Here is a 53,483-nt window from a genome sequence, read left to right as displayed (position 1 = left end):
TTCGCCGGTGCGGCCTTCTTCGCCGGTGCGGCCTTCTTCGCCGGTGCGGCCTTCTTCGCCGGTGCGGCCTTCTTCGCCGGTGCGGCCTTCTTCGCCGGTGCGGCCTTCTTGACCGGTGCGGCCTTCTTCGCCGGTGCGGCCTTCTTCGCCGGTGCGGCCTTCTTCGCCGGTGCGGCCTTCTTCGCCGGTGCGGCCTTCTTCGCCGGTGCGGCCTTCTTCGCCGGTGCGGCCTTCTTGGCCGGTGCAGCCTTCTTCGCCGGGGCCTCCGCCGTGGCAGCAGCCTTGGCGGGGCGGCGGGAGATCACCTTGCGTGCAGCGGACGCTGCCTGCCCGGCCAACGACTTCCTGGTGCTTCGAGCCATGGAAAGGGCCTCCCTCGGACCGCAAGGACCCGCGACGACAGCCACGGGCTGCACGGAGGGTAGCCGGTGCGGGAAGGCGGCTCAAACCCGCCACACCGTGGACACGCAGAACGGCCGGCCCCGAAGGACCGGCCGTTCATCGCGTGCGGGAGGGACTCAGCCCTCCTCCTCCCCGAGGATCGAGCGCAGGCGCTTGGGCGCCGGCGTCTCGTCGGAGGAGGGGGCGGCCGTCTCGGCCTGTCCCTGCAGCGACTCGAGCTGCTGCGTGAAGTAGCTCTTGAGACGCGAGCGGTACTCGCGCTCGAACGAGCGGAGGTTCTCCACGTCGACGCTGAGCTTGTCGCGCTCCTTCTCCAGGTCCCCGAAGAGCTGGGTGCGACGCTCGGCGGTCTCGGTGTCGAGCATCTGCGAGCGGGTGCGCGCGTCGGACTCGAGCCGGTCGGCCTTGCTCTTGGACTCCGCCTCGAGCCGCTCGGCCTTGGTGCGGGCCTCGCCGATGATCTTGTCGGCCTGGTTCTTGGCGTCGTCGACGAGCTCGTCGGCGTTGCGCGTGGCGATCTCGAGCAGGCGGGCAGCAGCGTTGGAGGCCTGCGGCACCGTCTCGACCCGGATGGTCTCCGCGGGAACCTCGGGCGCGGCGGCGACAGGCTCGGGCTTGGGAGCAGGCTCGGGAGCCTTCTCCACGACGACCGGCTGGGGCGCCGTCACGGCAGGAGCAGACATCGGAGCACCGCTCTGCGCCGAGGCGAGCTTGGCCCGAAGGTCCTCGTTCTCCTTCGTCAGCCGAGCGAGCTCGGTCTCCACCTCGTCGAGGAACTGGTCGACCTCACCCATGTCGTAGCCCTCACGGAGCCGGACAGGCGTGAATCGCTTGTTGCTCACGTCCTCAGGCGTCAGCGGCATGACCTCACCCATTCATAGATTGATCGGTTGGTGCAGTACGTGTGTCCGTCGAACAATAGCGCCTGCGTGGGACTGGTGTGACGTCGCACCGGGTGCGCGCCTCCCACCGGCACCTCGCGCCGGACCCAGGAGGTCAGGACAGGAGCACGACCCGGTTGACGTAGCGCAGCAGGTAGGCACAGATCATCACGATGATGAAGCTGAGGTCCAGCGCGAAGTTGCCGATGCGCAGCGGCGGGATCAACCGGCGCAGCGCCTTGATCGGCGGGTCGGTGGCGGAGTAGACGACCTCCAGCACGACCAGCACGAGCCCGCGCGGGCTCCAGGACCGGGCGAAGACCTGCACCCAGTCGACGATGAATCGGATCCAGAGAAGTCCGATGAACACCCAGAGGATGACATCGATGATCCGGCCAGCTATTTCCACGACGTCCTAGCTCTGGTTGAAGAAGCCACCCTCGGCGATCCGCTGCTTGTCCTCGGCGGCGACCGTGACGTTGGGCGGGGAGAGCAGGAACACCTTGTTGGTGACGCGCTCGATCGTGCCACGCGTGGCAAAAACGAGCCCGGCCGCGAAGTCGACGAGGCGCTTGGCGTCTTGGTCGTCCATCTCGGAGAGGTTCATGATCACCGGCACGCCCTCGCGGAAGTTCTCGCCGACCGTGCGCGCCTCGTTGTAGGTGCGCGGGTGCAGCGTTGTGATGCGTGAGAGCTCCGCGACGACCCCGGTGGGGCCGGGCGCCACGGTGTGGCGACGACGCTCCGAGAGGTCGGAGACGGGCGCGGGGCGGGGCTCGTGAGCCCGGGGGGCACGCGCGGCCGCGACCGGCGTCGTCTCCTGGGTGTGGTAGTCGTCGCCGTCGTAGTCGTCGTAACGACCGGTGTCCTCGAGCAGGCCGAGGTATTCACCGATCCTGCGCATCGCACCGCTCATGACTGTTCCTCCGGAACTTCGCAGGCGCCCCTGTCGGGACGCACTTTCTCTGATGTGGACACTACTGGACCTGGGGCCGTGATCCGAGGACCGCGGAGCCGACGCGCACGTGTGTCGCGCCGGCCCGGACGGCTTGCTCGAGGTCGCCGCTCATGCCGGCCGACAGCCACGTCGCCTCCGGCGCCTGGCGGAGCACGTCGGCACGCAACGCGGCCAGCCGGGCGAAGGCGACCGCCGGGTCGACCCCGAGCGGCGCGACCGCCATGAGCCCCCTCAGCACGAGGTGCTCGGCGCCCGAGACGACCCCGACGAGGTCGCCCAACGCAGCCGGGTCGACCCCGGCCCGGTGCTCGGCCCCGGGCTTGTCCAGGCTGACCTGGACCAGCACCTCGACGTCACGACCACGCTCGGCGGCGCCCCGGTCGAGCCCGGCCACGAGCTTGGGCCGGTCGACGGACTCGACGACGTCGGCGTAGCGCGCCACGGCAGCGGCCTTGTTGCTCTGGAGACCACCGATGAAGTGCCACCGCAGCCCGAGGTCGGCGCACTCCGCGGCCTTCGCCTCCGCTTCCTGGTGCCTGTTCTCGCCGACGTCGGTGACCCCGAGGTCGGCGAGGACCCGCACGTCGGAGGCGGGGAAGAACTTGGTGACGACGACCAGCTCGACCTCACCGGGATCGCGGTCGGCCTCGCCGCACGCCCGCGTGATGCGGTCGCGCACGGTGGCGAGGTTGGCGGCGAGCTCGTCCGACCGGGCGGTCACGGTCGGATCCTGATCAGGCCGGCCTGGCGCCCGGCGTGGCGGCCGTCGCGTCGGTAGGAGAAGAGGTCGGGGCTCTCACGGGTGCAACGGGAGGCGTCGACGACACGCACACCGTCAGCCTCGAGCTGGGAGCGGACCCCGGCCCCGAGGTCGAGCGAGGGAGTGCCCCACGAGGTGGTCGCCACGGCCGCGGGCACCAGGGCACCCACCTCGGCCCGGAGCTCCTCGGGCACCTCGTAGCAGGCGCCGCACACGTGCGGTCCGATCCAGGCCGTCAGCTCCCGGGCGCCGAGCTCGCGCATCCGGGCCACCGTCGCCGGCACCACGGCGAGCGCCAGGCCTGGCCGTCCGGAGTGGACCGCACCAACGACGCCGGCCTCGGGGTCGGCCAGGAGGACCGGGACGCAGTCGGCGGCCCGGACCATCAGCGTGACGCCGGGCCGGTCGGTGACGATGCCGTCGGCGGAGGACCGCTCCCCCGGGGCGTCGGGGGTGACGACGTCACGACCGTGCACCTGGTGGAGGTCGGCGAGGTCGTCCCCGGGGGCGAAGTCGTCCATCACCCGGCGCAGGTTGGTCGCGCAGGCGGCTGGATCGTCATCGCCCTCGAGCGCGAGGTTGAGCTCGTCGAAGGGCGCAGCACTGACCCCGCCGAACCGGTCGGTGAACGACAGGTCGACGGGGTCCAGGGCCGCGCGGTAGGCGTACAAGCGTCGTTACTTCAGGAAGTCCGGGACGTCGAGCTCGTCGTCGTCGTAGTGGACCTGGCGCGGGGCCGGCTTGGGGGTCGTGGGGGCAGGCGTCGTCGAGGCGCTCGACGGCATCGTGGTGGGCGGGGTCGCCGGGGTGCGGGCTCCCGCGAGCACCGACTGCTTCTCCACCTCGCCCTTGCCGGCGTCGTCGCGACGCGTGGCGACGGCGGCCGCCGCCGCCCGGGTCTCGGCCTGGGTCTGCGACGGCTTGGCGTCGCGGCGCAGGGTCTGGCCCTCGTCGCGACGCTTGGGCGCGCCACCGTCGAAGCCGGCGGCGATGACGGTCACCCGGACCTCGTCGCCCAGGGCGTCGTCGATCGTGGCGCCGAAGATGATGTTGGCCTCGGGGTGGACGGCCTCGGCCACGAGCGCAGCCGCCTCGTTGATCTCGAAGAGACCGAGGTCGGAGCCACCGGCGATCGAGAGCAGCACGCCGTGGGCGCCGTCGATGGAGGCCTCGAGCAGCGGGCTGGAGACCGCCATCTCGGCCGCAGCCACGGCGCGGTCCTCGCCCCGGGCCGAGCCGATGCCCATCAGGGCCGAGCCGGCGTTGGCCATGACGGACTTGACGTCGGCGAAGTCGAGGTTGATCAGGCCGGGGGTGGTGATCAGGTCGGTGATGCCGGAGACACCCTGGAGCAGCACCTGGTCGGCCTGCTTGAAGGCGTCGAGCACCGACACGTTGCGGTCGCTGATCGACAGCAGCCGGTCGTTGGGGATGACGATGAGGGTGTCGACCTCCTCGCGGAGACCGGCGATGCCCTCCTCCGCGGAGCCGGCGCGGCGCTTGCCCTCGAAGGAGAACGGGCGCGTCACGACACCGATGGTCAGGGCGCCCAGCGAGCGGGCGATGCGGGCCACGACGGGCGCGCCGCCGGTGCCGGTGCCGCCCCCCTCGCCGGCGGTCACGAACACCATGTCGGCGCCCTTGATGACCTCTTCGATCTCGTCGGCGTGGTCCTCGGCCGCCTGGGCACCCACGTCGGGGTTGGCGCCGGCACCGAGGCCGCGGGTGAGCTCGCGACCGATGTCGAGCTTGACGTCGGCGTCACTCATGAGCAGCGCCTGGGCGTCGGTGTTGATCGCGATGAACTCGACGCCCTTGAGGCCGACCTCGATCATCCGGTTGACAGCGTTGACGCCGCCGCCGCCGATGCCCACGACCTTGATGATGGCCAGGTAGTTCTGTGCAGCTGCCACGGCGGCTTCACCTCTCGGGATAAGTGCTGGGGATTGTCGATGGGGGTGTGACGGGGTCACGCGGGGAAGAAGGTCGGCGAGTCGAGAACCCTGACCCTCAGCCTGAGGGTTATAGTTATGTCAACCTCGTCGTGACCATGACATTAGGCAACGTCGACACCCGGGACGTGCAGACACGCCGTGACACGAGCGAGTTGCCGTGAAGATCGCCCCGGACGGCCCTCAGCGGGTCGTGGTGGGCGTGCCCGGCACGCTGACGTCGTACTCGCGCGCGTCCTGGCCCAGCAGTGCCGCGAGGACCGCGGCCTTCTCCTCGGACTGGGCCGCGCTCCCCCACCTGACAACCCGCTCGTCGCGCAGGACCAGGGTGATCCGGTCGACGGTCTCGACCTCGACGTGGTCGACCGTCGCCGCGAGGTCCTCGGGCAGGGCGCTGACCACTTCGGCCACCTCGCGCAGCGCGTCGGCGCTCGTCGAGGACGTGGTCCGGACCCGGGGCAGGCCCGGCGGCGCGGGCTTGAAGGTCCCGAAGACGACGCCGGTGGCGTCGAGGCCGCGCAACGACCCGGCGATCTCGAGCAGGGCCACCGGCGTGCGCTCCTCGACGGTGACCAGCACCTCGTGGGGCCAGGCGCGGGAGACGTCGACGGAGGCGACGTCGGCCAGGGAGCCGACGCGGCTCCTGATCGCGTCGATGTCGACTCGCGCCAGGGGCTCGCCGACCGGGACGTCGGCGGCCGCCAGGACCTGCTCGTCGCTCAAGCGCGAGTTGCCCGTGACCTCGACGCCGTCGACGGCGAGGGCGTCGGAGAAGTAGACGGTGTAGACGCCGGCGACGACGAGAGCCACGAGCGCGACCAGCGCGACGACCGGCTTCCAGCGCAGCCAACGCCGGGCCCACTGACGACGGGCGAAGCGGCGACGCGTCTGCTGCGTCGTGCGCTCTCCCGCGTCGCGGGTGCGGGTCGAGCTAGCCATCGCCACCCTCCAGCAGCTCCAGGATCCGGGGACCGAGGGCGGTGACGGTGCCCGCACCCAACGTGACCACCAGGTCTCCCGGGCGGGCGCGCCGCGCGACCTCGGCGGGGACGGCGTCGAAGTCGGGCACGAAGGCGACGCGGTCGGCCGGGAGCGGCACCGCGTCGGCGACCAGGGCGCCGGTCACCGCCGGGTCGGCCTCCTCACGCGCGAGGTAGACGTCGAGGACGACGACCTCGTCGGCAGCACCGAGGGCCTGGCCCATGGCCTCGCCGAAGATGCGGGTGCGGGAGACCAGGTGGGGCTGGTAGGCCACCACGACGCGTCCCTCACCTGCGACCGAGCGGGCGGCGACGAGGTCGCCGGCGATCTCGGCGGGGTGGTGGGCGTAGGAGTCGTAGACACGGACTCCCCCGGCCTCCCCCTTGCGCTCCATCCGTCGACGGGTGCCGGTGAACCCCTCGAGGCCCTGGCGCAGCTCGTCGAAGGGGCACCCGAGGCGCAGCCCCGTGGCGAGCGCGGCGGCGGCGTCCAGCACGTAGTGGCGACCGGGGATCTGCAGGGTGACGCGGCCCAGCTCGACGCCGCCGTCGAGGACCGTGAAGGAGGAGGTGCTGCCGATCAGCTCGAGGTCCACGACCCGCACGTCGGCACCGGCGTCCTCGCCGACGCCGACGATGGTGGTGCCACGCTCCGCGGCGCTCGCGGCCAGGGCCGCTGCTCCCGGGTCGTCGAGGATGCAGACCAGGAAGCCGTCGGGGTGGACCTTGCCGGCGAACTCGTCGAAGGCGGCCCGGTAGGCCTCCTCGGTGCCCCACTGGTCGAGGTGGTCGGCCTCGACGTTGGTGACGACCGAGGCGAAGGGCTCGTAGACGAGGAAGGCGCCGTCGCTCTCGTCGGCCTCGGCCACGAACAGCTCGCCGGCCCCCTCGGCGGCGTTGGTGCCGGTCTGCGCGAGGTCGCCGCCGATGGCGTACGTCGGGTCGGCGCCGGCCGCCTGGAGGGCCACCGTCAGCAGCGAGGTCGTGGTGGTCTTGCCGTGCGTGCCGGCCACGGCCAGCACGCGGCGCCCGGCCATGACCGAGGCGAGGGCTGCCGAGCGGGGCAGCACGATGAGTCCCTGGCGCACGGCCTCGACGTATTCGGGGTTGTCCTCGTGGATGGCGGTGGACACGACCACGGTGTCGACCCCGGAGACGTGCGCGGCGTCGTGACCCAGATCGACCCTCGCGCCCAGCGCGCGCAGGGCCTCCAGGGTGGGGCTGTCGGTGCCGTCGCTGCCGCTCACGCTGATGCCGCGCGCCAGCATGATGCGGGCGATGCCGGACAGCCCCGCTCCCCCGATGCCGACGAAGTGCACACGACCGAGGTGCTCGGCCGGTGTGATCACCGCGGGGATCGGCACCCTCACCGGCGGCCTCCTGCCGCGGTCTCGACCACGATGGCGGCCAGCGTATCGTCGGCGTCGCGCGGCACCAGCCCCGACGCCGCGGCGCTCATCGCTGCGAGGCGCTCGGGGTCCGTGACGAGGCCCGGCACGGTGTCGGCGACCCAGTCGGGCGTGAGGTCGGCGTCGTCCACCAGCAGCGCTCCGCCGGCCCCGACGACCGCGCCGGCGTTGCGCGCCTGCTCGCCGTTGCCGATCGGCAGCGGCACGAAGATCGCGGGCACACCTGTGGCCGCCGCCTCGACGACACTGCTGGCACCGGACCGGCAGACCATGAGGTCGGCGGCGGCCAGCAGCAGGTCCATGCGGTCGACGAAGTCGACGACGACGTACGGCGTGCCCGTCGCGGTCGGCGTCGCCTCGCCCTGGGGGCCGACGACATGCAGCACCTGGACCCCCGCGCTGCCGAGTGCCGCGGAGGCGCCGGAGACGGCCTGGTTGAGCCGACGGGCGCCCTGGGAGCCGCCGGTCACGACGAGCGTGGGCAGGTCGGGGTCGAGCCCGAAGAACGCACGGGCCTCCGCGCGGCTGGCGGCCCGGTCGAGCTGCGAGATCATCCGCCGGATCGGGAGCCCGACGTATTCGGCGTTGCGCAGCTCGGTGTCGGGGAAGCTCACCGCGACCCGGGTCGCGACGCGGGCGCCGGCCTTGTTGGCCAGCCCCGGCAGGGTGTTCTGCTCGTGGATGACCAGGGGCACCTTGCGCCGACGGGCGGCGAGGTAGGCCGGCATGGAGACGTAGCCGCCGTAGCCGACGATCACGTCGGGCTGGATCCGGTCGATGATCGCCAACGTCTGCTTGACCGCGCCGCGCAGCCGGGTCGGCACCCGCAGCAGGTCGGCGTTGGGGCGCCTCGGCAGCGGCACCGGAGGGATCAGCTCGAGCGGGTAGCCGGCGGCCGGGACCACCTTGTTCTCCAGGCCACGGGGCGTGCCGAGGCAGGTGATCTCGACCGTGGGGTCGAGCCGACGCAGGGCGTCGGCGGTCGCGAGCAGGGGGGACGTGTGGCCGGCGGTGCCACCACCGGCGAGGAGGACGCGCATCAGACCAGTGTCCTCATCGGGCGGAGAGGCCGGACGACCGGACCGACCTGCGCTGCGCCAGGGCGCGCGCGGCCTCGGGCTCGCGGCGGGCGAAGCCGACCAGCAGACCGATCGCGACGAGCGTCGGGACCAGGCTCGAGCCGCCGTAGGAGACGAGCGGGAGCGGGATGCCGATGACGGGCAGCAGGGCCAGCACCATGCCGACGTTGATGATCATCTGGCCGATCAGCCAGACCACGATGCCGAAGCTGCAGTAGCGCACGAAGGGGTCGGCGGTCTCGCGGGCGACGCGCAGCGCGGCGTAGGCGATGGTCAGGAAGAGCCCGATGACGAGCAGGGTGCCGACCAGGCCGAGCTCCTCGCCGAGGACCGCGAAGATGAAGTCGGTGTGGGCCTCGGGCAGGTAGCCCCACTTCTGCTGGCTGGCACCGATCCCCTGGCCGAAGGTGCCGCCGCTGGAGAGGGCGTAGAGGCCGTGCGCCGGCTGCCACCCGGTGCCGTGGAAGTCCTTGAACGGGTCGATGAAGGTCGTGATGCGCTCGAAGCGCTCGGCGTTGGTCGTGGCCATCGCGAAGACACCGACGCCGACGATCATCGAGGCCATCGCGAAGAAGCGCATGGGGGCGCCGACCACCCAGAGCATGCCGAGCAGGATGGCGAAGAGGATCAGGGCGGTGCCGAGGTCCTTGCCGACGATCACCAAGGTGGTGGCCAGGAGCATCCCGGGCACGACCGGCACCACGATCTGGTGGAAGCTGTGGAGGCGCCGCTCCTTGTTGGCGTAGATGTGGGCGGCCCAGATGACCAGGGCCAGCTTGGCGATCTCGGAGGGCTGGATGACCAGCGGTCCGATCGCGAGCCAGTTGGTGTTGCCGTTGCGCTCCACACCCATGAACGCGGTGAGGGTCAGCAGCACCAGCGACACCGAGAAGCCGACGTAGGCGAGCCCCCGGATCAGGCGCAGCGGCAGCCGGCTGGCGAGCACCGCGGCCGGGACACCGATCAGCACCCACATCAGCTGGCGGCGCACGATCGTGAAGGAGTCGCCGGTGTATTCGTAGGAGCGCACGCTCGACGCGCTCAGCACCATGATCAGGCCGATGGTCAGCAGCAGTGCGGAGGCACCCAGGAGCAGGTAGTAGGACGTCAGCGGACGGCTCAGGGCGTCGCGCAGCGTCGTGGTCCAGCCGGTCGCGCGACCGGTGACCCCTCCGGCGACCTTGCCCAGCGGGACACGGCTCCGGGTCTCGGGGTGCGTGGTCGTCACGTCGCTCCCCTCTCCTGGCCGGTGCTGCTAGTGCTGGTCGTCGAGCCTGTCCCGGACTGCCGCGGCGAACGCGTCGCCCCGTGCCGCATAGCTGGTGAACTGGTCCATCGAGGCGCATCCCGGTGCGAGGAGCACCGTGTCCCCGGCTCGTGCCATGTCGGCTGCCGCGTCCACGACGCGCCCCATCAGGGCCCGTCCACCGTCTTGGGTGTCAGTCTCTCCGCCGTCGACGGTCAACACCCGGACATCCGGCGCGTGTCGCGAAAGCGCCTCGGCGATCACGTCGCGGTCGCGCCCGATCAGCACGACGCCGCGCAGCCGGCCGCGCGCGGCCTGCACGAGGTCGTCGAAGCGGGCGCCCTTGGCCAGCCCGCCGGCCACCCAGACCACGGAGTCGTAGGCCTGCAGGGAGGACATGGCCGCGTGGGGGTTGGTCGCCTTGGAGTCGTCGACCCACCCGATCCCGTCGCGCTCGGCGACCAGGGCGATCCGGTGGCCGTCGGGGCGGAAGGCCCGCAGCCCGTCGCGTACGGCGACCTGGCTCACCCCGTGCGCGCGGGCCAGCGCCGCGGCGGCGAGCGCGTTGGCCACGAAGTGGGGCGCGTCGGAGGCCAGGTCGGACACGGTGCACAGCTCGGCGGCCGTGCTGTCCCGCGTCTCGACGAACGCCCGGTCGGCCAGGATGTCCTCGACCAGCCCGACCATGCCGACCGAGGGCATGCCGAGCGTGAAGCCGATGGCACGGGCGCCCTCCACGACGTCGGCCTCGCGCACCAGCGCCTCGGTGGCCGGGTCGGCGACGTTGTAGACGCAGGCGCGCTGGGTGCGCTCGTAGATGCGCCCCTTGTCCGCGGTGTAGGCGTCCATCCCCGCGGGGCCGTCGTACCAGTCGAGGTGGTCCTCGGCGACGTTGAGCACGGCCGAGGCCTGGGCGCTCATCGAGTCGGTGTAGTGGAGCTGGAAGCTGGAGAGCTCGACGGCCAGGACGTCGTAGGGCGTCGGGTCCATGACGGCCTCGACGATCGGCAGGCCGACGTTGCCGACCGCGACGCTGCGCAGCCCGGCCGCGCGCAGGATCGAGTCGAGCATCTGCACGGTCGTGGTCTTGCCGTTGGTGCCGGTGACGCACAGCCACGGGGTGTCGTGCTCGGGGTGGCGCAGGCGCCAGGCCAGCTCGACCTCGCCCCAGACCGGGATCCCGCGGGCGTGGGCCTGCGCGAGCAGCGGCGCGTCGGGCCGGAAGCCGGGCGAGGTGACGAGCACGTCGACGTCGTCGGGGAGGGTGAGGGTGGCCCCGGTGTGCAGGTCGACGCGGGCGCCGAGCACCTCGAGCAGCTCGGCCTTCTCCAGCTCCTCGGGGTTGCGGGCACCCTCGGCGAGCGCCGTGACACCGGCGCCCAGGTGGAGCAAGTTGTCGGCGGCGGCGAAGCCGGAGACGCCGAAGCCCGCGACGACGGCCTTGACCCCGTCCCAGGCGTCGAGGCGACCGAGGGACGAGGGGTCCGGCCCGGTCACAGCCGCGCGACCCATTCGGCGTAGAAGACGCCCAGCCCGGTGGCCACGAAGAGGCCGGTGATGATCCAGAAGCGGATCACGACGGTGACCTGCTCCCAGCCGAGCATCTCGAAGTGGTGGTGGATCGGGGCGATGCGGAAGATCCGCTTGCCGGTGCCGGTGAGGCGCTTGGTGGTCTTGAACCACGTCACCTGCATCATCACCGAGACCGTCTCCAGCACGAAGATGCCGCCGAGGATCACCAGCAGCAGCTCGGTGCGGGTGAGGATCGCGAAGCCGGCGAGGGCCCCGCCCAGGGCGAGCGAGCCGGTGTCGCCCATGAAGATGGCCGCGGGGGCGGCGTTCCACCACAGGAAGCCGAAGCAGGCCCCGGTGATCGCGGCCGCGATGACCGCGAGGTCGAGGGGGTCGCGGACGTTGTAGCACTGGCCGCTCGGGTCCTGCTGGCAGAACTGGTTGTTCTGCCAGATGTTGACCAGCATGTAGGCGCCGAAGACCATCACGCTGGCGCCCGTGGCGAGGCCGTCGAGACCGTCGGTGAGATTGACCGCGTTGCTGGTCGCGGTGACGATCAGCCAGATCAGCACCATCGCGAGGATCGTGGGCAGGACCAGCCAGTCGATCTCGCGCAGGAACGAGACCTTCTCGGAGGCCGGGGTGCGGCCGTTGGCGTCCTCGAGCATCGGCGAGAGCGCCAGGAAGCCGAAGATCACCGCGACGATCGTCTGACCGACCATCTTGGCCTTGCTCCGCAGGCCGAGGCTGCGTTGCTTGGAGATCTTGATGAAGTCGTCGAGGAAGCCCACCAGGCCCATCCCGACGAAGAGGAAGAGCAGCAGCAGCGCGGACGCGGAGGGGGCGCTGAGGGTGATCAGCTTGGCCGCGAAGTAGCCGACCACCGTGGCCAGGATGATGACCACGCCACCCATGGTGGGGGTGCCGCGCTTGGTGTGGTGGCTGGTCGGACCGTCGTCGCGGATCTCCTGGCCGTAACCCCAGCGCGTGAAGTAGGTGATCGCGACCCGGGTGCCGAGCAGCGAGATGAGCAGGGCGAGTCCGCCGCCCAGCAGGATCGCTCTCATGGTGTCGGGACCACTCCTGTCGTTGGATCTGTCGGGTCTGCGTCGAGCAGCCCGTCGGCCACCACCTCGAGGGCGGCGCCGCGTGAGGCCTTGACCAGGACGACGTCCGTGGCCACGGCATTCTCCCGCAACCAGGCGAGTGCGTCGTCACGCCCCGCCGTGACGATCACCTCACCGTGCCAGTCGTCACGCTCGGCGAGACCGTCCGCGATGCCGCGGGCCGGCTCGCCCACGACGACCACCACGTCGGTGCCGTGGGCGGCGGCGGAGCGGCCGACCTCGCGGTGGCCGGCCTCGGCGTCGGGGCCGAGCTCGCGCATCTCCCCCAGCACCGCGACCGTACGACGACCGGCGCGCTCGCCGATCGCGGCCAGGGCGTCGATCGCGGCCACCATCGAGGCGGGGTTGGCGTTGTAGGCGTCGTTGACGACGAGCAGGCCGTCGGCCCGCTCGTGCAGCTCCATCCGCCACCGCGACGCGGACGTCGCCGTGGCGAGCGCGTCGACGGCGTCGTCGAAGGTCCGGCCCACGGCGAGCGCCATCGCCACGGCGGCCGCGGCGTTGGCGACCTGGTGGGCACCGGTCTGGGTGAGGGACACGCGACGCCAGGCGCCGTCGTGGCCGAGCTCGACGGTGGGGCGACCGAGCGCGTCGAGCTCGAGGCCGCGCCAGGTGACGTCACCGGCACTCTCCCCCTCGGCGCCGAAGGTGAGCGTGCGGGCCCGGGTGCGCGAGGTCATCGCGGACGTCAGGTCGTCGTCGGCGTTGAGGACGGCCGTGCCGTCGACGCCCAGGGCCTCGACGATCTCGCCCTTCGCCTCGGCGATCGCCTCGCGGCTGCCGAACTCGCCGATGTGGGCGGTGCCCACGTTGAGCACCGCGGCCACGCTCGGTGGGGCGATGTCGCAGAGGTAGGCGATGTGGCCGATGCCGCGGGCGCCCATCTCCACGACGAGGTAGGCGGTGGTGGCGTCGGCGCGCAGCACGGTGAGCGGCACGCCGATCTCGTTGTTGTTGTTGGCGGCCGTCGCCACCGTGGGACCGGCCGCGGCCAGCACGTGCGCGAGGTAGTCCTTGGTGCCGGTCTTGCCCTGCGAGCCGGTCAGCGCGAGCACGGGGACGTCGAGCCGGTCGAGCACGTGCCGCGCCAGACGCCCCAGGGCCACCACCGGGTCGGCGACGACGACGGTGGGGGCCTCGGTGGGGCGGCTGCCCAGCACCGCGTGGGCACCGGCGGCGTAGTCGTGGCCGTCGACGCGCTCGCCGACGACTGCCACGAAGAGTCCGCCGTCGGTGGCCGCTCGCGTGTCGACGTACGCCGGTCCGGTCACGGTCAGCGTCGGGTCACCGTGGACGACTCCGTCGACGACGGTCGCGACCTCGGCCAGCGTCAGCGGGATCATCCGCGGGCCTCCAGGGCCTCGCGCACGACGACGCGGTCGTCGAAGGGGTGGACCACGTCGTGGATCGTCTGCCCCGTCTCGTGGCCCTTGCCGGCGACGATCACGATGTCGCCGGGGCGGGCTCGACCCACGGCGTCGGTGATGGCGAGGCGGCGGTCGCCCTGCTCCACGACCTCGGCCCTCACCCCCGGCCCGATGCCGGCGAGCATCGCGGCCCGGATGCTCGCCGGGTCCTCGGTGCGGGGGTTGTCGTCGGTGATGATCAGGACGTCGGCCAGGTCGGCGGCGATGCCGGCCATGATCGGCCGCTTGCCGGGGTCGCGGTCGCCGCCGGCGCCGAGCACGATGATCACCTGGCCGTCGGTGAGCGGGCGCAGCGTGCGCAGCGCAGCGGCCACGGCGTCGGGCTTGTGGGCGTAGTCGACGACCACGACGAAGTCCTGGCCGGCGTCGACCTGCTCGAAGCGGCCGGGCACCCCGGCGCCACCGGAGATCCCCGTGGCGACCGCCCCCGGGTCGAGACCGGCCTCCCCGCAGGCGGCGATGGCCGCGAGGGTGTTGGCGACGTTGAAGTCGCCCGGCACCGGGCAGCCGGCGGGGACGCTGAGCCCATCGGGGCCGCGCACGGTGAAGGTGGACCCGTCGGCGCGCAGGACCACGTCGACGGCCTGCCAGTCGGCGTCGGCGCCCTGCGAGGACATGGTGCGCACGGGGACGCTCGCCTCGGTCACGAGCCGACGCCCGTGGGCGTCATCGACGTTGACCAGCCCCAGCCGGGACCGCTCGGGGGTGAACAGCGAGGCCTTGGCGCGGAAGTAGTCCTCGACGTCGGTGTGGAAGTCGAGGTGGTCGCGACCCAGGTTGAGGAAGACACCGACGTCGAAGACCACGCCGTCGACGCGACCCATCACCAGCGCGTGGCTGGAGACCTCCATCGCGCAGGCCGTGACGCCGCGCTCGCGCATCATCGCGAAGAGCCCGTGCAGGTCGGGCGCCTCCGGGGTCGTCAGCGTCGTCTCGATGTCGGTGCCGTCGACGCGGGTGCCGACGGTGCCGATCACCGCGGCGCGCACGCCGGCGCGCTCGAGCCCGCCCTCGGCGAGACGGGTCGTCGTGGTCTTGCCCTGGGTGCCCGTGACGCCGATCATCCGCAGCGACCGGGCGGGGTCGCTGTAGACGTATGCTGCGAGGTGGCCGAGGACCCGGCGCGGTTCGTCGACCACGAGGACCGGGACGTCGGTGCCGGCCTGCGCCGCCTGCGCGGCGCCGGCCTCGTCGGTCAGGACCGCGACCGCACCGGCCTCGAGCGCGGCGGGCAGGAAGCCGATGCCGTGGGCGCGCGCGCCCGGGAGGGCGGCGTAGAGGTCACCGGGAACGACTCTCTGGGAGCTCAGGGACAGCCCGGTGACCCGCACGTCCGTGGGATCACCGACGACCTGCACCCCTCCGTAGGCCGCCTTCAGCCAGGCGACGACGTCCGGGAGCGCGAGGACCTCGGGGTGCTCGGGTCGGGTTGCCACCGGACGATCATGGCTCATCTCCACTCGACGGGCAGCCGGGAGGCCGGGGTGCCCGTCGGCGGGACCGCGTAGCGGCGCAGCGCATAGCTCATGATGCGGGAGAACGCCGGTCCGGCGACCGAGCCGCCACCGCCGCCGTTGGTGGGGTCCTGGACCACGACGTAGACCGTGAAGCGCGGGTCGTCGGCCGGGGCGAAGCCCGCGAAGGAGACCGTGAAGGTGCCGTCGTAGCAGCCGCACTCCTCGCCGACGCGCTGCGCGGTGCCGGTCTTGCCGGCGACGCGGTAGCCGGGGACGGCCGCGCCGGGGGCGACGCCCTCCTCGGGGTCGAGCACCCGCTCCATCATCAGCATCGTCTGGTGGGCGGCGTCCTCGCTGATCACGCGACGGGTCGTGGCGACGTCCGTGCCGACCTCGTCACCCTCGTCGGTCGTGGCCGACCCCTTGATCAGGCTGGGGTCGATGCGCACGCCGTCGTTGGCGATGGTGTTGACCGCGGCGGCCATCTGCACGGCGTTGACCGACAGGGACTGGCCGAAGGCGATGCGGTCCTGGGTCTGGCTGGTCCACATCGAGTCGTCGGGCAGGAGGCCGGCGGTCTCGCCGCCGACACCGATGTTGGTGCGTTGGCCGAGGCCGAAGCGGGTGAGGTAGTCGCGCAGCTGGCCGTCCTCGAACTTGTCGGCCGCGAGGACGGTGCCGATGTTGGACGACTTGGCGATCACGCCCGCAAGGGTGAGCTTGAGCAGGCCGTGGTCGAAGTAGTCGCCGATCGGGCGGTCCTGGCGCTGGAGCTCGCCGGGGACCAGGAGCCGCGTGCGGTTGGTGACCTTGCCGGCATCGATGAGGCCCGCGACGGTGAGGACCTTCTCGACCGAGCCGGGCTCGTAGACGTCGGTCATCGCGCGCGACTTGTAGTCGTCCTCGCTGGCCTCGCCGGGCTTGTTCAGGTCGTAGGTCGGGTCGTCGGCGAGGGCGAGGATGTCGCCCGTGCGCGTGTCCAGGACGACGCCGATGCCCGACTCGCCCCCGGCCTGGCGCACGGTCTGGCGCACGATGCGCTGGGTGAAGAACTGCAGGTCGCGGTCGATCGTGGTGACGAGGTCGCGGCCGTCGGTGGGCTCGACGATGGTGCTGTCGCCGAGCGGGATCTTGTTGCCGGCGCCGACCTGGTAGCTGGTCTCGCCGTCGGTGCCGGCGAGGTAGGAGTTGAACATCGACTCGAAGCCGGCCGACGGCTTGGCGCTGCCGTCGGGGTTGGGGGTGCCCAGGAAGCCGACCAGGTTGGCCGCGACGTCGCCTGCCGGGTAGACGCGCACGGGGTCGCGCTCGGTGCTCAGACCGGCGTAGGCGTCGGCGATCTCCTCGAACTCGGCGAGCGCCTCCTCGTCGCCGTCCCGCTCGGCCTCCAGCGCCTGCTCGGCGGCGTCGCTGGCGCGGGCGCGGGCCTCGTCGATCACGGTCGAGACGATGCGGGCCGGCACCTGACGGGCGATGTACTGGTAGCGGCTGTCCTCGACGCGCAGGCGCTCGAGGGTGCGGAAGTAGTCGACCGCGAGGCGGGTGGAGAGGAACTTCGCGAGCTCGGTGGCCCGCGGCGCGGTCAGGGCCGGGTCGGCGATGACCATGAGGCCGGCCGCGGAGTCGGCGAGGGGCTCGCCGTTGCGGTCGAGGATGTCGCCGCGCTCGGCCGGCAGCGTCACGGTCACGGAGCCGTCGGCGGCCGCCATGGCGGCGTACTCGCGCGGGTCGAGGCCCTGGAGCTGCACCAGGCGGGCACCGAAGAAGGACAGCACGATCGCGATCAGGACGAAGCCGGATCGCATGCGCAGGTCGGACGAGCCGCGCGTGCCAGGACGCAGCCGCTGCTGGCGGGTTCGGCTCACGGTCGGTCTCCTGCTCGACGGCGGCATCAGCGGTCGGAGCGCTGCTGCTCTTGGCCCTGCTGTTGTCCCTGCTGTCCCTGGGACTGCTGTTGCTGCTGGGACCCAGTTCTACCGGTCTCGCCTCGACCCTGGCCGTTGCCACGCGCCGTGTCGCCGCGGTTTCCGCTCTGGCCCGGCTGGCCCGGCTGGTTGGCCAGCTGGTCGGCCGGGACGTCACCGATGACGGTCGTGACGATCGGAGCCGGGTCGAGGACGCCGGGACGGGTCGGCTGGTCGGGCACCAGGTCGAGGCGCTCGGCGGGCTCGCCGCGCTCCCCCGTCACCTCCCCGCTCTCCAGGGAGAGGAAGAGCGGAGCACCGGCCGGCTCCATGCCGAAGCGGCGCTGCGCCTCGGCGGCCAGTCGCTGCGGGTTGCGGAGCTCCTCGAGCTCCATCTCCAGCGCCTGCTCGCGGGCGGCGAGGTTGGTGGCCCGCTCCTGCAGGGCCGTCGTGGTGAACGACGCCTGCTGCATGGAGGTGTTGAAGAGGAGGAGCCCGACGACGCCGGCGAGCAGCAGCAGGCTCACCAGCGTGACGAACGGGACCTTCGGCGCGCGCGTGCGACGACGGGGCACGACGGTCAGTCGCGCCCTCTCGACGGCCGCGCCCGCGAGACCTCGACCCTGGGTCGAGAGGCGTGATCGGACCGTGGCGGGTGCGGGACTGCTCATCTGCGCGGCTCCTTCCGGGAGGTGCTGGTGCTCTTCGTGCTGGTGCTGGGGTGGACCCGCTCGACGGCGCGCAGGCGGACCGACGCGGCGCGGGGGTTGGCGGCGATCTCGGACTCGTCGGCCTTCTCCGCGCCGCGCGTCACCAGGCGCAGCGGCGGCTCCTGCCCCTCGGGGACGAACGGCAGGTCGACCGGGACGGTGGAGCGCGTCCCCGCGGTGAAGGCCTGCTTGACCAGCCGGTCCTCGAGGGAGTGGTAGGACTCGACGACGACCCGGCCGCCGACCCCGATCGCCTCGATCGCCGCCGGCATCGCGCGGCGCAGGACGGCCAGCTCGTCGTTGACCTCCATGCGCAGGGCCTGGAAGGTCCGCTTCGCGGGGTGTCCCCCGGTCCGGCGGGCGGGCGCGGGGATCTCGGCGTAGAGCAGCTCGACCAGGCGTCCCGACCGCTCGAAGGGCTCGCTCTCGCGCTCACGCACCACGGCACCGGCGATCTTGCGGGCGAACTTCTCCTCGCCGTAGTCGCGCAGCACCCGGGTCAGCTCCGCGGCCGAGTAGGTGTTGAGCACGTCGGCCGCCGTGGGGCCGGTGGTGCCGTCCATGCGCATGTCGAGGGGCGCGTCGACGGCGTAGGCGAACCCGCGCTCACGCACGTCGAGCTGCATCGAGGACACCCCGAGGTCGAAGAGCACGGCGTCGACGGAGGCCAGGTCCAGGTCGCGCAGCACGCCGGGGATCTCGTCGTAGACCGCGTGGACACCGGTGAAGCGCTCGCCGTACGGCGCCAGGCGGCTGCGGGCGAGGTCGAGGGCTGCGGTGTCCCTGTCGATGCCGACGACGCGGGCCAGCGGGCAGCGCTCGAGGACCGCCTCGCTGTGGCCGCCGAGGCCCAGGGTGCAGTCGACGAGCACGGCGCCCTCGTGGTCGAGGGCGGGCGCGAGCAGGGCGACGACCCGGTCGAGGAGGACCGGGACGTGGGAGGCCGACATGTCAGCGACCCAGCTGGGCGAGCAGGAGGAAGGCCAGGGCGAAGGCCACCGACGTGCCGGCCGAGAACGCCATCACCGCGGCAGCATCACGCGCCTGGTGACGGACCCGGCGTGGTGCCGGCTGTGTGACGCTCATCGGACTCGACCCCGCTCGCAGCGCTCGTGCTGGTGACATGTGTGGACTAGGTGGTGGCGGATCCGCAGGGCCAGGTCTCCTGCCCGCTTCCCGAGGGAAGTTCCGTGTTCTGGCGCCGGGGAAGGTGCCCAGAAAGCGGGGGGTACAGGAAGCGGGCCAGAGACCTCGTCCTGCGGATCCGTTGTTGAGTTCGTGGTGCGTGGTGCCGGTGGTGCGGGGTGGAGCTGACTACTCGTCGTCCTCGTCGAGGTCGGCGAACTTGAGGACCTCGGCCTCCTGGTACTCCCGCCACTTGGTGGGGTTCCAGATCTCGAGGCGGTCCCGGACACCGATCACGACCACGTCCCGCTCGAGCCCGGCGTAGTCCCGCAGGTTCGCGGGGATGCCGATGCGGCCCTGCTTGTCCGGGACGACCTCGTCGCCGCCGGAGAAGAACATGCGGTTGTAGCCACGTGCTGCCTTGCTGGTCATCGGCTTCTCCGAGGCACGGTCGGCCTCGCGGTCGAAGACCTCCGGAGGCCAGACGACCAGGCAGTTCTCCTGACCTTGCGTCACGACAACCCCCTCAGCCAGCCGGTCCCGGAACTTCGCGGGAAGGAAGAGCCGACCTTTCTCGTCGAGCTTCGGCGTGAAGGTGCCCATGAACCGCATGGAGCACCTCCTCTATCCGCCACCGTCACCCACCGCACTGGTCGCTTCCTCCACTTCGCCCCACATTACTCCACTTTCCCCCACCGTCAACCACAAAGAGGCCGTTTCCCACCCCGATCCGGATGCCGGGTGCCGGCTCGTGGGGCGGATCGTGGGAGATCGACGCCGTCGCAGCGCAACCAACGGCAGGTGCCGCGAGTCAGAAGCACCAGAGCCAGGAGGTGGGGCTCACCTCGGGTTGCCGCAGCGATCTAGGGTGTGACCCAGGCAACCTGGAGGTCTCGGCGCCCGCCTGGGCGCTCTCAGCAGGTGCGATGGGGAAGGAACGGCACGTGGAGGCAACGACTGCGACGTCGGGGACGACGTCGAGCAGCGGCGCAGGAGCCGACCTGGAGACCCTGTCCCGGGTGGTGGCTCAGGTGCGCAGCAACATCGAGCGCGTCATCGAGGGCAAGCCCGACGTGGTCAGCTCGGCGTTGGTCGTGCTGCTCGCCGAGGGCCACCTGCTGATCGAGGACGTCCCCGGTGTCGGCAAGACGATGCTGAGCAAGGCCCTGGCCCGCAGCATCGACTGCACGGTGCGTCGCATCCAGTTCACCCCAGACCTGCTGCCCTCCGACGTCACCGGCGTCTCGATCTTCAACCAGAACACCCGTGAGTTCGAGTTCCGCCCCGGCGGCGTCTTCGCCAACATCGTGGTGGGGGACGAGATCAACCGCGCCTCCCCCAAGACCCAGTCGGCGCTGCTGGAGTGCATGGAGGAGCGACAGGTGACCGTCGACAACGGCACCTACCAGCTCGAGACGCCGTTCATGGTCATCGCCACCCAGAACCCCATCGAGATGGAGGGCACCTACGCCCTCCCCGAGGCCCAGCGCGACCGCTTCATGGCCCGCGTGTCGATCGGCTACCCCGTCGAGGCCGCCGAGATCGCGATGCTCGACTCCCGCTCCGACTCCAACCCCATCGACGACCTCGAGCCCGTGACCGACGCCGCGGAGATCCGCAAGCTCAGCGCGATCGTGGCGCAGGTCTACGTCTCCCCCGCCGTGCAGCGCTACGCCGTGGCGCTGACCGGGGCCACCCGCCGCACCGACCAGCTCAACCTCGGCGCCTCCCCCCGCGCCACGCTCCACCTGGTCCGCGCGGCCAAGGCCTACGCCGCGATCCACGGCCGCGACTACGTGCTGCCCGACGACCTGCGCACGCTGGCGCGCCCCGTCCTGGCGCACCGGCTGCTGCCGAGCGTCGAGTCGGCGATGAGCGGGCGATCGACCACGGCGATCCTCGACGCGCTCGTGGCCTCCGTGCCCGTGCCCGAGCCCCAGCACCGTGCGTGAGGCGCTGGCCGGTCTCACCGTCCGCGGACGGGCGTTCCTCGCTGCCGGGGTCACGGCCGTGGTCTGCGCGGTCCTGCTCGGCCAGCCTGCCCTGACCCGCGTCGGCATCCTGGTCCTGGCCCTGCCGCTGGTGACCGCGGTGTTCCTCGGACGCAGCCGCTACCGCCTGGCGCTCGTGCGCACCGTCTCCCCGCAGCTGGTCGCCGCCGGCCAGTCGGCCCGGGTCAACCTGACCCTGACCAACGAGGGCCGCACCCCCAGCGGGGTGCTGCTGCTCGAGGACCAGGTGCCCTACGTGCTCGGCACCCGCCCGCGCTTCGTGCTCGAGGGCATCGGCCACGGCTGGCGACGCAACGTGACCTACCAGGTCCGCTCCGACGTGCGCGGCCACTTCGAGATCGGTCCCATGTCGGTCCGCGTGAGCGACCCCTTCGGCCTCGTCGAGCTCGGCCGCGCCTTCCGCACGACGGTCCCGCTGGTCGTCACGCCGCGCACGGTCCCGCTCCCCTCCATCCCGCTCGGCGGTGGCACGACCGGCTCCGGAGACAACCGCCCCCGTGCCTTCGCCGCCGGCTCCGCCGAGGACGTCACGGTCCGCGACTACCGCCAGGGCGACGACCTGCGGCGTGTCCACTGGCGCAGCTCGGCACGCGTCGGCGAGCTCATGGTGCGTCGCGAGGAGCAGCCCTGGCAGTCGCGCGCCACCCTCTTCCTCGACAACCGGATGCGGGTGCACCGCGGCCAGGGCATCGCCTCCTCGCTGGAGGCCGCCGTCTCCGCCGCCGCATCCATCGCGGTCCACCTCAGCCACCGGGGCTTCACCGTGCGTCTCGTGACCGCCTCCGGCGAGGACTCGGCGAGCTCGTGGCACCAGCGCGACGCCGACCTCAACACCGGCCCGCTGCTCGAGGCGCTCGCCGTCGTGCAGCCGGAGCCGGCCATCCAGCTGGACACCAGCTGGCTCGGCGAGCAGACCCACGGCGGCCTGACGGTGGCGGTCCTCGGCAGCCTCGAGGCGATGGACGTGCCGGCCCTGCGCCGCATGCAGCACCACACGACCTCGGCACTCGCGATCGCCCTCGACGTCGATGCCTGGGCCACCCCCTCGCGCGGGCCCGGCAGTGCCGCACCGGTGCTCACCCAGCAGGGCTGGCGCACCGTCACCCTCGGACCCCGCGACCGGCTGGACGCGGTGTGGCAGGACCTCGGCCGCACCGCAAGCGGCCCCCGGGTCTCCCGCAGCGGCTCCGACGTGCCCGAGGGGATGGCCATGGTCCGCCCCGCCGAGCGTCCCCTCGAGCCGGAGGTGACCCGGTGAGGCGTGACCGCTCCAGCCTCCGCGGCGGGCTGCTCCTCGCGCTGGTCGCCGCGGCGACCACCTGGGCCGCGACCTTCTCGTGGCGCGGCTTCAGCGAGTCGTCCTCGCCCTACCTCGGTCCGCTCCTGCTCCTCGGTGCGGTCGTCGCCGGCACCGGCGCCCTCGCCCGCTGGTGGCGGCTGCCGGGCCTCGTGGTCTTCCTGCTCCAGGTCGCGATCTCCGGGATGCTCGCCTGCCTCATGCTGACCGGCTCCCCGCTGCCGGTCGGGCCTGCGTACGCCGAGATGCTCAGCGCCTTCCGCGACGCGGTCGAGAGCGCCAACGCCTATGCCGCTCCCGTGCCCGACGGCGTGCCCGGCATCCACCCCCTGCTCGTGGCGGGCGGGCTCGGCTGCCTCCTGCTCGTGGACCTGCTGGCCTGCACGCTGCGCCGCGTCCCGCTGGCCGGGCTGCCGCTGCTCAGCGTCTACAGCGTCCCGGTCAGCCTCCTCGACACCAGCATCTCCTGGTGGGTCTTCGCCGCCACGGCCGTCGGCTTCATGTCGCTGCTCTACCTGCACGAGAGCGAGCAGGTCTCCCGCTGGGGCCGTCCCCTGGGCCAGCACCTCGAGAACGACACCGGCCTCGACGTGCGCTCAGGAGCCGTGCGCACCAGCGCCGGCGCGATCGGCGGCGTGGCGACGGCCCTGGCGCTCGTCGTACCCCTCGCGATCCCGACGCTCGACGTGACGCTCTTCGACTTCGGCAACGGCCCCGGCGGCGACAACGAGATCACCATCAACAACCCGATGGCCGACCTCCAGCGCGACCTCAAGCAGGGCCCGGACGTGCCCCTGGTCCGGATCACCACCGACGACCCGTCGCCCGACCACCTGCGCATCGCCGCGCTGACGCGCTTCAGCCAGAACGAGTGGAGCTCCGGCGACCGCGAGGTGCCCACCGACAACCTGCCCAACGGCGCGATGCCGGCGCTCGAGGGCGTGCTGCCGAGCGTGCCGCGCGCGACCTACGACTACCGCGTCAACATCACTGCGGCCTTCGACTCCACCTGGCTCCCGACCCAGGCCCCGATCTCCTCGATCGTCGCCCGCGGCGACTGGCGCTTCGACCCCAAGACGATGGACTTCATCGCCGGGCCGGACGAGGAGTCGGTCGCCGGGCTCGACTACGCGATGACCGCGGTCGAGCTGGACCTGCAGGCAGCCGAGATGGCGGCGTCGGGGTCCGCGGTCAACGAGGACAACGCGGAGTTCCTCGACCTGCCCACCGGGCTGCCCTCGCTCGTGACCAACCTGGCCCTCGGCGTCACCGACGAGGCCGAGACCAAGTTCGAGAAGGCGCAGGCGCTCCAGCAGTGGTTCCGCGAGGACGGCGGCTTCACCTACAGCATCCGCAAGTCCGACGAGGGCAACGGTGTCGACGAGCTCGAGGCGTTCCTCGACGAGGACGGCGGTCGCGTGGGCTATTGCGAGCAGTTCGCGGCCTCGATGGCCGTCATGGCCCGGGTGCTGGAGATCCCCTCGCGCGTGGCGATCGGCTTCCTGGAGCCGACACGGGTGGGGGCGGGCGTCTACGAGTACAGCTCGCGCGACCTGCACGCCTGGCCCGAGCTCTACTTCCCCGGCGCGGGCTGGGTGCTCTTCGAGCCCACCCCCTCCGACCGCGTGCGCGAGGCCCAGGTGCCGGGCTACACCACCGAGAACGTCCCGGCCGCCCCAAACCCGCAGATCCCGTCGGCCAGCGCGAGCGAGGCCGTCCCCGACCGCACCTCCGAGAGCCCGTCGGCCTCCGCGACCCCCGAGGAGGAGGCGGCTGCTGCCGACACCGGCGACGACGGCTCGACCTTCCCGTGGCTGCGGGTGCTCGGCATCTTCGCCGCCCTCGGCCTCCTGGTCGCGCTCGCCCTCACCCCGCAGCTGCTGCGCCAGCGGGTGCGCGAGCGCCGGCTGGCCGGAGGGCCGGAGCAGGCGTGGGCCGAGCTGCGGGCGGAGGCTCGCGACCTGAGGCTGGCCTGGCCGGTCGGTCGGTCCCCGCGGGAGACCCGCGACTGGCTGGTCACCCAGCTGGGCGGCCCGGAGGTGGACGGGGTCCAGCGTCCCGCACGCGGGCCCGAGCTGGCCCCTGACGCCGTGGACGCGATCGACCGGATCGTCGACCGGCTCGAGCGGCTGCGTTATGCCCGCGGCCACGCCGGCGCCGACGACTCGCTCGCCGAGGACGTCACCGTGTGCGTCACGGCGTTGCGGCTGGGCTGCACGCCGCGGGTCCGTCGTACGGCGCACTGGTGGCCGCGCTCGCTGTTGCGCCCCGAGCCCCGCTCGTCGGTCGCCCCCGCCTCGCGCACCGAGTCCCTCGACAGCGGGGTCGTGGAGCACGTCGGCTGATCCCCCCGAGGCTGGCTGGTCTGGTCCTGCCGGGATAGTGCGGGACGTTTTCGACCCTCCCAGCGTCGTGGAAGGTCGATAACGTCCCGCACTATCCCCCCGGGGTGACCGGACAGCACGAGACCCCGGTCGCGGTGCGAGCGGGGTCCGGGTGGTGCTGGTGGTGGCCGGCCGAGTCCGGGGCGGGCCGATGTGGGGCTTAGTAGCCGCCGCCGTTCTGGTCGCGGCGACGACGCCACCGCTCCTCGACGCGCTCCATGAAGGTGCCGTTGCTGGGGCGGCGCTGGCGCTTGGTGCGACCGCTGCGGCCACCGTCGATGACGGCGAAGCCGGAGGGGTGACCGGTCTGGCGCGGCTCGGCGGCAGCGGCTGCCTGGCCGCGGATCGCGGTCAGGGAGACGGTCGCGGAGCCCAGCATGATGACGAAGCCGACGATGCCGACCGGGATGATGCTGGTGATGGCACCGGTCATCAGGACCACGATGCCGATCACGAAGACGACCCCGGCCACGATGGCGCGACGCCGGGCGGACCGTCGAAGCGTAGTGCCCCTCAGCGTGGAGGCGAACTTCGGATCCTCTTCGACGAGGGCGCGCTCCATCTGCTCGAGCAGTCGCAGTTCCTCTTCCGAGAGTGGCACGGATCCCCTCCGTCTCGCGTTGGTGTGAGCCAAGTCTAGGCAGCGCTTCCACATCACGGTAGGCGCGTTCATGAAATTCGTCACCGAAGCGATATCGGATGCCCCACACCGGCCGGGACGAGTGCCCTGAAGCCTGCCGGACTGGTCCACGTGGGCGACCGGCGGGGGCCTGGCATCACCGCTGGATCAGGCTGGCCGGGCGTACGGCGGCCGCGCCGAAGCGTCGCGTGGCCCGGTCGACGGCCCGGTCGGCCTCGGCCCAGCCGTGCTCGCGCTCGCCCAGGGCCAGCTGGTGGTGGACCTTGTCGCGGGGCACCAGCCCCTCCACCCGCACCCCGACGAGCCGGACCCGGGCGCGCTGGAGCCCGAGGGCGTCGTAGAGGCCGGTGACCGCGGCATAGACCTCCTGGGTCACGTCGGTCGCCTCCGGCAGGGTGCGCGAGCGGGTGATGGTGGTGAAGTCGGCGAAGCGCACGGTGATGGTGACCGTGCGACCGGCCACCTGGGCGGTGCGCATGCGTCCCGCCACCTTGGCGGTGAGGCGGAGCATCTCGCGCAGGACCACCGCCCGGTCGTCGGTGTCGCGGCCGAAGGTCTCCTGGGCGCCCATCGACTTGTCGGGCTCCCCGCCGCCGAGACCGAAGGCGGAGGCGGTGCGGGCCACGATCTCGCGCCGGTCGGTGCCCCAGGACAGGTCGTGCAGCTGGCGACCCAGCGCGTCGCCGACCGCCCGCTGGAGGGTGCGCAGCGGCACGTGGGCGACGTCGCCGACGGTGATGAGCCCGAGCCGGTGCAGCATCGCCTGGGTCTTCTCCCCCACGCCGTAGAGCTCGCCCACGTCGAGCGGGTGCAGGAAGGAGGTCATCTCCTCGGGCGGCACCACGACCACGCCGTCGGGCTTGGCCCGTCGGCTGGCCAGCTTGGCGACCGAGACCGAGGACGCCACCCCCACCGAGCAGGTGATGCCCTGCTCGTCGTGGATCGTCGCGCGCAGCTGCTCGGCGATCTGCAGCGGCGTGCCGAGGCGACGCACGGAGCCCCGGACGTCGAGGAACGCCTCGTCGAGCGAGAGCGCCTCCACCAGCGGGGTGACCTGGCGGAAGGTCGCCATCACCGAGGCCGACACGGTGGTGAACGTGTCGTAGTCGGGTGCCAGGACCACTGCGTGCGGACACAGCCGCCGGGCGCGGGTGCCGGTCATGGCCGAGCGGACGCCGTACTGGCGGGCGAGGTAGTTGGCCGACAGCACCACCCCGCGGTGCCCGCCCCCGACGATCACCGGCACGTCCTGGAGGTCGGGGCGCTCGCGGGTCGCCACGGAGGCGTAGAACGCGTCCATGTCGACGTGCAGGATCGGCGTGCTGGTGACGTGGCGGGCGCTCGCGCCGCTGCCCACACCGGCGCCGACCGGGAGGGCGCTCATGCCGCCACCCCGGCGCCGGCGGGAGGTCCCGCGGGGTCAGGTCGCGATGAGGTGGAGCTGGGTCGCGAGGGGGTGGTAGTCCGGGAGCACGGCGACGGCGCGCTCGAGCTCGACGAGAGCCGCGGTGGCACCGGGCTCGAGGTCGAGCAGCGAGCCGGGCACCAGGTCGGCGAAGACCCGGATGCCGTGGACCGAGGACGTCGCGAAGCCGGCGTCGGCGAGCAGGCCGGTGATCTCGTCGTGGGTGAACCGGTGGCCGGAGCGGCCGGTCGTCGCGCCGGGCTCGAGCAGGGCGAGGGCCTGCTGGAAGTGACCGGCCATGGCACGGGCCAGGACGGCCGCGTGGCGCTGGGCGACCAGGAGGCTGAGGGTGCCCCCGGGGCGGAGCACCTCGCGCAGCGTCGCCAGGGCGGCGGCGGGGTCGTCGACGACCTCGAGCACCCCGTGGCAGAGCACCACGTCGGCACTGTCGGCACCGACCGCGGAGACCAGGCTGTGGAGGTCACCCTGCTGGCCCGCGACCTCGACGCCGATCTCACGGGCGCGACGCGCCAACGCGGCCAGCGCGTCGGGGCTGGGGTCGACGACGGAGACCCGGTGACCGAGCTCGGCCACCTTGACCGCGAAGCCGCCGGTGCCGCCCCCGATGTCGAGCACGTCGCGGCCGCCGTCGCCCAGGACCGGGCGCAGGACGTCCCACACGACGGCGGTCCGGGCTGCTCCCCTGCGCTCACTGGCTGACATGCGGCCCACCCTAGGACACACCCCCACCCGATCATCCCGGGCTCCCGGGCGAGCGGTGCCAGAGCTTGCGGGCGACGTCGCGGGCCTCCTCGCCGGCCGGCTTGATGTCGGCGTAGGGCGACATCTGGAAGCCGCTGCTGTGCACCAGCACCCGGCGCTGCTCGGGCGGCGCGAAGCCCTCGGGCCGGACCGCGAGCTGCTGGTGGACCGCGTCGATGCCCTCGCGCTGCCACAGGGCGTGCAGTGCGGGCAGCTCCCAGGCGCCGGTCGCGCGCAGGGAGACCCCGCGGTAGCCGGTGCGGCGCAGCTCGCCGCGCACGACCAGCAGCCACGAGTGGAAGACCGTGGCGGCGTAGGGGCCCTGGGCGTCCTCGAAGAACGTCGCGTCGACCGGGCCGGTGGAGTCGTCGAGGGTCAGGAAGACGACCCGGCGCCCCGAGCGGATCGGGGGCGTCTGGGTGGCGACCTTGACCCCGGCGACCAGCAGCTCCGAGCGGCTGCGGCGGCCCAGCAGGTCCTTGCTGCGGGTGACCCCGAGCTCGTCGAGGAAGCGGGCGTAGTCGTCGACCACGTGACGGCTCACGTCGAGACCCAGGATCTCCAGCTCGGCGGCCATCGACTCCGCCGACGTCATCTCCGGCAGGCCCGAGACCTCCCCCTCGCGCGGGCCGTCGCCGAGGTCGAGGCTGAGCTGGACCGAGGTCACCGGAGCGGGCGCCGCGGTCGCGCGGCTCTGGGCCGCCGCCTTGGCCCACACCCCCTGGTCGGCCAGCGGATGCCGCTCGAGTCCGGCTGAGCCCTCGCGGACACGGGGGTCGGTGCTGTTGCGGAGGGCCGCGTCGTCGGCACGCGCGGCCGCGACCCTGGTCGTCGTACGACGAGACGCGAGGCCGCGGCCGCGTGCGGCCTTGTCGACGGCCTTGCCGTGTCGCTCGAGCTGGGCGACCTGGAGCAGCAGGTCGCGGCGGGTGACGCGACCCCGGGCGCGGACCCCGTCGGGACCCGAGCCGATGCCGTAGACGGCGTCGAAGCCGCCGGCGAGCACCAGCCGCTCCACGATCGGTCGGGAGACCTGAGCGCGCTGCCAGAAGTCGGTGAGGGACTGGTAGGGACGAGCCGCGACGACCCGCTCCACCTCACCGGCGCTGATGCCCTTGACCTCGGCCAGGGCCAGGCGGATGCCGTAGCCGGCGGTGCTATCTGGGCCGTCGGGGCCGTCGGCACCCTCGACCCGCTCGACGACGAACTGCTGCTCGGAGGCGTTGACGTCGAGCCCGAGCACCGCGATGCCGAGCTGACGGACGTCGTCGAGGATCAGCCGCTTGGGATACATCCCCGGGTCGTGGGTGAGGACGCCGGCGAGGAAGTGCGCCGGCCAGTGGGCCTTGAGCCAGGCCGACTGGTAGGTCGGGAGGGCGAACGCCGCGGCGTGGGCCTTGCAGAAGCCGAACGACGCGAACGCCTCGAGCACCCGCCAGACCTCGTCGACCACCGAGAGCGGGTAGCCCTGGGCGAGCGCGCGCGGGAAGAACCAGGTCTTGGTCTCCGCCATCCCCTCGACGTCGCCCAGCGCGCGGCGCTTCTCGTCGGCCTCGGCGAAGTCGATGCCGGCGAAGCGGGCGATCATCTCGATCACCTGCTCGTGGAAGACCACCACGCCCCGGGTGGGCTCGAGGATGGGGCGCAGGTGGGGGTGCAGGTAGGTCGCCTCGCGCCAGCCCTGCTTGACCTCGAGGTAGGGGGTGATCATGTCGCTCTTGACCGGCCCGGGCCGGAAGAGCGAGATGTCGGTGATGATGTCGCTGAAGGTCTCGATGCCGGACTTGCCGACCAGCTCGCGCTGCCCGGGCGACTCGATCTGGAAGACGCCGAGGGTCTTGGCGCTGCTGATCATCGCGAAGGTCGTGGGATCGTCGAAAGGCACCTGGGCCTCGTCGTCGAGGTCGACGTGCTGCCCGTCGACGCGCTCGATCTCGGCGACCGCGTGGGCCATCGCGGACTGCATGCGGATGCCGAGGACGTCGAGCTTGAGCAGGCCGAGGTCCTCCACGTCGTCCTTGTCGAACTGGCTCATCGGGAAGCCGGCGTGGCTGGCCTCGACCGGGGTGCGGTCGAGGAGCGTGGCGTCGGAGAGCAGCACCCCGCACGGGTGCATGGCGATGTGGCGCGGCAGCCCGTCGAGGCGCTCCACGAGCTGGAACATCAGGTCGAGCCGGGTGTCGGTGAGCCCGCTGGCGCGCAGCTCGGGCAGGTCGCGCAGCGCCATCCGGGCGTCGCGGGCGCGGATGTGCGGGAAGGCCTTGGCGATCGCGTCGATCTCGCCCGGCGGCATGCCGAGCGCCCCGCCGACGTCGCGCACAGCGTGGCGCACGCGGTAGGTGTCCATCATCGAGACGCACACGCAGCGCTCGCCGCCGTAGCGGTCGAGGACCGCCTCGTAGACCTCGAGCCGGCGCGCCGACTCCACGTCGACGTCGATGTCGGGCAGCGCACCGCGCCGCGGCGAGAGGAAGCGCTCCATCAGCAGCTGGTGGCGGATCGGGTCGACGCCCGAGACCCCGAGCAGGTAGTTGACCAGGCTGCCCGCCCCCGATCCCCGCGCTGCGCACCGCACGCCCATGTCGCGGATCAGGTCGGTGACGTCGCTGACGGTGAGGAAGTACGACGCGTAGCCGAGGCCGCGGATCGTCTCCAGCTCGTCGTCGAGCCGGGTCCAGATCACCTGCCGTGGCGCCGAGCCGTAGCGGTCGCCGATCGCCCCCTCGCAGCGGGCGCGCAGCGCGACGTCGGCGCTGGCGTGCTGGGTGGAGAGGGTGAACTCCGGGAAGTGCACCTCCCCCAGCCCGAGGTCGGCACGCGGGTCCAGCGCGCACCGGTCGGCGATGCTGCGGGTCCGGGCCAGCAGCCGGGTGGCCTCGCGGTCGTCGAGCCCGGCGGCGCGACAGACCTCCTCGGCGACCTCGTGCATCTGCTTGCCGGACTTGAGGAAGCCCTCGGCGTTGCGGCGGTCGAGGTGGCGCAGGTCGAGGGCGACCAGGCGGCGCGCGGCGTCGAGCACGTCGACGGTGACCGCGTCGCGGCGGTCGGCGTAGCGCACGGCGTTGCTCAGGATGCTCGTCAACCCGGCCTGCTGGGCGATGCGGGCCATGCGGGCCGCGTGGGGCGTGGTGCCCGCACCCCAACCGTGGGCGACTCCCCCGGGCAGGCGGTGGGAGACCAGCTCGACGACCAGGTGGGAGCGCGGCACCAGCTCCTGCCACGGCGCCAGCGCGGCCAGGGCGAGGTCGTCGCGGCGCCGGGTCGCGGCCAGTCCGAGGTCGGAGGCCGGCCCCAGCAGCACCCTCAGGTCACCGCTGCCGAGGAGCTCGGCCACCTCGTCGGGGAGGTCGTCGAGGTCGAGCACCGGGCTCCCCCGCTCGCCGGCGAGCTGGGTGGCCGAGACCAGGCGGCACACCGCCGCCCACCCGGCCCGGCCGCCGTGGGTGTCGGTGCTGGCGAGGAACGTCGCCCGGGCCAGCCCTCCCTGCTCGGCCGGCAGGTCGCGGAACGCGCCGCCGCGGACCGGGGTGCGGGGCCGGCCGGCCGTCGGTCCGGCGGTCGCCCCCCGACCGCCGGTGTAGGCGAGGCTGACGCCCAGCACCGGACGGATCCCCGCCCGCAGGCAGGCCTTGGCGAACTTGACCGCACCGTAGGTGCCGTCGCGGTCGGTCAGCGCGAGGGTGTCCATCTCCTGCTCCGCGGCGCGCTCGACGAGCACGTGCGGGTGGGACGCGCCGTACTGCAGGGAGTAGCCGGAGGCGACCTGCAGGTGGACGAAGGGGTCGGGCACGAGCACTCCTGGACAGCCGGATCGACCCCTGACTGACTCGAACAAACGTTCGAACACGGCCAGTGTAGGCCGCTCCCCGGCCGTCTCGTCAACCCGTCCGGCACGCCGAGTCGGCGCAATGTTGCAGGGTCTGCAACATCGCGCCGACTCGGCCTTGTCAGGCGACCGGCTCAGGCGACCGGCTTAGGCGACCGGCTCAGGCGGCCCAGATCGAGGAGGCCCACTCCGGGTGGTCGATGAAGGGGTTGCGGTTGCCCTGGAAGTCGGCGTGGATGACGTCGTTGCGGCGCATCTCGAAGGCGCTCGGCGGGTCCTGCGCATTCCACTGCAGCAGCACCGAGAGGCGGCCGTGGCCGGGGGCGGTGCCGTTGGAGACCGCGTCGTTGACCTCGAGGTCGGGGAAGCCGTCGCCGCCCTCGTAGCGGACCGACATGTAGAAGATCATCCGCGCCACGTCGCCCTTGACCGCATCGCGCGGCTCCCAGGAGTCGCTGTCGGCGTAGTTGCCCGGCGCCTCGGCGTTCTGCGTGCCACCCTCGTCGAAGTCGAGGTTGCCGCGGGCGGAGTTGACCGTGACGTCCTCGGGACGCAGGTGGTGCAGGTCGGTGCCGGGGCCGGTCGCGGTGCCGAAGTCGCCGTGGGACTTGGCCCAGACGTGCTCGCGGTTCCACTGGTCGACGCCGCCACCGTTGGCGTTCTCGGAGATGCTGTCGCCGGTGTAGAGCTCGATGACGTTGGCCGGGTTGGCGGGGTCCTGGTCGGTCTCGCGCAGCGCGGCCCAGACCTGGTCGTAGGTCAACCGGGTCACCCCGCTGGAGATGATCGTGTGGAGCGAGGACTCCAGCGCCGCACCGGACCTGCCCATCGCCGGCGCCCAGTAGGTGCTGTCGTAGTCGCTCGTGCCGCCGGTCGGCGGGTCGGGGTCCGGGTCGGGGTCCGTCGCGCCAGCCAGGGCGAAGGCGGTGGGCGAGACGAGGCCCGGTCGGGAGAAGTACGCCGAGAGCGCGCCGGTGACGTCGATGCGCTTGCCCATCAGCGAGGGGTTGGACCTCAGCCCCCAGGCCGATCGGAACGCGCTCGGGACCTGCACGTAGATCATCTGGGACGTGTCGGTGACCCCGGCAGTGTCGGCCAGCGCCAGCGCGTAGTCGCTGGGGAAGCCGCTGGTGACCACGGTGGTCGACGCGGTCGGCTGCCCCACTACGTAGCCGCGCACCGTGGCGGTCGAGCCGTCCTGGGTGGCCCGCGCGGCGGTCACCGTGATCGGGGTCGCCGCCTGGGCGGAGCCGACCACGCCGGCCGGCGCGACGGGCGCGAGGGGCAGCAACGAGAGGAGGAGGACGGACAGGACCTGGGCCGTGCGACGACGGCGCACCCCGAGAAGGAAGCTCACGCCTCGACTCAAGCCGAGCGCGAGACCTCGCGTCTAGGCGGGATAACCCTTGCCTGCGGGACCTGCACGGCCCGCAGCGGCGCGTGCGGGACCAGCCCCAGCGACTGCTCGACCACCCCGAGGAAGCGGTCGGCGTCGCGGACCAGGTCGTCGGCCTCGCGCTCGCTGACCGCCCGGGTGGAGCCGGCCTCGGCGGCGGCCCGCTTGGCGGCACCGGCGGCGAAGAACGTGGCCCACTCCCCCAGCTCGGGCGCGACCTCGGCGAGCAGGACCCAGGCGTTCTTCTGCGGACGACGTCGCGCCGGGGCCGGGCGCGCCCGGGCCGCGAGCAGGGCGGCGGCGGCACGGAGCGCGGCGACGTGGGCGAAGGCGTAGCGCGAGGGCACGTCGGTGGCGGCGATCGCGTCGCTGAGCGACTCCGCCGAGCGGGCGAGGTAGGAATGGGTGGTCGCCGGGAGGGCGTAGGGGTTGAGGTGCTCGGTCATCAGTCCACGCACCCGACGAGCTGCCAGCGACCGTCGCTCCAGTCGAGCGAGAGGTCGAAGACCCCGGACCGGTCGGCGGGTGACCCGCTCGATCCCCCGTCATGGCCGTCGAGGTCGACGAGACCGCGGCCGGCCTCGACCCGCCACAGCTCGCGCTCGGCCATCAGGTCACCGATCGGCACCACCCCGGTGGGCAGGTCGTCCACGCCGGGCTCACCCGGCGGCTCGTCGGAGCCGATGACGGCACGCGCCGGCGCGCCCTGCCACCAGGGACCGGTCTCGACCCAGTGCGCGAGCACCGAGCGGACCTTCCACAGCCGGCCGCGCCACAGGAACTGCTCGGGGCCGTCCCCGCCCTGGCGGACCTCCACCGGATCGTCGTAGCGCCTCATGCCGTCCTCCTCGCACCGGGACCCCAGGGCCGGCGGGGACGGGGGTCGAGGTCGTCCCCGCCGGCAGGTGTTCGAACGCGTGTTCGAACACTGTCAAGGTACACCGCCCCACCGACAGTGCGTCAAGGGCACGACGTCGGGGGTTCTCGGGACTCAGGGCCCGAGCACCTCCACTAGGGAGGCTGGCTCCGACCATGGGGTCGTGTGCCTCACGCAGCGGTGAGACGCGCTCTCGGGCACACGACCCGACAGTCGTCCACAGGCACCCCGGCAGACCGGGACCCTCCGGTCCCCCACGCTCAGACCTGCGCCGGCTCCTGCTCGTCGCGCATGAACGCGTGGGTGTCGCGGTGCACCAGCAGGTAGAGGATCGCGGCGTTGAGCGGCAGCGAGGCGATCGAGCACACGACGAAGAGGGTGGGCGGCGCGGTGCGCAGGGCGGCCAGCGTGGAGATCACGATGATCACGACCAGGGAGAACTGCGCCCAGCGGGCCCAGTTGTAACCACCGCGCAGGAAGGGCAGCAGCACCAGCATCAGCCCGGCGTAGACGACGTAGAGGACGATCGCGACCGGCACGAACGCCGGCGCCTGGATCGAGCTGTCGCTGGGGTGGCCCACCGACCAGGCCCGGATCAGCGCGTCGCGCTCCACCGCGGTCAGGACCGTCACGACCGCCCCGAGGGCGACCAGCCCGAGCAGGAGGCGGACCGCGAGCACCAGTGATCGCGGTTGCTGGATCATGGGAAACCTGTTCTCTCTGCTCCGGATCGGGACACTAGGGTCGCACCATGACGACCGAGCACCCCGGCATCATCCGCTTCCGAGACGAGCACACCCGTCTGGGCGGGGTCGGGGACGTGGTCATTCTGCCTGACGCGGTCCACACCGCCGCACTCGCCGCGGAGGCCCTGGGCTGCGAGGTCGGCGCGATCGCCAACAGCCTGCTCTTCGACGCCGGCGGCACCCCGGTGCTGATCCTCACCTCGGGTGCCCACCGGGTCGACACCGCCGCGGTCGCCGGGCGCATCGGCGTCGCCTCGCTCAAGCGGGCCTCGCCCGACTTCGTGCGCGAGCACACCGGCCAGGTGATCGGCGGGGTCTCCCCCCTCGCGCACCCGGCGCCCGTCCCGACCTACCTCGACGCCTGGCTGCGCCGCTACGACGTCGTGTGGGCGGCCGCCGGCCACCCGGCCGCAGTCTTCTCCACGACGTACGACGAGCTGGTCGCGCTCACCGGCGCGACCGAGGTCGACGTCGAGTCGTGATCGGGGCCCGCGCGTGCGAACCCCGCACGGGCCGCGGCGCGTAGACGGGTTGTCCCCCACCCGAGGACGACATCCCCGACGACACCCCCGACGGAGCACCCGATGCGACGTACCGACCGCGAGCAGGAGTTCTCGGACTTCTTCCTCGCCCGCGGCCCCGCCCTGCGACGGACCGCCTACCTGATCGTGCGTGACTGGCACCTCGCCGAGGACCTCACCCAGCAGGCGTTCGTGAAGCTCTACTCCGCCTGGCCGCGCGTGCGGCGCGACTCGGCCGAGGCCTACGCCCGCAAGGTCGTGGTCAACCAGTGCCTCAGCCACCTGCGCAAGCACCGGCCCGAGGCGCCGACCGAGCACCTGCCCGACCGGGCCGGACCGGTCGACCCCGCCCAGCAGGACGGCCACCTCGACCTCGGCGCCGCCCTGTCCCTCCTGGCCCCGCGCCAGCGCGCGATCGTCGCGCTGCGCTTCCTCGACGACCTCGCGGTCACCGAGGTCGCCGCGGCCCTCGGCATCGCCGAGGGCACGGTCAAGAGCCAGACCGCGCGTGCCCTCGACACCCTGCGCACCCACCTTCCCGATCTCGTCCTCACCGAGGAGTCCCGATGACCGAGCACGACCTCACCACCCTCGTCCGCGACCACGTGCGCTCCGACGAGCCGCCCTTCACCCTCACGCCCGACGCGGCGATCAGCCGCGGACGGCGCACCTCGCGCACCCGGCGGCTGGTCGCCGGCGGGGCCACCCTCGCCGTGCTCGCCGTCGGCGGCGCGGCCGTCGGCCCCCAGGTCCTCGGCAGCGACGCCCCGCGCGGGGAGTCCACGGCGATCGACCCGGCGACGTCGGCCTTCCTGGCCGACTACGACGCCTCGCAGATGCCGCGCATCCTCGAGGAGGAGTCCCGGGCGGTGCTGGAGCGCAGCGTCGACGACCTCGGGCCGGCGACCTTCGAGGCCGGCGACAACCAGGGCGCGCCCCTGGCCGAGAAGTGGTGGGACCGGGCCAGCGGCATGTCGGTCTCCTACGGCGGCGACTCCGAGCACCGCTTCGCGGTCGACCTCGCCCACGCACGGGGCGAGGCCGAGGGCGATGTCCGCACCTACTGCGAGCACGGCCTCGCCGACGGCTCCTACCTCGAGTGCAGCGTCGACGTCCGCGACGACGGCGCCGTCGTCATCACCAACCTCTGGGCCCTGCGCCCCTTCCAGGGCGGCGGCTTCATGGTCGTGACCGCCGACGAGCTCGCCACCGTGGCGCCGGACCGGCTGTGGTTCGAGCACCGGGTCAAGGTCATCAAGTCGGAGACGTTCGTGACCTACGTGTCCGAGACCCTCAAGGCTCCGTCGCTCGACGCCGCCGAGGCCGCCTTCGAGGTGCCCGTCGCCGACCTGGCCGAGCTCGGCACCGACCCGCAGGTCGTGATGCCCGCCCCCGAGCCCGACCCGGTCAGCGGCTGCCCGGGCTTCGTCCTGCCCGACTCGGGCGTCACCTGCGGCACGTTCGAGGAGCCGACGCCGGCGGGCTGAGACCTCTAACCTCGGGGCATGGAGTCCCTCCCCCTCGCCTTCTCCAGCGGCTGGGCCAGCGGCGTCAACGCCTACCTCGTGGTCCTGGTGCTCGGCATCGCCGAGCGCGTCGGGGACTCCTCCGGGATCCCCGACGTGCTGGGGCGGTGGGACGTGCTGGCGATCGCGGGCTTCCTCTACGCGATGGAGTTCGTCGCCGACAAGATCCCCTACGTCGACTCGGCCTGGGACGTCGTCTCCACGCTGGTGCGCCCTACGGCCGGCGCGGTCATCGGGGTGCTCCTCGCCGGTGATGCCGACTCGCTGGCCCAGGCGGTCAACGGCGTCGTCGGCGGGGGCACGGCACTGGCCTCGCACCTGGTCAAGGCCGGGAGCCGGCTGGCGATCAACTCCTCGCCCGAGCCGGTCAGCAACGTGGTCGCCAGCATCACCGAGGACGTCGTGGTGCTGGGCCTGGTGTGGTTCGCGATCGAGCACCCACAGACGGCCGCCGCCATCGCCGGCGTCCTGCTGGCGGTGGGGCTGGTCGTGCTCTACCTCGCGGCCCGGCTCGTACGACGAGGCTGGCGGCGGCTGCGCAGCAAACGGGTCGCAGGTCCCGGCGCACTGGCCTAGCGTCCTGCGCATGGATCTCTCGGACCCCATGATCCGCGCCGCCGTCACCGCTCGCCTGGCCGCTCAGTAGGTTGACCCCATGGCGCAGGTGGTGGTGGTCGGTGGTGGCTTCGGCGGGCTTGCCTCCGCGGCTCGGCTGGCCAAGCTCGGCCACGAGGTGACGCTGCTGGAGCGCTCCGCGCAGCTCGGCGGCGCGATGACCTCGGTCAGCCAGGACGGCTTCACCTGGGACGCCGGCCCGACCTCGACGCTGCTGCCCGCGGTGATCCGCGACCTCTTCCGCAAGTCCGGCCGGCCGGTCGAGAAGGAGGTCGAGCTGGTCGCGCTCGACCTGGTGCGCGAGCACCGTTTCGAGGACCGCTCGGTCCTGCGGCTCCCCGGAGGCACCCGCGGCGCCCAGCTGGCGGCGTTCGACGAGCTCGGCAAGGGCCTGGGGCAGGTGTGGGTCGACTACGTCGAGAGCTTCAACGAGGACTGGGAGGTGCTGCGGCGCGGCTACATGGAGGTCCCGTGGGACCCGTCGTCGCTGTCGCCGGAGGCCGCCAAGGCGCTGAGCAAGCGCCTGGACAGCCGCGAGACGCTGCACAAGCGGCTGCGCCGGTCCTTCCGCGACGAGCGGCTGGCGCTGGTCGCGGGGCACCCGTTCGTCGCCGAGGGCCACGACCTGCGCAACGTGCCCGCCTGGGCCGGGCTGCGTGCCTACCTCGAGCAGCGCTTCGACGCGTGGACGGTCCCCGGCGGCATGGCCGGTCTCACCGTCGCGCTCGAGCAACGCCTGGCGACCCGCCGCGTGACCGTCCTCAAGGACACCCCCGCGCTCGACCTGGTCCTGCGCGAGGGCAGGGTCGCGGCCGTCGCCACGGCGATGGGCGAGATCGCCGCCGACGTCGTCGTCGTGGCCGTCGACCCGCGCCGGCTCCCCGCCCTCGCGTCGTACGTCGAGCGCACGATGCCGGCCATCCCCCCGGTCATCACGCACCTCGGCCTCGAGGGCGACCTGCCCGACCTCCCGCACGAGGTGGTCCTCCACGGCGACCCGCTGCTGATCCTGCGCACCGGCGGCCAGGCACCCGACGGCGGCGCCGCGTGGACCCTCCAGGGCCGCGGTCGGCTCGCCGAGGACATGCTCCGCGCGCTCGCGCGGCACAAGATCGACGTGCGCGACAACGTCGTCACCCGCCTCGACCTGTCACCCCGCGACCTGGTCGACACCTGGGGCGGCTCCCCCATGGGCGTGCTCTGGCAGGGCCGCTCGACGGTCCGGCACCGACTCGGGCCGACCACGCCCGTCCCGGGGGTCTACGCCGCGGGCGCCCACGCCGCCCCCGGCACCGGGCTGCCGTTCGTCGGTCTGTCGGCGTCGCTGGTCGCCCAGGCGATCGGCCCGGCCTGACGCCGAGTCGGTGCGATGGTGCGCGGCGGGCTCACCTCCCTCGGGTCGTGTGCCGGAGGCTGCGCCGGGGCGCGGTCTGGGGCCCACGACTCGGCACGGGGGCGACCAGCGCACACGGGGACGTCGGGTCGTGTGCCGCTGACCGCACTGCACCGCTGCCTGCGGCACACGACCGAACGCACGCCCGCACGCTCAGCCGCGCCTGCTCGGGCGTCAGGTGACCGACCAGGTGACGGTGAGCGACTGGGAGACGGTGCTCTCGCCGGGCTCGAAGGAGACGTCGCGCTTGGCCATCGCCCCGATGCCCATCTCCGCCGGAGCACCCGCGGCACCGCCCTCGACCACGGCCTGCACCTCCCCCAGTCGGACACCGGCGAGGGCCGCGAGGTGGGAGGCCCGCGCGAGCGCGTCGGCGTACGCCGCCTCACGGGCGCCGACCTCGGCCGCGGCGCTGTCGGCGACCTCGAGCGTCACGCCGTCGACCTGGAGCCGGTCGCCCACCGCGGCGGCCAGCTCGGTCACGACCGTGCCGGCCACAGCGAGGTCGGGGCAGAGGATCGTGTAGCCCTGGCGGGCCTGGAAGCCAGCGGGGCGGCCCTGGTGGTCGTGGGCCGGCCACACCGACAGGTCGCGCGAGGCGACCCGGGCCGTGTCGACGTGCTGCCGGGCGACACTCACGACGGCCTCGCCCGCGGACGACGCCCCGGCGAGCGCCTCGGCGAGCGTGGCTCCCTGGTGGGCGGCGCCGACGCGTAGGACGGCGGAGTCGGGGACGACCTGGGTGCTGCCGTGGCCGACGACGGTGATGGTGCGCATGCCGACGACGCTACGCCGTGCGGAGGAGCCGCCGTGCGGACGAGCGTCAGACGGTGATCCTGAGGGCCTGGAAGATCTCGCGCGTCGCCTTGGAGCGGTTGAGCGTGTAGAAGTGCAGGCCCGGCGCTCCGGCCTCGAGGAGCTCCTCGCAGAGCTCGGCGGCCAGGGCGATGCCCTCGGCGCGCATGGCCACCGGGTCCCCGTCGTGGACGCTGATGCGCTCGACGACCTCGGCCGGCACGTCCGTGCCGATGAGCTCGCCCTGACGACGGATCGCGTTGAGGTTCAGGATCGGCATGATGCCCGGCAGGATCGGCATGTCGACACCGCGGGCGCGCACGCGCTCGACGAGGCCGACGTAGTCGGAGGCGCGGAAGAACATCTGCGTCACGGCGAACTCCGCGCCGGCCCGGGCCTTCGCGACCAGGACGTCGGCATCGTGGTCGAGCGACTCGGCCGAGGGGTGCCCCTCGGGGAAGGCCGCCACCCCGATGCGGAAGTCGCCGCGGCCGTGCGCCATCTCGACCAGCTCGGTGGCGTAGTCGAGGCCGCCGGGTGTCGGGGTCCACGCCGCGCGCGGGCCCTCCTGCGGGTCGCCGCGCAGCGCCATCACGTGGTGCACGCCGGCGTCGACGTAGGAGTCGAGGATCCGGTCGAGCTCCTCGCGGGTGTGGCCCACACAGGTCAGGTGGGCCATCGGGGTCATCGAGGTCTCGCGGGCGATCCGGCTGGTGATGCGGATCGTGGAGTCACGGTTGGAGCCGCCGGCGCCGTAGGTCACGGAGACGAACGTCGGCTCGTAGGGCTCGAGCTCGCTGATCGCCTGCCACAGCTGGGCCTCGCCGGCCTCGTCGCGCGGGGGGAAGAACTCGAACGAGAAGGACCGTCGGCCCTCGCCGATGAGCTCGGCCATGCTGCGTCCGCGACCCGGTGTCATGGGACAAGCGTAGGGAGGGCGTGGGTGGCCGACCCAATCCTGACCACGCCGTGGGCGGCCTCGGGCCGACCGCTCGCGGGCGGACTACTAGGGTCGGGGGCGTGGCGAGCGACGAGACGACCTGGGACGGCTCGACCTTCCGCACCTCGGTGCAGTCAGCCCTCGACGACTTCCTCGACGTCCAGGCCGGGCGGCTCACCCCGCTCGGTCCCGACGCGGAGCGGCTGATCACCGAGGCCCGTCGCGCGGTCTCCGGCGGCAAGCGTTTCCGGGCGTCCTTCTGCTACTGGGGCTACCGCGCCTTCCAGCCCGAGGTCGAGGACGAGGCGGCCCTGGCGCGGGCCTGCGCCGCGCTGGAGATGCTGCACGCGAGCGCCCTGGTCCACGACGACTTCATGGACGCCTCCGACACCCGCCGCGGCCGGCCCGCGACCCACCGCGCCTTTGAGGCCGAGCACCGCGCCGACGGCTGGCGCGGTGACGCGGAGCAGTACGGCGCCGCGGCCGCCATCCTCCTGGGCGACCTGCTGCTGAGCTGGTCCGAGGAGCTCCTGCGCCGCTGCGGCCTGCCCGCGGAGCGGATCTCCCCCGCGCTCGAGGTCTTCGACGCATGCCGCTCGGAGGTGATCGCCGGGCAGTTCCTCGACGTGTCCGTGCAGGCCCGTGGCCGCGCCGACGTCGAGACCGCGATGACCGTGCTGCGCTACAAGTCGGCCAAGTACTCCATCGAGCGCCCCCTCCACATCGGCGCCGCCCTCGCCGGCGCCGACGCCGGCGCGCTGGCGCGGCTCTCGTCGTTCGGCCTGCCGCTCGGAGAGGCCTTCCAGCTGCGCGACGACCTGCTCGGCGTCTACGGCGACCCCGCGACCACCGGCAAGCCCGCCGGCGACGACCTCGTCGAGGGCAAGCGCACCGTGCTCGTCGCCCTCGCGCTCGACGCCGCCGGCGACCTCGAGGCCGCCCTGCTCGACCGCTCTCTCGGCACCCGGCTCAGCCCGGCCGAGGTGGAGCGGCTGCGCTCGATCATCGACGCCAGCGGCGCCCACGCCCAGGTCGAGGAGGTCATCGCCGAGCTGGCGCGCCTCGCCGTGGCCGGCCTCGACCAGGCCGGCGTCGACGACCACGCCGCCATCGTGCTGCGCCAGCTCGCGTCCGCCGCGACGCAGCGCGTCGTCTGACGGCCCGTGAGCGATGAGGTCGTGTGCCTCACACCGCTGCGCAGCGCGCCCGCCGGCACACGACCGACCACGTCGGCCCCCACCCCCACGCCCAGCTAGTCGAGCTCGGGCAGGTCCAGGTCCAGGTCGGGTCCGGCGCCGCTCAGCAGGACGCTGAAGGCGGCCGCAGCGGTGCGACCGGTCCGGCGGCGCAGGATGTCCACCACCAGGGCGAAGGTCGGCTCGTCGGTCGTCGCGAAAGCCCCCCAGCCCTCCCAGACGAGCACGGTGTCGTCCGCGAGGTCGTCGAGGCAGTCGGCCAGCGCGTCGAGGTTGCGGCCGTAGTGCCCCGGGAAGCCGAGCGCCTCACCGAGCCCGTCGAGCACCTCCGCCTTGGTCTCCCTCGTCCAGCCGTCGAGGTGCGCCCAGCGCCAGCCGGCCCGCTCGACCCTCGGCCGCAGCCCCCCGACGTCGTACGACGGGTGGAGGCGGTGGACGCCGGGCGCGAGGAGGCCGTCGAGCAGGGCCTCGAGCCCGCTCACCGGTCGTCCAGGAGCACCCGGTCGAAGGAGGCGTAGTGGTCGTCGGTGAAGTAGAGCTCGTCGACGTCGCCGGCCACGATCCGCAGCGCTCCGCGGTTGCGCGAGCAGTCGTCGATCACGGTGAACTCCGCGTAGTAGCCGCGCTCGCGCTCGGGCAGGACCCCCTCGTAGTTGCCGAACGTCGAGCCGTCCTTGGCGCACACGAACGGCCCGCCCTGCTCGATGTCCTCGACCACGTCCTGTGCCACCTCGGGCAGGTCCTCGAGCTCGACCCACGCCAGGCCGCTCTCGGGGTCGACGTCGCCCGACTCCGGCTCACCGCCGGGCGAGGACGACGAGGACGACGAGGACGACGAGGACGAGCCCGAGACCGCCGGCGGCGAGGACGGGCCCGGAGCCTCCTCGGTGTCGTCGAGGAAGAAGAACACGAGCGCGACGACGACCGTGAGGACGACCGTCCCGATCGTGCGCAGGGTGGTGCGGCTGAGGGTCACGGAGAGGTCAGGGGTGCGTCAGAAGGCCATGGCCTGGGCGCGGCGCTTGACCTCGGTGCCGCGGTTCTCGCGCAGCGCGTCGATCGGGCGCCCCGGCAGGTCCTGGTCGAGGAAGAGCCAGGCGATGATCTCGCGGTCGTCGTACTTGTTGTCGTGCATCATCGTCAGCAGCCCGGGCAGTCCCTTGACCGGGAAGCCGTCATGGATGAACGCGGCCGGCACCTGCTGGCCCTGGCCGGGCGCAGGGACGGCGGCGGCCAGCTCGTGGTCGCGGATCATCGTGCGGACCTTGGCGACGGTCACGTCGAGCAGGGCGGCGGTCTCGGCCCAGTCGAGCCAGTCGGGGACCAGCGCCGCGAGGTCGTGGTCGGCCAGTCGGGGTTCACTCATGCCCCCATGGTTCCACCCCGGGGTGCGGGGCCGAAATGGGCGCGCCCGCGCCACGCCGGAGCGGTGTGAGCGCGCCCCGGCAGCGTCGCGACCGTAGGATCAGAGCCCCGGATCCTTCCCCGTCCGGCCGCAGGAGGGTCGCTGTGAGCTCAGATCGGCACGTCCCCTCCTCGACCGACCCCATGACCGGTCGTCTCCTCGACGGCCGCTACCTCATGGGATCGCGGATCGCGCGCGGCGGCATGGCGAGTGTCTACGAGGCCACCGACACCCGCCTCCAGCGCACCGTCGCGGTCAAGATCATGCACCCGGGGATGGGCGACGACGAGGAGTTCGCGGCCCGCTTCGTGCGCGAGGCCAGGGCCGCCGCCCGGCTCTCGCACCCCAACGTGGTCGCCGTCTACGACCAGGGCGCCGACGACGGCACCGTCTTCCTGGCGATGGAGCTGGTGCCCGGCCACACCCTGCGCGACACCATCGCCAAGGAGAGCCCGATGTCGCCGGCCAAGGCGCTCGCGCTGCTGGAGCCGGTGCTCTCCGCGCTCGCCGCGGCGCACCGTGCCGGTCTGGTGCACCGCGACGTCAAGCCCGAGAACGTCCTGATCGCCGACGACGGGCGCATCAAGGTCGCCGACTTCGGCCTCGCCAAGGCCGTCAGCGCCGACACCCAGCACACCGCCACCTCGGGCGTGCTCATCGGCACCGTGTCCTACCTCGCCCCCGAGCTGGTCGTGGCCGGGTCCGCCGACGCACGCGCCGACGTCTACGCCGCCGGGGTGGTCCTCTACGAGCTGCTCACCGGCGTGAAGCCCCACGAGGGCGAGACCCCGATCCAGGTCGCCTACAAGCACGTCCACCACGACGTGCCACCACCCTCGGCGCTCGTGCCCGATCTGCCGCCGTACGTCGACGCGCTGGTCGCCCGCGCCACCTCCCGCGAGCCGGGCCTGCGCCCGGCCGACGCGTCGGTGCTGCTCCACCAGGTCCACCGCGTCAGCAACGCACTGTCCCACGGTGTGCGCGACGACGCCGAGCTCACCGCCGACCTGTCGCCGCTGATGCTGGCGCGCGTCTGGGAGGACGAGGACGCCGCAGCGCAGGGGCACGGCGACACCGCCCCGGAGATGTGGGACGAGGCCGAGATGACCGCGCTCATGGAACGCGCCGGCCCCGAGCACACCGTCACCTACCCCGCCGCCAAGCCGCCGCCGCTCGGCCCCCCGGCCGGGGCTCCCCGCACTCCGCGACCGACGCCGCCACGCGACCAGCGCCCCCAGCGCCCCCAGCGGCCCGCCCGACCGCGCCGCTCCAAGCGGGGCCCGATCCTGCTCGTGCTCGCCCTGGTGCTGGCGCTGGCCGGCGGTGCGGGCGCCTACTGGTTCGGCTGGGCGCGCTACACCACCACGCCCGGCGTGATCGGCATGGCGCAGGCCGCGGCCGAGACCAGGTTGGACTCCGCGGGCCTGGCCTACGACTACGCCGACCCCACCTACTCCGAGACCGTCGCCGCCGGCCAGGTCATCGAGACCGACCCGAGCGCCGGCTCCCGGATCCTCGAGGACGGCACGGTCACGATCACGCTCAGCCTCGGCAAGGAGCGCTACGACGTCCCGAAGATGAAGGGGCTGACCGAGGACGAGGCGCAGGACGCGCTGCTGGAGGTCAAGCTCGCCTACGACGAGACGGTCCTGAAGTTCTCCGAGACCGCGCCGAAGGGCACGGTGCTGCGCAGCATCCCCGCCTCCGGCACGACGCTGCGTCCCGGCGCCTCGGTCGACCTCGTCGTCAGCAAGGGGCGTCAGCCGATCAAGGTCGGCAGCTGGATCGGCGACGACATCGACGACGTGCGCGCGGCGCTCGAGAAGCGGGGTCTGGTCGCCAACGTGACCTCCGAGGAGTTCGACGACAAGGTGCCCGAGGGAGGCGTCATCTCCCAGGACCCCCGTCGCGGCACGCTCTTCCGCGGTGACGCCGTCAGCTTCGTCGTGTCCAAGGGACCCGAGCTGGTCGAGGTCCCCCAGGTGCGGGCCTCCCCCGTGCAGTCGGCGGTCGACGAGCTCGAGGCGCTGGGCTTCAAGGTCGACATCGTGCGCGGCAGCAGCTACATCGGGCTGGAGTTCGTCTTCAGCTCCGACCCGTCCGCAGGCGAGATGATCCCCAAGGGCAGCACCATCACCCTCAACCTCGTGTGACAATTTCGCCCATGCTCATGGGGAGATGGCGGCTGCGTGCTGCCCGGTGGGGACTCGTCCTCGCTCTGGTCACGGCCGCGCTGACGGGCGCGCTCGGGACCGGCGCCGTCGTGCCCTCCGCCGAGAGCCGCGCCGGCACCGCTCCCCGGGCCGCGTGGACCTCGTCGTCCTTCTTCGTCGAGACCAACACGATCGTGCGCGGCTCGGTCGCCGTGCCACGCACCCGCGGCCGTGACGCCCTGCTCCGCGTGACGCTCACCAACGCGCGTCTCACCGCCATCCCCCCGGGGTGTCGCCCCAGCGCGCTCGTCCAGCGCTACTCGTTCATCTCCGCCGACGGCCGCCAGCTGACCTGCCGGGTCAGCCCGCAGACGCGCCGGCGCACGGTGGGCTTCGCAGCCGCGGTCGACGGTGGCGTCGGCGAGCGGGTCGGGGCGAGCGTGTCGGTCGACGGCCGTCGTACGACGCTCCCCGCGAAGCGCGTCGCCTTCGGCAACGCGCGTCCCGAGGTCAGCTTCCGCTTCCTCTCCAGCCCGGACTTCCTCAACGCCGACGTCGGGGACCTGGCCCAGGGCCCGGGCTTCTGGAAGCCCGGGCGTCGCGGCGCGACCGCCAACTCGACCAACCCCGCCTACGAGCAGGCGCTCGACACGATCCTCGACGACTGGCAGTCGCTCGGCGCCGACCAGGTGCTGGTCGCGGGCGACCTCGTCGAGGGCTGGTGGGGCACCCGCCAGGACCGGTCGGGCAACTTCGGCGCCGGCGACACCGAGGCCCAGCGCCGCGCGTCCCTGCGCCGAGCAGCCGCGACCTACTACCCGCAGTGGGTCGAGCGCTTCGCCCGCCGCGGCATGCTCGCCCACCTCGCGATGGGCGACCACGAGTTCGGCGACAACGACTGGGGGCCCGACAAGCGCCGCCTCGCGCCGCTCTTCGAGCGCGAGTTCGCCGCGCGCTTCACCCGGCTGGCCGACGGCACCCCCCGCTACCGCGACCGTCCCCGGGGGTCGCGGCACGAGCTCACGGCCTATGCCTGGCGCCCGCGCCCCGAGGTGCAGATGGTGACGCTCAACGTCTTCGACATCACCGACGAGCGCGCCCGGATCCGCCTCGACCTCAAGCAGCTGCGCTGGCTCGAGCGGGTGCTGCGCGACGCCCGCCGCGACGGCGTGCAGTGGATCGTGGCCCAAGGCCACACCCCGATCATCGGGCCCGTGCGGCAGCGGGGCTCGAGCGGGCTGATGTACGAAGGCGGCCGCAGCTCCGAGCTCTGGCAGCTCTTCAAGAACTACGGCGTCGACCTCTACCTCTCCGGCGAGGTCCACGACGTGACCGCCCTCCACCGCGACGGCGTCCTCCAGCTCTCCCACGGCGGGCTCTTCGCCTTCGGCCTCACCAACTACCTCGTCGCCGACGTCTACCAGGACCGGATGCGGCTCACCCTGCGCGACTACGACATCCACTCCACCGACGCGCCCAGCGGCCGACGGCTCTGGGAGTCCCGCCCCGTCGGCATGCCGGCGCGGTTGCGCGTCTCCCCCACGCCGTTCACCATCGGCACCGCCGTCCTCGACGGCCGCGGGCACCTGCTCGAGCGCAGCGGCATCATGCGGCCGTGGCAGGTGCGCGACTGAGGCTGGTGGTGCTGCCCGCTGCGGCCCCCACCGCCCTCAGCAACCCCGTCCCGACCCGCCCACCTCCCGTCGGAGCAGGCAGGTCCGGGCGATAGCGTCAGCGCCATGCGCAACCCGATCGGCACCCACGTCCTGGTCGGCAAGGGCCTCGTCGACGGTGCCCTGGCGAGCGCCGACGAGCTCGGCGCGGAGACGATCCAGGTGTTCGTCGGCAACCCCCGTGGCTGGGCCCTCTCGCCCGGCAAGCCGGCGGAGGACGCGCGCTTCCGCGAGGAGACCGCCCGTCGTGGGATGCGGACCTTCATCCACACTCCCTACCTGGTCAACCTCGGCTCCCCCACGCCTGCGACCTACGCCAGCTCGGTCGCCCTGGTCGCGCACAACCTGCGCCGGGCGGCCGAGATCGGCGCCGAGGGCGTGGTCGTGCACACCGGCTCCTACGTCGATCCCGGCGGTAGCCCCGCGGAGCAGTCGGCACGGCACCGTGCCGCGATGGCGCAGGTCCGTGAGGGACTGCTGCCGATCCTCGACACCATCGCCGACGAGGGCGCGCCCTGGCTGCTGCTCGAGCCGACCGCGGGCCAGGGCCGGTCGCTGTGCGCCGGCGTGGAGGACCTCACCGGCTACCTCGACGCGCTCGACCACCACCCCAAGGCCGGGATCTGCCTCGACACCTGCCACGTCTTCGCGGCCGGAGCACCCCTCGACGAGCCCGGCGGAGCGAGCGCCACCCTCGACCGGATCGTCGAGATCGGCGGCGCCGGCCGGCTCCGGCTGGTGCACGCCAACGACTCGATGGACGTGCGCGGTGCCTTCAAGGACCGCCACCAGCGCATCGGCGAGGGCCACATCGGCACCGGCGCCTTCGAGGAGCTCCTCGCCCATCCCGCGACCGAGGGCGTGCCGTTCGTCCTGGAGACCCCCGGGTCACGCGACGTCGGCAACGCCGACATCCCGCTCCTCAAGGAGCTCCGCGAGCGCACGCCGGCGCGTCGGTGACGACCACCCGTCGTACGACGCTGCTCGCCACGCTCGCCCTCCTGGCGATGACGGCGTGCTGGGGGTCGACGTTCTTCCTCATCAAGGACCTGCTCGACCGGGTGCCGACGCTGGACTTCCTCGCGGTGCGCTTCTCGATCGCCAGCGCCGTGATGCTCCTCGTCGCGCCCCGTGCGCTGTCGCGGCTCTCGGCGGAGTCACGGCGGCACGCGATCGTGCTCGGCGTGCTCTACGGCGTCGCGCAGATCCTGCAGACGGCCGGCCTGGCGCACACGGCGGCGAGCGTGTCCGGCTTCATCACCGGGATGTACGTCGTGGCGACGCCGCTGTTCGCGGCCGTCCTGCTGAGGACACGCATCACCGCCCTCACCTGGGGTGCCGTCGCGCTCGCGACGGCCGGCCTCGGGGTGCTGACGCTCAACGGCTTCTCCATCGGCTACGGCGAGGCGATCACGCTGGTGGCGGCGATGCTCTACGCGCTGCACATCGTCGGCCTGGGGGCCTGGTCCGCGCCCGGACAGGCGCTCGGCATGTCGATCGTGCAGCTGATGGTCATCGCCGTCGTGTGCCTCGTCGCGACCGCACCGGACGGGATCGTGCTGCCGAGCGAGACCCGCGACTGGCTCTCGGTCGTCTACATGGCGGTCTTCGCCGGCGCCGCCGCCCTGGTCGGGCAGACCTGGGCACAGTCGATCCTGCCGCCGACCCGCAGCGCGATCATCATGAGCATGGAGCCGGTCTTCGCGGCGTTCTTCGCGGTGCTGCTGGGTGGGGAGTCGATGACGATGCGGATGGTCCTCGGCGGGGTGATGGTGCTCGGCGCGATGCTCGTCGTCGAGGCCGGTCCCCGGCGCAAGATCGAGGGCGAGGTGCAGCATCTCGCGGTGTGAACGACGTCGCCGCGCGGTGCAGCGGTGAGGCTAGAGTCGTCGACGTGACGCCGTCGTACTTCTTTGGACACCTGCCGGGCTTGCCCGTGCGGGCCGTCTAGACGCGCCGCACACCACCAACGCCCCGGCCAACGACCGGGGCGTTTCTGCGTGCCGGACCGGGGTCGGGCACGCATCCAGAGAGAAGGAACACCATGGTCGTCGTCATGTCACCGGACGCCACCGACGAGGACGTCGCGCACGTCGTCGAGAAGGTCGAGGCCGTCGGAGGGGAGGCCTTCGTCTCCAAGGGCGTGGTCCGGACCATCATCGGCCTGGTCGGCGACCTCGAGTCGTTCCACCACCTCAACCTGCGCACCCTGCGCGGCGTCGCCGACGTGCACCGGATCAGCGACCCCTACAAGCTCGTCAGCCGCCAGCACCACGCCGGCCGCTCGACGGTCTGGGTCGGACAGCCCGGCGCCCAGGTGCCGATCGGCCCCGACACCTTCACCTTCATGGCCGGCCCGTGCGCGGTCGAGACGCCCGAGCAGACGCTCGAGGCGGCGCAGATGGCCAAGGCCGCCGGTGCCACGATCCTGCGGGGCGGGGCCTACAAGCCCCGCACCTCGCCGTACGCCTTCCAGGGACTGGGGGTCGCCGGCCTCGAGATCCTCGCCGACGTGCGGGCCGCGACCGGCCTGCCGATCGTCACCGAGGTCGTGGACGCCCGCGACGTCCCGGTCGTCGCCGAGCACGCCGACATGCTCCAGATCGGCACCCGCAACATGGCCAACTTCGGCCTGCTCCAGGCTGCGGGTGACTCCGGCAAGCCGGTGCTGCTCAAGCGCGGCATGACCGCCACCATCGAGGAGTGGCTGATGGCGGCTGAGTACATCGCGCAGCGCGGCAACCTCGACGTGGTCCTCTGCGAGCGCGGCATCCGCACCTTCGAGCCCGCGACGCGCAACACCCTCGACATCTCGGCGGTGCCGGTGGTGCAGGCCACCAGCCACCTGCCGATCATCGTGGACCCCTCCCACGCGGCCGGCCGCAAGGACCTCGTGGTGCCGCTCTCGCGGGCCGCGATCGCCGTCGGTGCCGACGGGATCATCGTCGACGTGCACCCCGAGCCCGAGGTCGCGCTGTGCGACGGGCCGCAGGCGCTCCTGGGCAACGACCTGCGCGACCTCGCCACCGCGGTGCGCAAGCTGCCGCCGGTCGTCGGTCGGGTCGACGCCGGCGAGCGGATCCGAAGGGTCTGAGTCCCCCGAGGACCTCGACGGACCGCAAGGAGGGGCCGAGTCGGCGCGATGTTGCACCCGTCGCGACAACATCGCGCCGACTCGGCGTGGGGGTGGGGCGCGTCGGCAGCTCGGCCGGCCGGGGAGTCCCGCGCCCCCGGACCGCCCCTGCCTCGGCCGACCCGCCGCTAGGGTGACGGTCGTGGAGACGTGTGCCCAGTGCGGCCACCAGCTGGGGCTGGGTCGCTTCTGCGTCAACTGCGGCCTGCCCGTGGACCGGTCGTGGGGCACCGACACCGCCGAGCGTCCGGCGGTGCTCGACCCCGCTCCGCTCGACCCCACGGCGCTCGACCCGACGGGGCCCACCGTCAGCGCGCCCCGGACCCCGCCTCCGGTGCTGGAGCCGCTGCAGCAGCCGCGCTTCCCGCTCTATGCCGACCAGGTCGGTCACCCGGGCCCGCTCCCCAGCGGCCCTCCCCCGCTGCTGCCCCCGCCGGGCGGGCACCACCGCGAGCCGCGACCACGACCCGCCTGGCTGCCGTGGGCCCTCGCCGCCCTGGCCCTGCTGCTGACCGCCGGGCTGGGCGGGATCCTGCTGCTCACCGGCGGCGACGACGAGACCGCTCGCGAGCCGGCTGCGGTGGGATCCGCGTCGAGCACCCCGCCCCCCAGCGACGCGACCAGCCCGACGCCCGCCCCCACGCCCACCCCGAGCCCGAGCCCGACCTCCACGCCTAGCCCGAGCGAGACTCCGACCGACCCCGTCCCGCCGGAGAACCTCGCCCGCTTCGCGACGGCGACCGTGCCCGGCACCGCGCCGCCCAACGTGGACGTCGACGGCAACGAGGTCCGTTACGAGTCGCGCAACATGCTCGACGACGTGCGCACGACATGCTGGCGCACCCCTGGCGACGCGTCCGGCCAGACGATCACGCTCACCCTCGACGGCCCCACCACGCTGAGCCGGGTGGGGCTGGTCAACGGCTACGCGAAGACCTCGGAGGCCGGCTCCGGCCGCCTCAACTGGTATCGCGGCAACCGCCGCATCCTCGCCGTCGAGTGGACCTTCGACGACGGCACGACCGTGTCGCAGTCGCTGGTCGAGACCCGCACCATGCAGACCATCGACCTCGAGCCGGTGGTGACGAGCACCGTCACGCTGCGCCTCGTCAGCGTCAGCTCCCCGGGAGCCGGCCGCTCGGCACGCGACTACACCGCGATCAGCGACCTGGCGCTCGTGGGATCACCCGTCGGCTGACCGCCTGCGTCGGGCTCAGACCAGCCGGGCGAGCACCCCGGCGGCGGCCTCGGCGTCGGCACGGGTGACACCGAGGTGGGTCACGAGGCGCACCGTGGTGGGGCCCACGGTGGCGACGCGGACGCCGGCGTCGGCGGCTCGGGCGACGAAGTCGGGCGCATCCGGACGGGGTACGACGACGATGTTGGTGTCCACGCCGTCAGGATCGACGCCGCAGGCGGCCGCCAGCAGCCGGGCGTGGGCGTGGTCGTCGGCCAGCCGCTCGACGTGGTGGTCGAGCGCGTGCAGCCCGGCCGCGGCCAGGATGCCCACCTGGCGCATCCCGCCACCCATGCGCTTGCGCCAGATCCGGGCCTCCGCGACCGTGTCGCGGCTGCCGACCAGCAACGAGCCGACCGGCGCACCGAGCCCCTTGGACAGGCACACGGCCATGACGTCGGCGACGGCGCCGTACTCACGAAGCGGCGTGCCGGTCGCGACGTGGGCGTTCCAGATGCGGGCGCCATCCATGTGGATCGAGGCGCCGACGCCGGTGGCGAAGTCGCGCAGGTCGTGCAGGTCGGAGAGCGGCAGGACCGCGCCGCCCGCGAAGTTGTGGGTGTTCTCGACCGAGATCGCGGCCGTGGGCACGAAGAACGGACCCATGTCGGGGGCGAAGAGCGTCTGCACCATCGCCAGGTCGACCTGGCCGCGCGGGTGGTGCCAGGTGCGCATGGTGACGCCGCTGTAGGCACCGTGGGCGCCGAGCTCCGCGCGCGCGATGTGGGCGGCCGACTCGCAGAGGACCTCCTGGCCCGGCGCGACCAGGGAGCGCACGGCGAGCACGTTGGCCATGGACCCGGTCGGCATGAACAGCGCCGCCTCGTGGCCGAAGAGACCCGCGACCCGCTCCTCGAGCAGCGCGACCGTCGGGTCCTCGCCGTAGACGTCGTCGCCGACCTCCGCGCGCGCCATGGCGGCCCGCATCGACTCGGTCGGACGCGTGACGGTGTCGCTGCGGAGGTCGATCATCGCGTCGGCCACGTCAGGACTGGACGGGCTTCTCGCGGCGCAGCATCTCCGCGACCAGGAAAGCCAGCTCGAGCGACTGGACCCGGTTGAGGCGCGGGTCGCACACCGACTCGTAGCGGTTGCCGAGGTCCATCTCGAGCAGCTCCTCGCTGCCCCCGACGCACTCGGTGACGTCGTCGCCGGTGAGCTCGACGTGGACGCCTCCGGGCCATGTGCCCAGCGCGTGGTGGACGTCGAAGAAGCCCTGGACCTCGTCGATCACGGCGTCGAAGGCGCGCGTCTTGTAGCCCGAGCTGGCCTCGAAGGTGTTGCCGTGCATGGGGTCGCACACCCACGCCACGTTGACGCCCTCGGCGGTGATCTTCTCGACCAGGTGCGGCAGGCCGTCGCGGATCTTGCCGGCACCGAAGCGGGTGATGAAGGTCAGACGGCCCGGCTCGTTGTCGGGGTTGAGCTTGGAGGCGAGGGCCAGGGCGTCGTCGGCGCTGGTCGAGGGGCCGAGCTTGACGCCGATCGGGTTGCGGATGTGGCTGAGCAGCTCGACGTGGGCGTTGTCGAGCTGGCGGGTGCGCTCACCGATCCACACGAAGTGGCCCGAGACGTCGTAGGGCTGCTGGGTGCGCGAGTCGATGCGTGTCATCGCGTGCTCGTACTCGAGGACGAGGGCCTCGTGGGAGGAGTGGAAGTCGACGCGGTGGAACTCGTCGGGGTCGGCGCCGATCGCGGAGATGAACGCCATCGCCCGCTCGATCTCGTGGGCGACCTTCTCGTAGCGCTGGCCCGCAGGCGAGTCGCGCACGAAGTCGGTGTTCCACGCGTGGACCTGGCGCAGGTCGGCGTAGCCACCGGTGGTGAAGGCGCGCACCAGGTTGAGGGTCGCGGCGGAGGCGTTGTAGACGTCGAGCAGCCGCGCCGGGTCGTGCACGCGCGACTCGGGGGTGAAGTCGAAGCCGTTGACGGCGTCGCCGCGGTAGGCCGGCAGCGTGACGCCGTCGCGGGTCTCGAGGTCGGAGCTGCGGGGCTTGGCGTACTGGCCGGCCAGCCGGCCGACCTTGACCACCGGGACGGACGCGGCGTAGGTCAGCACGACGGCCATCTGGAGCAGGACGCGCAGCTTGTTGCGCACGTTGTCGGCGGTCACGCCGGACAGGGTCTCGGCGCAGTCACCGCCCTGGAGCAGGAACGCCTCGCCGCGGGCCACGGCGGCCAGCTTGGTCTTGAGGTCGTCGCACTCGCCTGCGAAGACCAGCGGCGGCATCGTGCGGAGCCGGGCGACGGTCTCGTCGACGGCGGCCCGGTCGGCGTACGTCGGTTGCTGGGCCGGCCCGAGGGCGTGCAGGGCGGAGAGGTCGGGGACGTTGCTGCTCACCGCTCAAGCCTACGCGCGCGGGGTCGCCCACCTCGATTCGTCGGCAGCGCGCGGACAGGCTCACGGATGCAACATCGCGCCGACTCGGCCAGCGCTCAGTCCTCGAGGTGCTCGATGTCGCGGAAGCCGGTCTTCTTGGCCCGGACGCCCCGGTTGGTCGCCCAGGTGGCCGCCCACAGCACGACGCCGAGGAGGATCAGGCCGCCGGCGACCTGGTACTGGATCCAGTCGTCGCGGTCGCGGGCCCACGGCCCGACGAAGAACAGGCAGGCCACCGCACC

General features: G+C 72.8%; 50 protein-coding genes and 1 pseudogene. 15 read left to right on the top strand and 36 right to left on the bottom strand.

The window, feature by feature from the left end:
• The 20 genes from AAG827_RS08700 to mraZ all read right to left on the bottom strand — a co-directional run.
• On the bottom strand, nt 1-362 hold a 362-nt coding region (locus AAG827_RS08700; RefSeq protein ID WP_341925519.1), incomplete at its 3' end, for a hypothetical protein.
• Between the two features lie 156 nt (nt 363-518).
• Nucleotides 519-1,265 (bottom strand): DivIVA domain-containing protein, encoded by a 747-nt coding sequence (locus tag AAG827_RS08695; protein WP_341925518.1) that lies wholly within the window; start codon nt 1,263-1,265, stop codon nt 519-521.
• A 133-nt stretch (nt 1,266-1,398) separates the two neighbouring features.
• Nucleotides 1,399-1,692 carry a YggT family protein gene (locus AAG827_RS08690; RefSeq protein WP_309649389.1) on the bottom strand — a complete coding sequence of 98 codons (294 nt, stop codon included), beginning with the start codon at nt 1,690-1,692 and terminating at the stop codon, nt 1,399-1,401.
• A 6-nt stretch (nt 1,693-1,698) separates the two neighbouring features.
• Complete coding sequence (gene sepF / locus AAG827_RS08685; RefSeq protein ID WP_309649390.1) at nt 1,699-2,199, bottom strand: cell division protein SepF; 501 nt, start codon at nt 2,197-2,199, stop codon at nt 1,699-1,701.
• A gap of 61 nt (nt 2,200-2,260) precedes the next feature.
• On the bottom strand, nt 2,261-2,962 hold the full coding sequence (locus AAG827_RS08680; RefSeq protein WP_341925517.1) for a YggS family pyridoxal phosphate-dependent enzyme: 702 nt from the start codon (nt 2,960-2,962) through the stop codon (nt 2,261-2,263).
• Complete coding sequence (pgeF, locus tag AAG827_RS08675; protein ID WP_341925516.1) at nt 2,959-3,672, bottom strand: peptidoglycan editing factor PgeF; 714 nt, start codon at nt 3,670-3,672, stop codon at nt 2,959-2,961. The genes AAG827_RS08680 and pgeF overlap by 4 nt, the downstream gene beginning before the upstream one ends.
• Nucleotides 3,673-3,678: 6 nt before the next feature.
• Nucleotides 3,679-4,914, bottom strand: a complete 1,236-nt coding sequence (gene ftsZ / locus AAG827_RS08670; protein WP_341925515.1) for a cell division protein FtsZ — start codon at nt 4,912-4,914, stop codon at nt 3,679-3,681.
• A 222-nt stretch (nt 4,915-5,136) separates the two neighbouring features.
• Nucleotides 5,137-5,892, bottom strand: a complete 756-nt coding sequence (locus AAG827_RS08665; protein WP_341925514.1) for an FtsQ-type POTRA domain-containing protein — start codon at nt 5,890-5,892, stop codon at nt 5,137-5,139.
• Complete coding sequence (murC, locus tag AAG827_RS08660) at nt 5,885-7,303, bottom strand: UDP-N-acetylmuramate--L-alanine ligase (protein ID WP_341925513.1); 1,419 nt, start codon at nt 7,301-7,303, stop codon at nt 5,885-5,887. The genes AAG827_RS08665 and murC overlap by 8 nt, the downstream gene beginning before the upstream one ends.
• Nucleotides 7,300-8,382 carry an undecaprenyldiphospho-muramoylpentapeptide beta-N-acetylglucosaminyltransferase gene (gene murG / locus AAG827_RS08655; protein WP_341925512.1) on the bottom strand — a complete coding sequence of 361 codons (1,083 nt, stop codon included), beginning with the start codon at nt 8,380-8,382 and terminating at the stop codon, nt 7,300-7,302. The genes murC and murG overlap by 4 nt, the downstream gene beginning before the upstream one ends.
• Nucleotides 8,383-8,395: 13 nt before the next feature.
• Nucleotides 8,396-9,649 (bottom strand): putative lipid II flippase FtsW, encoded by a 1,254-nt coding sequence (gene ftsW / locus AAG827_RS08650; protein ID WP_341925511.1) that lies wholly within the window; start codon nt 9,647-9,649, stop codon nt 8,396-8,398.
• A 27-nt stretch (nt 9,650-9,676) separates the two neighbouring features.
• The gene (gene murD, locus AAG827_RS08645) at nt 9,677-11,179 is read right to left on the bottom strand and encodes a UDP-N-acetylmuramoyl-L-alanine--D-glutamate ligase (protein WP_341925510.1); all 1,503 of its coding nucleotides are present in this window, start codon (nt 11,177-11,179) and stop codon (nt 9,677-9,679) included.
• The gene (gene mraY, locus AAG827_RS08640; protein WP_341925509.1) at nt 11,161-12,246 is read right to left on the bottom strand and encodes a phospho-N-acetylmuramoyl-pentapeptide-transferase; all 1,086 of its coding nucleotides are present in this window, start codon (nt 12,244-12,246) and stop codon (nt 11,161-11,163) included. Before mraY ends, murD begins: the two co-directional genes overlap by 19 nt.
• Nucleotides 12,243-13,649, bottom strand: coding sequence for a UDP-N-acetylmuramoyl-tripeptide--D-alanyl-D-alanine ligase (gene murF, locus AAG827_RS08635; RefSeq protein ID WP_341925508.1), 1,407 nt, complete (start codon nt 13,647-13,649; stop codon nt 12,243-12,245). Before murF ends, mraY begins: the two co-directional genes overlap by 4 nt.
• Entirely contained in the window at nt 13,646-15,091 is a 1,446-nt protein-coding gene (locus AAG827_RS08630) for a UDP-N-acetylmuramoyl-L-alanyl-D-glutamate--2,6-diaminopimelate ligase (protein ID WP_341925522.1), read from the bottom strand. Before AAG827_RS08630 ends, murF begins: the two co-directional genes overlap by 4 nt.
• A gap of 92 nt (nt 15,092-15,183) precedes the next feature.
• Nucleotides 15,184-17,055, bottom strand: a complete 1,872-nt coding sequence (locus AAG827_RS08625; protein ID WP_341925507.1) for a penicillin-binding protein 2 — start codon at nt 17,053-17,055, stop codon at nt 15,184-15,186.
• Between the two features lie 26 nt (nt 17,056-17,081).
• Nucleotides 17,082-17,765, bottom strand: a complete 684-nt coding sequence (locus tag AAG827_RS08620) for a hypothetical protein (RefSeq protein ID WP_341925506.1) — start codon at nt 17,763-17,765, stop codon at nt 17,082-17,084.
• Entirely contained in the window at nt 17,762-18,754 is a 993-nt protein-coding gene (gene rsmH / locus AAG827_RS08615) for a 16S rRNA (cytosine(1402)-N(4))-methyltransferase RsmH (RefSeq protein WP_341925505.1), read from the bottom strand. Before rsmH ends, AAG827_RS08620 begins: the two co-directional genes overlap by 4 nt.
• A gap of 1 nt (nt 18,755) precedes the next feature.
• Nucleotides 18,756-18,890, bottom strand: coding sequence for a hypothetical protein (locus AAG827_RS08610; RefSeq protein ID WP_309649404.1), 135 nt, complete (start codon nt 18,888-18,890; stop codon nt 18,756-18,758).
• Nucleotides 18,891-19,118: 228 nt separating this feature from the next.
• Nucleotides 19,119-19,532: a division/cell wall cluster transcriptional repressor MraZ gene (gene mraZ / locus AAG827_RS08605; RefSeq protein ID WP_341925521.1), complete on the bottom strand. Its 414-nt coding sequence runs from the start codon at nt 19,530-19,532 to the stop codon at nt 19,119-19,121.
• Between the two features lie 398 nt (nt 19,533-19,930).
• Between mraZ and AAG827_RS08600 the strand changes: the two genes are divergently transcribed.
• Genes AAG827_RS08600 through AAG827_RS08590 form a run of 3 tightly spaced genes read left to right on the top strand, consistent with a single transcriptional unit; the run spans nt 19,931 to nt 24,583 of the window.
• On the top strand, nt 19,931-20,881 hold the full coding sequence (locus AAG827_RS08600; protein ID WP_341925520.1) for a MoxR family ATPase: 951 nt from the start codon (nt 19,931-19,933) through the stop codon (nt 20,879-20,881).
• On the top strand, nt 20,874-22,199 hold the full coding sequence (locus AAG827_RS08595; protein ID WP_341925504.1) for a DUF58 domain-containing protein: 1,326 nt from the start codon (nt 20,874-20,876) through the stop codon (nt 22,197-22,199). The genes AAG827_RS08600 and AAG827_RS08595 overlap by 8 nt, the downstream gene beginning before the upstream one ends.
• A complete protein-coding gene (locus tag AAG827_RS08590; protein WP_341925503.1) occupies nt 22,196-24,583 on the top strand; it encodes a DUF3488 and transglutaminase-like domain-containing protein in 2,388 nt (795 codons plus the stop codon). The genes AAG827_RS08595 and AAG827_RS08590 overlap by 4 nt, the downstream gene beginning before the upstream one ends.
• A gap of 199 nt (nt 24,584-24,782) precedes the next feature.
• Here AAG827_RS08590 and AAG827_RS08585 read toward each other — a convergent pair whose 3' ends face one another.
• The 8 genes from AAG827_RS08585 to AAG827_RS08550 all read right to left on the bottom strand — a co-directional run bounded on the left by AAG827_RS08585 (nt 24,783) and on the right by AAG827_RS08550 (nt 34,232).
• Nucleotides 24,783-25,223, bottom strand: a complete 441-nt coding sequence (locus AAG827_RS08585; RefSeq protein WP_341925502.1) for a DUF3040 domain-containing protein — start codon at nt 25,221-25,223, stop codon at nt 24,783-24,785.
• Nucleotides 25,224-25,398: 175 nt separating this feature from the next.
• Nucleotides 25,399-26,646, bottom strand: a complete 1,248-nt coding sequence (gene dinB / locus AAG827_RS08580; protein ID WP_341925501.1) for a DNA polymerase IV — start codon at nt 26,644-26,646, stop codon at nt 25,399-25,401.
• 36 nt (nt 26,647-26,682) lie between these two features.
• The gene (locus tag AAG827_RS08575; protein WP_341925500.1) at nt 26,683-27,390 is read right to left on the bottom strand and encodes a methyltransferase domain-containing protein; all 708 of its coding nucleotides are present in this window, start codon (nt 27,388-27,390) and stop codon (nt 26,683-26,685) included.
• A 31-nt stretch (nt 27,391-27,421) separates the two neighbouring features.
• On the bottom strand, nt 27,422-31,219 hold the full coding sequence (locus AAG827_RS08570; RefSeq protein WP_341925499.1) for a DNA polymerase III subunit alpha: 3,798 nt from the start codon (nt 31,217-31,219) through the stop codon (nt 27,422-27,424).
• Between the two features lie 196 nt (nt 31,220-31,415).
• Nucleotides 31,416-32,612 carry an endonuclease gene (locus AAG827_RS08565; protein WP_341925498.1) on the bottom strand — a complete coding sequence of 399 codons (1,197 nt, stop codon included), beginning with the start codon at nt 32,610-32,612 and terminating at the stop codon, nt 31,416-31,418.
• An 8-nt stretch (nt 32,613-32,620) separates the two neighbouring features.
• Nucleotides 32,621-33,097 (bottom strand): SAV_6107 family HEPN domain-containing protein, encoded by a 477-nt coding sequence (locus tag AAG827_RS08560; protein ID WP_341925497.1) that lies wholly within the window; start codon nt 33,095-33,097, stop codon nt 32,621-32,623.
• A complete protein-coding gene (locus tag AAG827_RS08555) occupies nt 33,097-33,489 on the bottom strand; it encodes a DUF6504 family protein (RefSeq protein ID WP_341925496.1) in 393 nt (130 codons plus the stop codon). The genes AAG827_RS08560 and AAG827_RS08555 overlap by 1 nt, the downstream gene beginning before the upstream one ends.
• A 299-nt stretch (nt 33,490-33,788) precedes the next feature.
• Nucleotides 33,789-34,232, bottom strand: coding sequence for a hypothetical protein (locus AAG827_RS08550; RefSeq protein WP_341925495.1), 444 nt, complete (start codon nt 34,230-34,232; stop codon nt 33,789-33,791).
• 47 nt (nt 34,233-34,279) lie between these two features.
• Between AAG827_RS08550 and AAG827_RS08545 the strand changes: the two genes are divergently transcribed.
• The 5 genes from AAG827_RS08545 to AAG827_RS08525 all read left to right on the top strand — a co-directional run bounded on the left by AAG827_RS08545 (nt 34,280) and on the right by AAG827_RS08525 (nt 38,290).
• The gene (locus AAG827_RS08545) at nt 34,280-34,756 is read left to right on the top strand and encodes a YbaK/EbsC family protein (protein ID WP_341925494.1); all 477 of its coding nucleotides are present in this window, start codon (nt 34,280-34,282) and stop codon (nt 34,754-34,756) included.
• Nucleotides 34,757-34,858: 102 nt separating this feature from the next.
• Nucleotides 34,859-35,365, top strand: a complete 507-nt coding sequence (locus AAG827_RS08540) for a SigE family RNA polymerase sigma factor (RefSeq protein WP_341925493.1) — start codon at nt 34,859-34,861, stop codon at nt 35,363-35,365.
• Nucleotides 35,362-36,282 (top strand): hypothetical protein, encoded by a 921-nt coding sequence (locus AAG827_RS08535; RefSeq protein ID WP_341925492.1) that lies wholly within the window; start codon nt 35,362-35,364, stop codon nt 36,280-36,282. Before AAG827_RS08540 ends, AAG827_RS08535 begins: the two co-directional genes overlap by 4 nt.
• Before the next feature lie 18 nt (nt 36,283-36,300).
• A complete protein-coding gene (locus AAG827_RS08530) occupies nt 36,301-36,897 on the top strand; it encodes a DUF4126 domain-containing protein (protein ID WP_341925491.1) in 597 nt (198 codons plus the stop codon).
• A gap of 79 nt (nt 36,898-36,976) precedes the next feature.
• Nucleotides 36,977-38,290 carry an FAD-dependent oxidoreductase gene (locus tag AAG827_RS08525; RefSeq protein WP_341925490.1) on the top strand — a complete coding sequence of 438 codons (1,314 nt, stop codon included), beginning with the start codon at nt 36,977-36,979 and terminating at the stop codon, nt 38,288-38,290.
• Between the two features lie 213 nt (nt 38,291-38,503).
• Here AAG827_RS08525 and AAG827_RS08520 read toward each other — a convergent pair whose 3' ends face one another.
• Nucleotides 38,504-39,106 carry an SIMPL domain-containing protein gene (locus tag AAG827_RS08520; RefSeq protein WP_341925489.1) on the bottom strand — a complete coding sequence of 201 codons (603 nt, stop codon included), beginning with the start codon at nt 39,104-39,106 and terminating at the stop codon, nt 38,504-38,506.
• 46 nt (nt 39,107-39,152) lie between these two features.
• Nucleotides 39,153-40,043, bottom strand: a complete 891-nt coding sequence (metF, locus tag AAG827_RS08515) for a methylenetetrahydrofolate reductase [NAD(P)H] (RefSeq protein ID WP_341925488.1) — start codon at nt 40,041-40,043, stop codon at nt 39,153-39,155.
• A gap of 101 nt (nt 40,044-40,144) precedes the next feature.
• On the opposite strand from metF, the gene AAG827_RS08510 reads away from it, so the two are divergent.
• Entirely contained in the window at nt 40,145-41,221 is a 1,077-nt protein-coding gene (locus AAG827_RS08510; protein WP_341925487.1) for a polyprenyl synthetase family protein, read from the top strand.
• Nucleotides 41,222-41,316: 95 nt separating this feature from the next.
• Here AAG827_RS08510 and AAG827_RS08505 read toward each other — a convergent pair whose 3' ends face one another.
• From AAG827_RS08505 to AAG827_RS08495, 3 genes are read right to left on the bottom strand one after another with little or no spacing between them, the layout of a single operon-like run.
• Complete coding sequence (locus tag AAG827_RS08505) at nt 41,317-41,742, bottom strand: barstar family protein (protein WP_341925485.1); 426 nt, start codon at nt 41,740-41,742, stop codon at nt 41,317-41,319.
• Entirely contained in the window at nt 41,739-42,236 is a 498-nt protein-coding gene (locus AAG827_RS08500) for a ribonuclease domain-containing protein (RefSeq protein ID WP_341925483.1), read from the bottom strand. The genes AAG827_RS08505 and AAG827_RS08500 overlap by 4 nt, the downstream gene beginning before the upstream one ends.
• A gap of 18 nt (nt 42,237-42,254) precedes the next feature.
• On the bottom strand, nt 42,255-42,626 hold the full coding sequence (locus AAG827_RS08495; RefSeq protein WP_341925482.1) for an Rv2175c family DNA-binding protein: 372 nt from the start codon (nt 42,624-42,626) through the stop codon (nt 42,255-42,257).
• A gap of 182 nt (nt 42,627-42,808) precedes the next feature.
• Between AAG827_RS08495 and pknB the strand changes: the two genes are divergently transcribed.
• The 6 genes from pknB (at nt 42,809) to AAG827_RS08465 (ending at nt 50,822) form a co-directional block, all read left to right on the top strand.
• Nucleotides 42,809-44,818 (top strand): Stk1 family PASTA domain-containing Ser/Thr kinase, encoded by a 2,010-nt coding sequence (gene pknB, locus AAG827_RS08490; RefSeq protein ID WP_341925481.1) that lies wholly within the window; start codon nt 42,809-42,811, stop codon nt 44,816-44,818.
• 11 nt (nt 44,819-44,829) lie between these two features.
• Nucleotides 44,830-46,452: a metallophosphoesterase gene (locus AAG827_RS08485; protein WP_341925480.1), complete on the top strand. Its 1,623-nt coding sequence runs from the start codon at nt 44,830-44,832 to the stop codon at nt 46,450-46,452.
• A gap of 105 nt (nt 46,453-46,557) precedes the next feature.
• On the top strand, nt 46,558-47,451 hold the full coding sequence (locus AAG827_RS08480; RefSeq protein WP_341925479.1) for a deoxyribonuclease IV: 894 nt from the start codon (nt 46,558-46,560) through the stop codon (nt 47,449-47,451).
• Nucleotides 47,448-48,341, top strand: a complete 894-nt coding sequence (locus AAG827_RS08475; RefSeq protein WP_341925478.1) for a DMT family transporter — start codon at nt 47,448-47,450, stop codon at nt 48,339-48,341. Before AAG827_RS08480 ends, AAG827_RS08475 begins: the two co-directional genes overlap by 4 nt.
• A 194-nt stretch (nt 48,342-48,535) precedes the next feature.
• Nucleotides 48,536-49,585, top strand: coding sequence for a 3-deoxy-7-phosphoheptulonate synthase (aroF, locus tag AAG827_RS08470; RefSeq protein WP_341925477.1), 1,050 nt, complete (start codon nt 48,536-48,538; stop codon nt 49,583-49,585).
• 181 nt (nt 49,586-49,766) lie between these two features.
• A complete protein-coding gene (locus AAG827_RS08465; RefSeq protein ID WP_341925476.1) occupies nt 49,767-50,822 on the top strand; it encodes a hypothetical protein in 1,056 nt (351 codons plus the stop codon).
• Between the two features lie 15 nt (nt 50,823-50,837).
• On the opposite strand, the gene AAG827_RS08460 is transcribed toward AAG827_RS08465, so the two are convergent.
• The 3 genes and pseudogenes from AAG827_RS08460 to AAG827_RS08450 form a co-directional block, all read right to left on the bottom strand.
• Nucleotides 50,838-51,845: a GntG family PLP-dependent aldolase gene (locus AAG827_RS08460; RefSeq protein ID WP_341925475.1), complete on the bottom strand. Its 1,008-nt coding sequence runs from the start codon at nt 51,843-51,845 to the stop codon at nt 50,838-50,840.
• A gap of 1 nt (nt 51,846) precedes the next feature.
• Nucleotides 51,847-53,202 carry a 3-deoxy-7-phosphoheptulonate synthase class II gene (locus AAG827_RS08455; RefSeq protein ID WP_341925474.1) on the bottom strand — a complete coding sequence of 452 codons (1,356 nt, stop codon included), beginning with the start codon at nt 53,200-53,202 and terminating at the stop codon, nt 51,847-51,849.
• Between the two features lie 95 nt (nt 53,203-53,297).
• Nucleotides 53,298-53,483, bottom strand: a pseudogene (locus AAG827_RS08450) (amino acid permease); the annotation flags it as partial.

It is taken from the genome of Nocardioides psychrotolerans (assembly GCF_943371775.1).
GTDB lineage: Bacteria > Actinomycetota > Actinomycetes > Propionibacteriales > Nocardioidaceae > Nocardioides > Nocardioides psychrotolerans_A.
Note: the sequence above shows the minus strand (reverse complement) of the source record. Positions and strands in the feature narration are given on the sequence as shown.

What these genes read in the sequence shown, in the direction of transcription:
- AAG827_RS08620 (WP_341925506.1), bottom strand. Translation starts at nt 17,765, where the DNA reads ATGAGCAGTCCCGCACCCGCCACGGTCCGATCACGCCTCTCGACCCAG.
- AAG827_RS08555 (WP_341925496.1), bottom strand. Translation starts at nt 33,489, where the DNA reads ATGAGGCGCTACGACGATCCGGTGGAGGTCCGCCAGGGCGGGGACGGC.
- metF (WP_341925488.1), bottom strand. Translation starts at nt 40,043, where the DNA reads ATGACACCGGGTCGCGGACGCAGCATGGCCGAGCTCATCGGCGAGGGC.
- murD (WP_341925510.1), bottom strand. Translation starts at nt 11,179, where the DNA reads ATGGGTCGCGCGGCTGTGACCGGGCCGGACCCCTCGTCCCTCGGTCGC.
- AAG827_RS08610 (WP_309649404.1), bottom strand. Translation starts at nt 18,890, where the DNA reads ATGAGCGTCACACAGCCGGCACCACGCCGGGTCCGTCACCAGGCGCGT.
- mraZ (WP_341925521.1), bottom strand. Translation starts at nt 19,532, where the DNA reads ATGGGCACCTTCACGCCGAAGCTCGACGAGAAAGGTCGGCTCTTCCTT.
- rsmH (WP_341925505.1), bottom strand. Translation starts at nt 18,754, where the DNA reads ATGTCGGCCTCCCACGTCCCGGTCCTCCTCGACCGGGTCGTCGCCCTG.
- dinB (WP_341925501.1), bottom strand. Translation starts at nt 26,646, where the DNA reads ATGAGCGCCCTCCCGGTCGGCGCCGGTGTGGGCAGCGGCGCGAGCGCC.
- AAG827_RS08665 (WP_341925514.1), bottom strand. Translation starts at nt 5,892, where the DNA reads ATGGCTAGCTCGACCCGCACCCGCGACGCGGGAGAGCGCACGACGCAG.
- AAG827_RS08480 (WP_341925479.1), top strand. Translation starts at nt 46,558, where the DNA reads ATGCGCAACCCGATCGGCACCCACGTCCTGGTCGGCAAGGGCCTCGTC.
- AAG827_RS08520 (WP_341925489.1), bottom strand. Translation starts at nt 39,106, where the DNA reads ATGCGCACCATCACCGTCGTCGGCCACGGCAGCACCCAGGTCGTCCCC.
- sepF (WP_309649390.1), bottom strand. Translation starts at nt 2,199, where the DNA reads ATGAGCGGTGCGATGCGCAGGATCGGTGAATACCTCGGCCTGCTCGAG.
- AAG827_RS08535 (WP_341925492.1), top strand. Translation starts at nt 35,362, where the DNA reads ATGACCGAGCACGACCTCACCACCCTCGTCCGCGACCACGTGCGCTCC.
- AAG827_RS08550 (WP_341925495.1), bottom strand. Translation starts at nt 34,232, where the DNA reads ATGATCCAGCAACCGCGATCACTGGTGCTCGCGGTCCGCCTCCTGCTC.
- AAG827_RS08545 (WP_341925494.1), top strand. Translation starts at nt 34,280, where the DNA reads ATGACGACCGAGCACCCCGGCATCATCCGCTTCCGAGACGAGCACACC.
- AAG827_RS08525 (WP_341925490.1), top strand. Translation starts at nt 36,977, where the DNA reads ATGGCGCAGGTGGTGGTGGTCGGTGGTGGCTTCGGCGGGCTTGCCTCC.
- AAG827_RS08540 (WP_341925493.1), top strand. Translation starts at nt 34,859, where the DNA reads ATGCGACGTACCGACCGCGAGCAGGAGTTCTCGGACTTCTTCCTCGCC.
- AAG827_RS08495 (WP_341925482.1), bottom strand. Translation starts at nt 42,626, where the DNA reads ATGAGTGAACCCCGACTGGCCGACCACGACCTCGCGGCGCTGGTCCCC.
- murG (WP_341925512.1), bottom strand. Translation starts at nt 8,382, where the DNA reads ATGCGCGTCCTCCTCGCCGGTGGTGGCACCGCCGGCCACACGTCCCCC.
- aroF (WP_341925477.1), top strand. Translation starts at nt 48,536, where the DNA reads ATGGTCGTCGTCATGTCACCGGACGCCACCGACGAGGACGTCGCGCAC.
- mraY (WP_341925509.1), bottom strand. Translation starts at nt 12,246, where the DNA reads ATGAGAGCGATCCTGCTGGGCGGCGGACTCGCCCTGCTCATCTCGCTG.
- AAG827_RS08560 (WP_341925497.1), bottom strand. Translation starts at nt 33,097, where the DNA reads ATGACCGAGCACCTCAACCCCTACGCCCTCCCGGCGACCACCCATTCC.
- pknB (WP_341925481.1), top strand. Translation starts at nt 42,809, where the DNA reads ATGACCGGTCGTCTCCTCGACGGCCGCTACCTCATGGGATCGCGGATC.
- murF (WP_341925508.1), bottom strand. Translation starts at nt 13,649, where the DNA reads ATGATCCCGCTGACGCTGGCCGAGGTCGCGACCGTCGTCGACGGAGTC.
- AAG827_RS08530 (WP_341925491.1), top strand. Translation starts at nt 36,301, where the DNA reads ATGGAGTCCCTCCCCCTCGCCTTCTCCAGCGGCTGGGCCAGCGGCGTC.
- AAG827_RS08695 (WP_341925518.1), bottom strand. Translation starts at nt 1,265, where the DNA reads ATGCCGCTGACGCCTGAGGACGTGAGCAACAAGCGATTCACGCCTGTC.
- AAG827_RS08575 (WP_341925500.1), bottom strand. Translation starts at nt 27,390, where the DNA reads ATGTCAGCCAGTGAGCGCAGGGGAGCAGCCCGGACCGCCGTCGTGTGG.
- AAG827_RS08485 (WP_341925480.1), top strand. Translation starts at nt 44,830, where the DNA reads ATGCTCATGGGGAGATGGCGGCTGCGTGCTGCCCGGTGGGGACTCGTC.